Below are 57,671 nucleotides of genomic sequence, written 5' to 3'. Positions count from 1 at the left end.
TTCCTCACTTTCAGATTTAATGCAAGGAAATATTGTATAATTTTGACGTTAACTAATTCATCACGGTACTGACATTGCCTGTATATAGATTTCTCGAAGCCGGTGTGCTAATAAACCCGGCTTTCCCTGCCCCACTTTTTGCCCATCAACCTCAATAACCGGATAAACGACAGAGGTTGCAGATGTTATGAAAGCTTCTTTCGCGGCAATGGCCTCTTCAATAGAAAATGCGGTTTCTTCAATGGACAACTTTTGCTCTTTCGCAAGCGCCAAAATTGCTTGACGGGTAATCCCCGGTAATATCTCATGACTTAATGCACGAGTTTTAAGTGTATTATCTTGAGTGATAATAAAAAAGTTGCTGGAGCTTCCTTCTGTGATGAGTCCATTCTTAACAAATATTGCATCATCAGCACCTTGAGAATAGGCATATTGCTTTGCTAATGACGCGGCAAGCAAAGAAGTCGTTTTGATATCACAACGCTGCCAACGAATATCATCATAAGCCACAACTCTAATCCCTGCTTTCGCTTTAGAATTTTCAATAATTGAGATTTTTTGGGCGAAAAGAACTAATGTCGGTTCGACAGATTTACTTGGAAACAAAAAATCACGTTGCCCTGCATTTCCACGAGTAAGTTGTAAATAAATTAGCCCTTCATTTACATTATTTTTTTCGATGAGCTGTTGATGGATAGTTAATAACTCGTCATCAGTGTAAGGCAGTAATAATTCTAATTCAGCGCTTGACCGTCGCAGACGTGTCATATGGCTTTTAAAATCAATTAGTCGGCTATTAAGAATAGTTGTAACTTCATAAACAGCATCTGCAAATAAAAACCCTCGATCGAAAACGGATACAACCGCTTGTTCTTCTTTGACAAATTCACCATTGATATAAACTATCATAAATTTAGTCTTCCTTTTTAAATTCAAAAATTGCAGCCGAAAAATTAAAGATAACAATAACTCGATACTAAATATATAAATGCTTGATTATGTTTTTACAGAAGTTAACTCTTAACCATTCATTAACTGATTATTGACACATAATTAATTTCAATTAGCTCAATAATAATGAATTATTTTTAAATATAGCCTAATATTAATAGCAGAGTTGTTGCTATTTTTATGAAATCGATGTTGAATTAAATCGTATAAGGTCTATACCTAGCATAATTCCAATTGCATACAACCAATAACCTTAGTTATCGGCAATTTAAAGTATGATAGGTATATTTTAGTATTCATTTACATCAACTTAGTCAATTACGTTTTATTTTGCTTAAGGGAGAATCTGTCATGCTTAATCTCAATCCTAATCAGCTTGCTAATCTTGCTGACTCTCAATTGAAAGGCCATCGAACAATTATTTATCTTGTCGCTTTATTACTACTCATTGGAGGGATCGTTTGTATTAGCAATCCCATTATTTCCGGCATTGCATTCAGCTCGTTGATTGGCGTCATGTTGGTGATCAGTGGTGTTGCAATAATCCTTAATTTGGTCTTTAACCGATTATACTCCGGTATGTCAGTATTTTTTAGCGTAATCACAGGTATCGCCTACCTTATTTTAGGCTACGCATTCATTACTGATCCTCTACAAAGCTTACTTTTCCTCGCGATTTTTGTCGCTATTTTATTCATTATTGGTGGGGTTATTCGACTTTTTATTGGCTTTAAAGCTATCAGCTCTGCGGCAGGTTCGATGAATATTTTAATCGGGGTTTTAGATTTAATCATCGCCTATATGCTACTGAGTGGTAATGCACAAACCTCCATCACCCTATTGACCCTGTTTATTGGTATCGAATTGCTGTTTAGCTCTTTCAATTTATTCATACTTGCAAGTGCTTTGAAAAATACAAATAAATAGTCATGTTTTTTGATGGCGAGTGAGCTTATGTGTAAACAATTCTCGCCATCAAATAAATTTTAATCATTAAAATAATATTTAGTTACACTCTTGACTTTACTCCGCCAAAAGCTAAAATGCCGGCAAGTGATCTGGATCACATTTTTAATTTTGGAGTTTTCATGAATAGCATCAAAGAATTCATTAGTAGTGTTCAAGAAGTGATTGAATTACTTGCTAAACGTTTTATGTAATATCGCCGTTTTTTATTACCTCATCTTTAACGTTTTATGCTTTTTTTTGCAGCACAGCCTTAAATTTAAATATAGTAAGGCTGTTCTTTTACTTGTCATACTTATCAATTGCCCCAGCCCCACTTTGTGCTTGAAAATTCACTGATTCTCCTTTCATACCGCTGGTTAATCAATAAACCTATTTCAACATCTCAAAGTTATTTCCATTTTGTAATACGAAAAAACTGCATTACGCCGTTTGAACTATCGCTCGTAAATTTATAATCTACTGATTTATTAGCTTATATTTGACTAATGCATGATGCACATTCTCAATTTTATATTTTCACCTTGTATTTTTATCCATCACAGTTTTTTACACTCTTAATAATGAGTCAACGTTAAATATATGTTACTGTTTATTCGTAATAGATTCATTTTTAGCGAAAATCGTTCAAATTAAGAAGGAGAACACATGCAGCAGCAACTGCTTGACTGGGTACGCCAGTTTAACCAAGATTACGCCGAGATTACTTCACTTTTAATTGTGCTAGGCTTAATTCTTGTTGTCGCCTTAATTTTGCATTTTATTTTACACAAAATTATTTTGCCGCGTGTGACAAAAAGTGGTCAAAAAAAAAGTAGTGGCTGGCAACGTCAATTAACTCAATTCAATCTTTTTAATCGTATTGCATTTATTATTCAAGGTGTTGTGGTTAATATCCAATCCACACTTTGGCTACATGCAGATTCAACCGCGCAACAAGTCTTAAATGTCGCCTCACAAGCTTGGTGTTTACTTTTCGGTTTATTAACGTTTTACTCTGTTCTGGATATTTTGCTCAGCTTCTTACAGCGTGCAGCAAAAACAGCACACCTACCATTACGCGGAATTTTCCAAAGTATTAAACTCATCGCAACAGTGCTCATTGCAATTATGATCATTGCGTTGCTAATCGGAAAATCGCCCCTAATTCTATTGAGTGGTTTAGGTGCAATGACCGCCGTAATGATGTTGGTCTTTAAAGACCCAATCATGGGGCTTGTTGCTGGAATTCAACTTTCTGCAAATAATATGGTCAATATTGGTGATTGGCTGGAAATGCCGAAATATGGAGCTGATGGCGCGGTAGTTGATATCGGATTAACAACTGTAAAAGTACAGAATTGGGATAATACAGTGACTACTATCCCTACTTATGCCTTAATTTCTGACTCATTTAAAAACTGGAAAGGCATGACCGACTCTGGTGGTCGCCGTATTAAACGTAGTATCCGTTTAGATACCTCAAGTATTCATTTTCTTGAGCACAATGAAATTACTTGGTTAGAAAAAGCCAATTTACTTGAGCCATATATTGATAACAAAATTTCTGAAATTAAAGTATTTAATGCCACTATTCCTGAAGGTAAAGCAACACCTCTGAATCAGCGTAGGCTAACTAACATCGGAACTTTTCGTGCCTATGTGGAAGCTTATATGAAGTCTAATCCTAACATCCATAAAGGGATGACCATCATGGTTAGGCAGCTTGAATCTGATTCTAATGGGCTACCTATCGAAATCTATGCATTTACCAATACAACGGCATGGGTTGATTATGAACGTATACAGTCAGATATTTTTGACCATATATTCTCAATCCTGCCACAGTTCAATTTACGTGTTCATCAATCACCAACGGGTACCGATATGCGTGCAATTGGTCACTCAACAGAAAAATCAAATACTCACTAGTAACTAATAAGTATTGTTTATGAACTTACTACCTACGTGGTAATTCTATAGAGGGGGAAACCCCTCTTTTTCCTGCCGTCACCCCCTAGCATTATATAAATAATAACATATCGATAGATAACCAAAATGTGACTATTCCGTCCAAAACCTCAGAAAACTCCTTATAAATTAATATACTACCGAACAGTAATCTTCTGTTTTTCGGGAGTATTGTTGATTTAGGTCATGTTGCCTTCGTGCTACTTTTTTTAACATACGAAGTAAGAAAGTGATCTCGAACTTTACATATAGGCAATGTCAATGCATAAAACTAATAAGAATACTCATTTTGGAGAACTGAGCAGGAGGGAATTTATTCAAACCTCCGCAACGGTTGCAACCGCTGCAGCTGTTGCTGGCTCAATCACCCTGCCTTTTGCTGCTCAAGCAAAAACACCGGAAATCATGCCTGATGAAATCAGTGAAAAAATCAGTTATAGCGCATGTTTAGTCAATTGTGGGAGCCGTTGTCCGCTAAAAGTTCATGTCAAAGATGGTGTCATCAGCCGAATTTCGAATGAAACCATGTATGACGACTCAACATTGGGTGAACATCAAATTCGCCCTTGTTTACGTGGCCGCTCTGTTCGCTGGAAAACCTATAATCCAGATCGCCTTAAATACCCAATGGTTCGTGTTGGTAAACGAGGTGAAGGAAAGTTCAAAAAAATCAGTTGGGATGAAGCAACCACGATTATTGCCGAAAAACTCAAATATACTATTGATACTTACGGCAGTGATGCGATTTACTATCAATATGGAACAGGTTCCACAGGTGCAAACTTACATGGACGTGCAGCTTGTAAACGCTTGCTGAGCTTAACTGGTGGATTCCTTGGTGACTATGGAACATATTCCTACGCTCAATTGATGGAAATTACACCTTACGTTTATGGTAGCGTTGAAGAATCTCTGCTATCTGAAATTCAAAACTCTGACTTAGTTGTTATGTTTGGTCATAACCTTGCAGAAACCCGAATGTCAGGTGGCGGTCAATTTTATGAAACACTGAACGCGTTAGAAAAAAGCAAAGCTAAAGTTATTATCATTGACCCACGCCGAACTGATAGTGTGACCACATTAGGCGCAGAATGGATCCCTATTTATCCGGGAACTGATGCGGCTCTCGTTGCTGCTCTTGGTTATGTCATGATCCAAGAAGGCCTAACTGACGAAGAGTTTTTGAAAAATTATTGTGTGGGTTGGGATGAAAGTACACTCCCTGCTACTGCTCCACGTAATGCATCTTATAAAGATTATATTTTGGGTAATGGTCCTGATGGAATTGCTAAAACACCAGAATGGGCAAGTAAACTGACGGGAATTTCAGTTTCACGAATTATTCAACTTGCTCGTGAAATTGGTAATTCAAATCATGCTTGGATTTCTCAAGGTTGGGGTCTACAGCGCACAGAAAATGGTGAACAAGCGTGTCGTTCTATCATGATGCTACCAATTATGTCGGGTAATATCGGTCGCTCTGGTACTAACACCGGACTCTGGGGAAATAGTGTTGCTTATCCTGTTGCAGGTTTTGGTTTACCAAATCCTGTTAAAGCTACTTTGCCTTCATTTATGTGGACAGAAGCCATTGTTCGCGGCAAAGAACTCACAGCAGAAAATGGTGGGATCAAAGGCGCTGACAAACTCAATAATGACATTAAATTTATGTGGTGCTACTCAAGTAATGTGATTGGTAACCAACATGCAGACTTGAATAAAACCCATGAAATTTTGTCGGATGAATCTAAATGTGAATTTATCTTAGTATGGGATAACCACAACACGCCATCCGCTCAATATGCAGATTTGCTATTACCGGACGTGACACCTGTCGAAACTAACGATCTAATCAATAACTCCTATGCGAGTGGCGCTTATCATTATCTGGTTCGTCTACAAAATGCCATAGAACCATTATGGGAAAATCGCCCTAATTATGATGTTTTAGCTGAAGTTGCTGAAAAAATGGGAGTGAAAGATCAGTTCACTGAAGGTCGCACCTACGAGCAATGGATTGAATATTGCTACAATAAAACCCGTGAAAAAATGCCTCATTTGCCAGAATTTAGTGAAACCGATGGCGCGGGCATTGTTGATCGTAAATTTGCCGATACTTCAAAATATATCGCACTAAAAGATTTTCGTGATGACCCTGACGCTAATCCACTAAAAACACCATCAGGCAAAATTGAAATTTACTCTGAGCAGCTAGCTGAGCGCGTTAAAAACTGGGAGCTACCAGAAGGCCAACGTATTCCTGCTGTTCCTGAGTATTGTGTTAACCATGAAGGTGTTGAGCAACAAAATAGCCAGAAAAAACATCCTCTATTAATGACTGGTTTCCACGATAAAGGTCACGTGCATTCCACTTATTTTAACGTTGCAATGTTACGTGAAGCTATTCCACATCAATTCTGGCTCAACCCGGTTGATGCCGAGCAGCGTGGATTAAGCAATGGCGATATTGCTGAAATTTTTAATGACCGTGGCCGTATTCAGATTAAAGTTAAAGTAACTGAGCGCGTCTTACCGGGGGTTATTGCAGTTCCGCAAGGTGCATGGCGTACGCTAGACCAAGCAGGGCTGGATACAGGCGGCTGTATCAACACCCTTACCTCACAAGTTCCTTCGCCATTGGCAAAAGGAACGCCACAACATACTAATCTTGTTGACGTGAAACGCGCTTAAGGAGTTAATTTATGAAACAGTATGGATTTTATTTTGACTCCACAAAATGTACTGGCTGTAAAACATGTCAAGTCAGTTGTAAGGATGAAAAAGATCTCGATTTAGGCCCTAAATTCCGTCGGGTGTACGAATTTGGTGGTGGTAGTTGGCAAAAACAAGATGGTATTTGGCAGCAAAATGTCTATAGCTACTATTTATCTATTTCTTGTAATCACTGCTCAAACCCAACTTGTGTTGAAGGCTGCCCAACAGGCGCTATGCATAAACGTGCAGAAGATGGATTAGTGGTTGTGGACCAGTCCGTATGTGTTGGTTGCCGTTATTGTGAATTACGTTGCCCGTATGGCGCACCACAATATGATGAAAAGAAAAAACTGATGAGTAAATGCGACGGCTGCTATGAACGCGTTGCTAAAGGTATGAAGCCTGTTTGTGTTGAGTCATGTCCACAACGTGCTCTAGACTTTGATGACATCAATGTACTGCGTGAACTTCATGGCACTGAGTGTGGTATCGCACCAATGCCAGACCCAAGCATAACTAACCCTAATATTGTCATTAAGCCGCATAAAGATGCTAAGCCTTCAGGCGATAAAAGTGGCGAATTAAAAAATCCGGCGGAGGTGTAAAATGCATGAACTACCATTAGTCTTTTTCACCGTGTTCGGGCAGTCTGCTGTGGGACTATTTTTACTCGCTTATTTAAGTAAAAAAATGGGTTCAATTGATGAAAAACAACTGAAAAATGCCAATATACTTGCTTTTATCGTTGCCATCATTGGCTTAGGTATCGGCGGCTTACACGTAGGGCAACCTCTGCGATTTTTCAATATGCTCTTAGGCGTTGGCCGTTCACCAATGAGTAATGAAGCGTTCTTAAGTGGTGTTTTTGTCGGTTGTGCTGCGGCAACACTATTTTTTACGCTATTTTATAAGCAATCAGTACTGCGTGAGTTAGCCAATATTGCTACCGTCATTTCTGGTGTCGCCTTTGTATGGTCAATTCCACAAGTTTATAATATCTCATCAATTGCAAACTGGAATACTGGCTACACGACATTACAAATGTGGATGACGATGCTTGTTGGTGGAGGGGCACTCGCGATTGCAATTGGTGCTCGCGGCCTTGGTCTTGCGTCATTCTTACTTGGTGCGCTAGTTATTTTTGCTAGCCGAGCAGGTTATCAGGCATTTCTCACTGAAACAGGCCCGATGATAAGTACAGAACAAACTGGTTTTTGGGGATTCCAAGTGGTTGTTCTCGTGATTGCTTTAGCGGGTTTTATTGGGATGGCATTAAAGCAACGTGCACCGAAAGCAACTCTGGCAACCTGTGTTGCAGCAGTGCTCCTAGCGGAACTTGCTGGTCGTATTGCATTCTACAATCTTTGGCAGATAACCATGTAATCTTGCGTCGATAACGATGCCATGATGATCTTGTGGAGCCTGCATTTGCAGGCTCTTCATCTTTAATGATTCACCCATTTTGTATGTACCCAAAACCAAAACGATTGTTACCTTAACAAAAAAGAGATAAATAATGGTTATTGATACTACATTAGCGCGCATTTTAGGCGCATGTTTTTACTATTCCCCGCAATCAGAAACTATTTCTCAGCTCATCCCTGTTTTAGCGGAGATCCCATCACTTTATGATTGGGATAATGCAGATGAGCTAGTGCCGCTTTGCCTGTCATTATCACAACAGCCAACAGATACCCTTAACTACGATTTTTCAGTTCTTTTTGAAGGACAAGGCATAATGCCTGCACCACCGTGGGGCTCAGTTTATTTAGAGCATGATAATACTGTCATGGGAGCATCAACCGCAGACTATCGTCAGTTTTTAATGGCTCATGGGCTTACCACCGATACAGGGATACGTGAACCTGAGGATCAATTTGGTTTGATGATGATGGCAATCTCGGCACTTTGTGAACAAGAACAAACCGAAGCCGCGATAAGTTTACTCGAACAACATTTACTACCGTGGGCTTATCGGTATCTCACTTTAGTGCAAGAAACCCCAACAGAGCATGCGTTTTACTCACAGTTAGCATTGATTAGTGAGCAATATTTGCGCGCCATAGAACAGCATTATAATTTATCACCAACACAAGCGGAGCTATTCCGTTAATGTGATAGAAATTTGTGAATGAATTTGCAGCAAACTCTATTCGCTGCAAATTCAAGCCGTTTGTTATAATATATCCGACTTAAAAGGAAGAATTTGGTTGTTGTAAAAAGGTTATCTCATCTTGGGTTGATTGGCGCCTCAAGATCTCATTACGATGAGGATAGCGACCAAAACGATCAATAATCGCCTTATGTTGCATTTCGTAGTTTAAGGTACTATCGTCACCCAACCCCCGAAATAACTCAACCGCTTGCTGATGAATAAAACTAGATTCCGAATGCATGAATGGCATCAATATAAATTTACGTTGAGACAATGTAAGTAAATTATAGTCGGTTTGTTTTATCGCCTCCTGTGCTAACACCAATGCCATATTATCTTGGGCAAACGCCTTTGGTGTATCGCGCCAGATATTACGCGAAAACTGATCCAATATAATGATTTCAGCCAACCTACCACGAATAGAAACCCGCCAATACGCAAGTTCACCTTTCGCTGCCCGTTCCATTATTCCAGCAAAGCGCTGAGTGACTATTGAATCAAATTTTGCACTTTTCTCGAACCATTGCTTTGGTGCTGATTCCTCAAACCAAAATGTCAAAACATTTTCCATGGCATTCATAAGCGCTCGATACCTAAGTTTGTTAGTGATAAGTTATTTTTTATCGTAAATAAAATTGGTTATCATTGTCATGCGCTACCTCTTAAAATCACAATTACTAGTTAAATATTTTGTGTTTTTGCGAAGTGGTTCCAAAATATTCGAGTTATTGTTAGTTATAGCTAGATCATTAAAAGAACCTCACTTTAAGAGCCTGTGCATTGGAAAAATTGATGGCTATTAATTTAGTATTTAGTGTCAACTTACAATGAATTTTCATACCATTACATACATTTGATCATTCCAATGATAAAATTTACTTTAAACCTATTAATGCATATTTGTATTTTACTTTAGGTTCATTAGCAATCGTTATATCAATGATTTATCAATAGTAAATTTAGCCAGCGTATTGTGGCTTGGCGTTAACTTATTCTTGTTGGGAGGACGATTCGAATGGCTGGACATATGGTACTCATTGGATGGGCATTATGGGTTAGTCCTTGTGGCTCGGATGCGTGCGACGCACTTCCTGTTACTGACACCATTTTTACACAAGAGCAATGTGTCAGCCGAAAATCCTACCTTGAATCTAAACGCCCGAATCTCTATTTTATGTGTGGTGAAGTTTATCGAGATAGTGACGAAATCGAAAAAAATGCTAAACATAGCGTGCCAGCTCCAAATCCTCCATTGCGATCATTACCTGAGAGAGGTTCTCGTTAAGCTGTGATTAATCCTAGGTTGAAACGTTATTGATTACATCGTAATGGCGATAATAGAAGAGTATTTGGTGATTAAATGCGTTGCGTGACATGTCACGTTTTTAGTAAAAAATTTTATCATTCGTTATAAACGATAGGGTTACTTTTTATTTATTTCAATAAGTTAAATCTATCTCATTGAGTACACTCAACATACATATTCACTCAATAATTATTACATCATTTAAATTGCAATAATGTAATAAGAAATCAGGTTAGCCACTCAGCTTACTAACCTGATGATCTAGAGCTGATTATTTAGCGCTGATTCTTTGGTGATTCATCGTTTTTAATCGAACGATATTACCCCCTGAACCTGCGTTTAATTCGAGGAATGGTTAATTAATAAATTTCAGCAATTTTACAGTCAGCGTCAATATAATCACCTTTACTCGCCATATGTTTTAATTTCCCAGAACGATGTGCGATAACTTGAACTTCCATCTTCATCGCTTCCATTATCCCAATAACCTCACCTTGTGATACCGCATTATCTTCTGCGACTAACCAATTAAATAACACACCGGAAATAGGAGCATTGACGATCTGTTCTTGCTGCTCATCAACTTGCATTGAATTAGATGAGCGATTTTCCGCAGATTGTAACGATAAACCTGCTAGTAACTGTGTCGGTAGGCCAAGCTGACAGCGTTTCCCATCAATTTCAATAAAAGTTCGTGTAATGTCTGAATCATGTTGAGGAATTTTGCGTTTTGCAGGTGCAATCTGTACATCAAACTCCGTTTCAATCCAACGTGTATGCACTTTGAATTGTTCGCAAAAATCAGCGCTTTCCATTACTGCGCGGTGAAAAGGTAATACGGAAGCAACGCCTTCAATGGAAAATTCAGCCAACGCACGACGAGCGCGCTGAATAGCCTGTTCGCGGGTATTTCCCACCACAATCAGTTTTGCCATTAGCGAATCAAACGTGCTAGGAATAGTTGAACCTGCAACAACCCCCGTATCTAAGCGGACTCCGGGACCTGAAGGCGCATTAAAAAGATGGATCGTACCCGGTGTTGGTAAAAAGCCATTACCTGCATCTTCAGCATTAATACGAAATTCAAACGCATGCCCACGAGGCTTTGGTGTTTCGCTAATACTTAGCGGCAATCCTTGTGCAATACGCAATTGCTCAACAACCAAATCTATACCAGCCGTTTCTTCCGTCACTGGATGTTCTACTTGTAGGCGTGTATTCACTTCGAGAAAAGATAATGTACCGTCTTGGCTAAGCAAAAATTCCACAGTACCCGCACCGACATAATTTGCTTTGGCACAAATATCGACAGATGCCTGAATAATTTGTTGTTGCAATGATTCAGATAAAAACGGTGCCGGTGATTCTTCGACCAATTTCTGATTACGTCGCTGTAACGAGCAATCACGAGTTCCCACCACCACCACATTACCGAACTGATCCGCAATGACTTGAGCTTCTATATGGCGTGGATTATGTAAAAATTTCTCTAAAAAGCACTCACCTCGACCAAAAGCAACCACCGCTTCACGAACCGCAGAATGATACAGCTCTTCTACTTCTTCTATTTGCCATGCAACCTTTAAGCCTCGACCACCACCACCAAATGCTGCTTTGATAGCAATCGGTAAACCATTAGTATGTGCGAATTTAATCACTTCTTTAGCTTCTTTGACGGGTTCTTTAGTGCCCACGACTAAAGGAGCACCTACTTGCATCGCAATTTGACGTGCTTTGACTTTATCACCTAATACTTCAATTGTTTCAGGATTCGGTCCAATCCAAATTAAGCCCGCATCTTGAACGGCACGAGCAAATTCGGCACGCTCAGATAAAAAACCGTATCCCGGATGTACCATGGTTACGCCCGATTTTTTTGCTACTGCAATCAGCTTTTCCATATTCAGATAACTTTCAGCTGGTGTATTACCGGACAAACCGTAGGCTTCATCTGCCATTTGCACATGCAGAGCACTAATGTCAGCATCTGCGTAGACCGCAACAGAGTTAAAACCAATATCTCGACAAGCTCGAATAATACGTACCGCAATTTCGCCGCGGTTTGCGATCAACACTTTATGGGTTGTATTATTATTAATTGTTAGCATAAGCGTCACGACTCCCTTCAAATTCTTTAAATTCACCAATAGGATTAAATTGGATTTTTGCATTAACGGGGATTTGCCCCGCTAAATCTAAATGGTATTCACACACTGCACCAATGACGGGATAACCACCTGTTAGAGGATGGTCGTTTAAAAATAATACTGGCTGACCATTAGCAGGGATTTGGATCGCACCAACACAAGTTCCCTCACTCGGTAATTCCTGATGCTTTTCTCTTTCTAACGGTGTTTCTCCCTGTAATCGCAAACCAATTCGATTAGAAGCGGCTGTGACTTGCCATAACTGTGATGTCAACGATTGCAAAGCCTTCACCGTAAACCAATCAGTTCGAGGTCCAAGCACGACATCTAGGATGACAACTTCACCGGCACTTGGATAATCCATCATGACGGGTTCGTTAAGTGAAATCGCTGTTTGGTATTTAAGTGATTTCATTGCGAATGTTTGACCAGTGGTTATGGGGAGCGGTCCAACTTGTGCCAAAGTATCAAATGAACAGCTGCCTAATACTTGAGCCATCTCTATTCCACCTCGAATGGCTAAATAGCTACGCACACCTTGAGTTGCTCTGCCGAAGCGAATAATATCGCCCTTCGCGAGCTGTATAGGCTGATATTGCTGAACTAAATATTTCACGCCTTCAATAGTGGTAATTTCGATTTCGCAGGTAGCCCCTGTCGCGGCCACCAGCATTGAACAATTGGCTTGTGCTTTAAAACCACCTTGTGTGATCTCTAAGGCAACCTCATTAATCGCATTACCTACAAGGCGGTTTGCACTACGCAAGGCACCTTTATCCATTGCTCCAGACTCAGAAATTCCCAATGCGGCTTGCCCTATGCGCCCAGAATCTTGTAATAATGTCTGTAAACCTGTTGCTAGCACAGTAATATCTTCACGGTGTCCAACTACTTCCAGAGATGCTTTAGTTCGAGGCAAACTGTGTGTAACTGGGGCTTTGCTTGCATCGACAAAGCTCACACGATAACCCGGTTTTAGCAAAGCTGGCTCTTCACGGTAGATATCCCAAACTGCCGTATCAGTCACACCAATAAGCTGCCAACCACCTGGGCTAGCTTGCGGATAAATACTACTAAACTCCCCAGCTAATGCCACTGAGCCAGCAGGGATACGAATACGCGGTGATTGCCTACGCGGAACATTAAGCTCAGCATTCTTAGAGACCATATAAGCAAAACCGGGGGCAAAGCCACAAAAAGCGACTTGATATTCATTACTCGTATGCCTTCTAATCACTTCATCTACTGAAATACCAAGATATTCCGCAACTTCCACTAAATCTTCACCGTTATAATGTACAGGGATCGTGACGAGTTGACCGGATTTAACATCAGTAATTGATATATCAAGCGCAGCTATTTGCCTAACCAAGGAATTCACATCAGTGATGGCTGGATTAAAGCGTACTAGCACCGTTCTTGCGGCAGGCGTTATTTCTTCAATAGCAAACTTTCGTGACTTATCGCGCAGCAAATCAGTTAAAGCCATTGTCTCTTCAAGACTTTGTAGCTCGACCATAAAAGCACTTAAATTGACGGGTAAAAATCGCATTAGTCCCTCCTATACATGGTAAGCAGCATCAGGTACATCCGTAATAAACATATGCCCCGGTGCATGACTGAGTGCGAATGGAACACCTGATTTCATTACTGCTGCCTGTGGTGTTACACCGCAAGCCCAGAACACGGGGATTTCACCTTCGTCAATACGCACAGCCGAGCCAAAATCGGGTTGCATGATATCAGTGATGCCCAGCTGTTCGGGTGCACCAATATGCACTGGCGTACCATGAACTGAAGGAAAACGCCCAGTAATACTGACTGCATCCGCAACACGATTGGCAGGAACCGGTCTCATCGAAACCACTAATTCACCTTGTAAGCGCCCTGCGGGACGACAGAGCTGATTAGTTTTATACATCGGTACATTCGTGTTATCGCTGATATGGCGTACGTCAATACCCGCTTCCATCATTGAGGTTTCAAAGGTAAAGCTGCAACCAATCAAAAATGTGACTAAGTCAGGATGCTCACGGTAAATCGCTGTTGCATCAGTGATTTCCTCCACCATCTTGCCTTCGCGCCATACCCGATAACGCGGAATATCTGTTCGCAAATCAGCATCTTCCGCTAAAATAGTTTTCCAACTACCCGCTTCACACACATCTAATACGGGACAACTTTTTGGATTACGCTGTGCATAAAGTAAAAAATCAAATGCCCAATCACGCGGTAATGCAATCATATTGGCCTGTGTCATTCCAGGGGCTAAACCCGCTGTTGGTTTATCAAATCCCTGACGAATTTCTTCCCTTGCTGCTTTTGCAGCTGCAATCGCTTTTTTTGAAGCTTTAAATAATGCTGTCATCATTTATCTCCTGCGAATGCACTAATTTCAACACCATTTTGCTGTAGTAATTCACGGACTTGTTGAGCCATTGCTAGTGCTCCGGGGCTATCGCCATGAACACAAATTGAGCCAGCGTCAATCGGGGTAAATTTTCCTTCTATCGATATCACGCCACCTTCATTAACTAATTGCAGCATCCGTTGCGCAACTTCAACTGGATCATGCAATACAGAACCAGCTTGTTTACGTGAAACTAAGGTTCCATCCGCGTGGTAAGCTCTATCGGCAAAGGCTTCGGCGACTACTGTTAAACCATTTTCCTGTGCCCATTCAATCAATTGTGACCCCGCCAGTGCAACCAAAATTAATGTTGAATCAATAGCTTTGATTGCTTCAATCACTGCCATCGCTTGACGTTTATCGTGTGCTATTGTGTTATACAATGCACCATGAGGTTTAACATAAGTGACTTGACTACCAATAGCTGCCGCCAAACCGTTCAGTGCGCCAATTTGGTAGATCACATCAGCGGTTAATTCATCAGATGCAACATCCATATTTCGACGACCAAATCCGACTAAATCAGGGTAACCAACATGTGCACCAATCACTACATTGTTAGATTTCGCAGCCTTAAGCGTTTTTAAAATACCTTCAGGTGATCCTGCATGAAAACCACAAGCAACGTTGGCACTACTGACTACGTTGAGCATGGCTGCATCATTACCCATTTGCCATTGCCCAAAACTTTCTCCAAGGTCACTGTTTAAATCGATGATTTTTTTCATTGTTCTCTATGACCTCTATTTCAAATAATTAAAGATAGCTTCGACTGACATCACCGCCATATACCAAGTAAGTACACAGGTAATAAGGCCAGACCACAACAACCAGCGGGGATAGCGATACCCAGGCATCAAATCCGCACGTTTCCATCCGATATAGACAAAGATAGTTAAACCGATAGGGAGTATCAGCCCATTAAATCCACCTGCGAAGACAAGTAATGCAGCTGGAGCAGTTCCCATCAGCAAATAGATGGCTAACGAAATCGCAATGAAAATTATGGTAGCGATATCGCGTTGTCTTGGAGTAATAGATTTCTTAAATGCAGTGAGAAAACTCATTGAAGTATAAGCCGCACCAATTACACTTGTTAAACCTGCTGCCCATAAAATTAAACCAAAAATACGTAATCCGACGTTACCTGCTGCTGCTTGGAAAGCTTGAGATGCTGGGTTCGCAGCTTGACCTGAGATATCAATAGTGACACCGCTCGCAACGACGCCCAAAATCGCTAAAAACAGAATATAACGCATCAAACCAACGGTAATGATCCCTTTAGTTGCCGCGCTGGAAATCACATGAATGTTTTCAACACCAACAGTACCTTTATCTAATAACCGATGAGCGCCTGCATAACAGATATAACCGCCAACCGTTCCTCCAACAATGGTGGTGATCATCGCAAAATCAACGGTATCTGGCAGAACACTTTGGCGTAGTGCCTCACCGACAGGTGGATCAGACACAATAGCCACAAATAGCGTCAATCCAATCATCACTAAACCTAAGCCAATCATCAATCGATCAATAAACGAGCTAGCTTTGCGTGATGAGAAAATATAAATCGCTAATATCGCACTTATCAACCCACCCCATTTGGGATCTAATCCGACCATTGCATTTAATCCTAATCCTGCTCCTGCAATGTTTCCGATATTAAAAATGAATCCGCCAAAAATAATTAAGACTGCCAGAAGATATCCGCTCCCTGGTATCGCTATATTGGCAATATCGGAAGAGTGCATCTTAGTCAATGTGACAACACGCCAAATATTTTGCTGCACAACAAAATCGATTACGATCGAAGCAAGTATCCCGAAGGCAAATGCTGCACCAAGTGTGACTGTAAATGTTGCAGTTTGGGTTATAAAGCCCGGTCCGATTGCTGATGTTGCCATTAAAAAGATTGCACTAATAAGTGAAGCACGTCTTTTTTTAACAAATTCTGCTGTGTTAATGTTTTCTTGAGCTGCCATATGCATAATCCTTTTTAGATTATTTTGTAATTATTGATGTTGTGATGATTACAAAGGCAATTATCGTGCCATTGTTCTACTAATATTTTTTATTGTTAACTCATTAACCTTAGATTGTTGAACAATTAATATGAAATGATGAATTAACAAGCAATAAAAATCGTTTTTCATGATCAAAAAGTCAAAGGCTGATCACTTATTTAACAAATGATGTAATTTATTAACATTAGTTGAGGATGGGCTTTATGTTATTTTCACCATTTTGGTGCACAAATGGATATTTTGATGCTGGCGATGCACCAAAAGGAATCTTGCTGCGGTTTAGCTAATATGTGAAGATAACCATTAATAACGCGAAAAATTCGCTAGCTATTTAATTTAGAAAATTTATTTATGACAAAACAGCCAGTTACACAAACCTTAGCTGTAACGATTGCAGAGACGATCCGCTACAAGATCACGATTGGCGAACTTAGCCCGGGGCAACGCTTATCCGAAGCAGCCTTAAGTGACGAACTTGAAATTTCACGGAACACATTGCGTGAAGTGTTTAGAGTGCTCACTCAAGAAGGGTTACTCACCTATGCACCGAATAAGGGCGTGTTTGTGTCTATACCGGATATGGCAGCCATTATCGATATTTTCCAAGTACGTCGATTACTTGAATGTGATTCGTTGAGAAATGCTTATGCAATGCATCCTGCTGTACAAAAGATGAAGCAGGCAGTTTGTGATGCTCGTGAACAAGAGAAAATTGAAAACTGGGTAGGTGTTGGTACGGCGAATATGAAGTTTCATACGGCAATTGTCGAATTGTCAGATAGTGAACGCCTCATTAAGCTATATCGAAATGTTGCCGCCGAATTACGATTAGCATTTGGGCACCTCAATGACCCTAAAATTCTCTATGCTCCCTATATCGACAAAAACCAATCTATTTTAAGTTTATTGGATGCAGGGCTAAATCAAGAGGCCGCGGAAGAATTAAGCCGCTATTTAGATTTATCTGAACGAACTTTACTTGCAGCTTATAAACGTAGTCAAACAGGTTATTCTGCCTGATATCATCGTTTCATCTAAATAATTCATATGCAGTTAGCTGATAAATTCACCAGTTCAGGTTAAATTGTGTGATTGAACCAAATCAATAGTAAAGTATCTCACCAACTATAATGATATATTCTAAAACGTTCTCACACTGCTCACAATATTAACTCTGATACACAATTCTGTTCGCAATATAAAGAATAGCGTTAGTAAATAAAACTATAAAGCCTTTCATATTTAGTGAAAACATATTCACTCCCTTTATTCACTCCTTACTCTTAGTGAAATATATCGCTAAAAATCCACCTTATAATGAGCTATTACCTTTTTAGGGTAAAATAAATAGCTTTTTATCGAGTAAATTTACCTTACTTTATTTGATTGCTTTTTAAGCAAGAATTAACATTCAGCAAACACAATAGCAACAATTAATTAATATTAACCATTTCGACTATCAACTAAGAAATTAAATATCTAAAACCTTAAAAGCACATTATCGTACCATTTTGTTACAAAAACATACAAAAACTCTACAAATTTACCTTGCACAGATCATTAACTTGCCAAAATGGTTCAATTTCCTCGATCTAATGGTTGTAGTTTTAGCGATTATTCGTTATAAAATTTGTCATAGAAAAAATACAAACATAAAAATTATTAATATAATTGAGATTCCATTATGACTTCAAACAACATTTCAACGAAGAAAACATTTAAATTTGGCCTAGGGTGGCAAATATTGGTAGCGCTTATTTTAGGGGTTATTGTAGGTGCGTTATTGCACGAAAGTGTAGAATATAAAGATTGGTTAATATCAAATATATTATCTCCCGCAGGTAAAATATTTATACAATTAATTAAAATGATTGTTGTGCCGATTGTTATTTCAACATTAATTGTTGGGATTGCTGGCGTCGGAAATACTAAACAGCTCGGCTCATTAGGCTTTAAAACTATTCTCTATTTCGAGATAATTACCACGATTGCGATTGTTGTCGGTATTAGTTTCGCCAATATTTTCCAACCTGGTGTCGGTATCGATATGTCGCAACTGACTCAGGTTGATATTTCACAATATGAAAGAACGACACAAGAAGTTGAAAGTCACCCTTCTGGCATTATCAACACAATCCTAACAATGGTACCCAGCAATATCTTTGCTTCTATGGCAAGCGGTGACATGTTACCTGTGATCTTTTTCGCCGTGTTATTTGGTTTAGGACTATCTTCATTACCAAAAGAGAAAAAACAACCATTGCTAGACGTTATGCAAACTTTCTCTGAAACTATGTTCCGTGTCACTAATATGATCATGATGTATGCACCTGTAGGGGTATTTGCACTGATCTCTGTGACTGTCGCTAACTTTGGCTTTGCATCGCTTGTACCATTGTTAAAATTGGTTATTTTAGTTCACTGCGCCATTCTGTTCTTTGCTGTCGTGGTGTTAGGACTTGTTGCTCGCTACTGCAAAATCAACATTTTTATGTTGATGAGAATATTAAAAGACGAACTGTTACTCGCCTACTCAACAGCAAGTTCTGAAACAGTATTACCTAGAATCATGGATAAAATGGAAAAATACGGTGCGCCTAAATCCGTAACCAGTTTTGTTATCCCTATTGGTTACTCGTTTAACCTTGATGGTTCTACACTCTATCAAAGTATTGCCGCAATATTTATAGCCCAACTATATGGTATTGAACTTTCTATTGGCCAAGAACTAATTCTGGTATTTACCTTGATGATCACCTCGAAAGGTATTGCTGGTGTTCCCGGTGTCTCCTTTGTTGTTCTGCTGGCTACCTTAGGGAGCGTGGGTATTCCTCTTGAAGGGTTAGCCTTCATCGCTGGTGTTGACCGCATACTGGATATGGCACGTACTGCATTAAACGTTGTTGGTAATGCGCTTGCTGCACTTGTAGTGGCTAAATGGGAACATAATTATGATGAGAAAAAAGCTCTCGAATATGAGAAAACTTTTTAATTATTCATAAGCTATTCATCTTATTAAACACCGGGCTCGTCTCGGTGTTTTGCTATGAGGTCATACAAGGCACACAATAGCCGAGAAATATGAGCCGAATCTCTTATCTTCGTTATGCCGCCAAAACAATTGCTGGTATAGCTGATATGGTAATTCGAGGGAAGTCACACGAGGAAATACCCCACATTATATCTATGCGGGGCAACAAATATTATCTATACATTTTGTCTTTCAATGGTTTCTTCACCCCAAAACAACCTATCTGCTTTAGTTTTCGCAAACGCTAATGGAAGCACTTCATCAGAACCTTCTTCCCAAATTTTTTCCGCTAAAATTTCATCATTATTAGCTAATTCAAAAATAGCTTCAGCGATTTCAATAGATGTTTCTCTGGTTTTAGCCCATGCTTCAATGTTTAGAGAATCACTCATTCCTAACTCCTTGAGTTAATTTTGACGTAAAAATAATCTGAACAATTTCACTATACAATAGATAAACCATATGAGCTACAGGGAAAAAACTGATTATTTGGCAGCGATTCTCTCTTGAGAATGTTTATATTTCATCATTAATTGAATACTATTTATTGTGCGCTATCTGTACCGACATACAGCATAGTTAGTATGACTCAAGATATATGGTAGAGGATTGTAAATAAACTGATAACATAAGGCTCATATTCACACAAATTGACACTGCTTGGCAGCATATCTCATTATCATTTGATATTGTGTTATTGGATACGTAAGAACAGCTGTTGAATGATGAAATCATAATACTCCAACCGCTACCATCCAATAAATGATATTGAATGCTTTAGCAGTCACTCGAATAACTGTCACCAATGATGGATTAAGTTACAAGTTATTTTTCAATGCTGAATAATATTTGTCAGATATCTTAACTAACTTATTCCCAGGCTTTACCTCAGAGTCAACAACCTTAAGTATGCCCTTATCAATAAGCCTTTTCGACGCATCTTTATAGAGCCGTATCTTTCTTTTTTTGTACCTTGAATGCAAAAAATAAATCAATAATGCCTTCTCTTGGGAATCAAGATTTTTTATATCTTTTTTTACTGTGAAATTTTCAAATATCATTTTTTTAATAAACGAATACATTAATTCTCCCTTTGGGTCTCAAGTAGCTATATAGTATTAATTTAGCATAATTCAGCAAGCTTATGTGATTGATTATCAATTTATTTTAATTAATTCATTTGATTAACAATAGAAATGATAAATTTTCAAATGAAAAAATAGCCTAACAAAATGAAGTTTCATCTAAGAATATAATCGCGCAAATGTCTTGCCCAAAGGAGGCTGAGAAGGATTTTGAATCTTTGACCACAGGTAATTATATATGAATATTAATAACTGATGTATGTTAGGGTTAAGAGCAATTAACAATGAATGAGATTTCAGAAATTTCTTATTAATGAGTTTCATAAAAATATACTCACCATAATTAGATAGCAAAAATGATAGTATTGAGCTAATAGTTAATGCTAAATTAAAACACAGATTACAATGATTGAGGATTTCCATGAGAATAATCATCCACTTATGTCTTTTTATAGTACTCACAGGATGTACATCTACCAAAATTAAACAGAACGAACAGACCAATGAATGTAAGGAATATAACTTAATGTTAACGGCCCCGATGCCACAACATGCATTGCTTAACCTACAAAAAAAGTGCCTTGATTCAAATAAATAGTCGCGCTTATCAAGTTGCCATGAGTAAAAAATAATTTTAGTCGACTGATTTCCACTCAATCAATTTAATTACCATCATAATTTTTAATTTTGTACATTTGTAATATCCCCTTCGCTAATTTTGATCATTATATTTATCAACCATATAATGATAAACCGAAAAACATCTAAAAATTCAATTCATTGAAAGTGAATGAAAACCCAAATCAAGCTTTCTATTCCATTATCTAAACCCCAAAATCATAAACTACTAAAAAATTACTTAAAAACACTTAAGCTTAATTAAATAAACCAACAGAACCTAGTAACTTACGTTTTACACCACTTTATTACACTCTGTAATATTAGTTTGATAAATTTAAAAACCACAGATAATAGCTGTTTGTTTTTAAAAAACACGCCTACCAAACTCAAATAAGTAGTATTGTTTTATTTATTGCCTAACAGTAATTTCAGTTAATTTATTTATGGAGCCATGCAGATAGATTGTATAGAATATAAATAATTACTAATATTGATGTTTACATTAATGGGATATAAATCAAAAGGATAAGTGATGGGATTTCAAATAACAGTAGTGAACTCATTATTAAGCTTATTAAATAGCCATAATAACAATGACATAATAAAAATAACTTTAATTTCTTCTATTGGTGACATTAAATCTGCTGCCGAGCATCCTGAAGTAATTAAAAAACTATTATCTCTATGTAAAGATGAAAATAAAGATATAGCAATTGCAGCGATAAGATCATTAAGTAAGTTATTAGGCGATATAACTTAAATGTGTATTAAAATAAGTGAAAAAATCTTATTCCATTATCAAAATTAAAATATTACCTTTATCATGATGTCCTGATAGAAGATGTTTTTTATTGAAAATTCTATTTTAATTAGCGGATACAGTTTATAAAATGATAGATACGATACTATCGACTCAAGGTTGGCTTGAAAAAACAATATTTATTTAAACCGCGTTTTAGACAACCTATTAACGGATCACAATCTTTCTGCACTAGTTGATGAGGCAAATTAATTAGCTGATAAAATAATTCTAGCTCGAAAATCAAACCCTCATGATTAATCCTTATCAAGCACATTATAATCTGATTTTTCACCTCTCATAATCCCTCTTCGTTGTTCATGAATCTCTCCCCTGTCTCTTTTATTTTGTCCCTCCGAACGAGTTTTTCTGAGAGTGATCCGCAAGTTTAAACAAAGCCTGATTCTAAGAATACGGATAATAGTAAATAAAATAACTTCATTTGAATGCTTAGATCCATTCGGAAGACGTAAAAGGAGGGAAGGCTATCGGTGTCGCTCTAAACAAAACAGTATGCAAAGTATTGCGAATACAGATAGGAAAGCATCAGCAATATATTTTGTTCACACTGAAGCTTGGCATTGATCGGACGGTAGCCCTACTGGAAAAGTAAGGAAAATGAGCGTTGATGATAATACTGCTTGGAAAACTGGTCTTCTCAAGATTGGAATAACAAACTTTCGCTTTCATGACTTAAGGCATACTTGGGCAAGTTGGTTAGTTCAGGCTGGAGTGCCATTGTCTGCACTACAAAAAATGGACGGATGGGAAAACATAGAAATGGTCAGGCGATATGTTCACTTGGCTCCTTCCCACTTAAAAGAGCACGCACTTAAAATAGACGCCCTCTTTGCTGATGATGTCCCAAATATGTCCCATCAACTACTAGAGGCTGTTAAATGACATGAATTACAAGCAAGAAAAAACCCGCTATCTGGTTGAGAGATAACGGGTTCTTATTTGGTGCCGGCTACCGGAGTCGAACTGGTGACCTACTGATTACAAGTCAGTTGCTCTACCAACTGAGCTAAGCCGGCTAATATGGCGGAAGGATAGAGATTCGAACTCTAGGATGGTTACCCATCGGCGGTTTTCAAGACCGCTGCCTTCGACCGCTCGGCCATCCTTCCATGGGGCGCGATTATGGAGGAATCATGACTACTTGTCTACCCTTGAAAGCAAAAAAAATGATTTTTTTATGCTGTTTGGCTAATCTTCACTCAATTACTCTCTATTTCATAAGAAAAGTGTTAATATCTGTGCAAAATCGGTGTCTTCTCGTTTTATAGACGTATGATTTTTAATCAATTAATCTATTTTTTACCGACAGGACAGTCCACCACAATATGTACAGACAATCGCTATTAAAAACGACGCTGCTTTTACGCTTATTTTATGTCCTAATCCTACTACTTGTGGTGATGTTTTCGCTTTCGCTATATAACTCTTATCATGCATGGAAACTTAGCCGTGAAGCTGCTCTTAGTACAATGGCAAAACAATTCGCATATCAAATAGAGGATTACCGCTATCAAGCGAATTTAATGTATAAAATGACCAATCAGAAGCCAAACAAAGTTTCCTCTACTGTAACCTCCCCTCTGACCAAAATCCGTAACGATGTTTATTGGCTTAGTAGCTCGAATCAAACTATTGATGCCATTTTATTTGGTAGCGATAAACCTCAAAATACCATTCTGGCAAGTAAGCTTGCAGACTATATGGAAATAGTTTGGGGTGCTCGCAATGAATTTAATTCGATGTATTATCTCAATGGTTCTGATAACACACTTATCTTAGTCACCACTCACTCTATTATGAGACCTGATCTACGTTATAAAGAAAGTTATCTAATACTCACCGCTGAAGAAAAACGGGCTGACATGTTAACGCAGTCAACACTGTTAGATAGACGCGAATGGATATCAAATCTGCAAAAGTTGACGCCAAACAATATCTATTATTATACCTACCGGCTTATGTTTAATTCTCCTGGTCAATTAACCAGCGTGATCTCTTTTGATATTTCTATCAATTCAGCTATGCCATTTAATTTGAAAGGCGATAATATTTCGATATCTCCCCGCAATAGTGCCAATAGTAAAGAAGCAAATTTTGAAATGCGTGGTGCCAATTTAGTTTTTAGTCAGACGATCGAGGGCAGTAATTATCAAGTCTATTATCGTGTCTCTTTAAAAGATCTTGTTATTGGGATCATTGGATATAACCTAGCACTACTAGTCTGCATGCTTGTGGTGATACTACTATTGTTTTTTACCAGTATATTTATTCGTAAACGTATCATTTCACCTAACACAGCGATGCAGCATGAGCTGAAATTTAAAGAAACACTTAACCATGACATTATTAACAATATTAGTTATGGCGTCTTGGTTTACGACTTCACAAACAACAAAAAACTATTGGGTAATGCTCCAGCAAACGCATTATTACCTTCTATGGATCTCAGTCATATCAAAGAAATGGCGACAAAAAATCATGACATGATTCAAGTCTCAATTGAAAATAACGTCTATGAGATAATCCTTATCAATATCGATATGTTAGAGGATACTTACCTATTTATTGTTATTGATAAAGATAAAGAAGCATTGACTCAACGGCGCCAAGAACTCGTTAATCGTGAATATAATAAAAATATTCAACTCAGAAAAGTTGTGTTTGAAAATATGCAAAGTGAAATTCAACCATCATTACTAGAGATGAGCAAAGCGATTGACAAGCTATCTAACGCGCCGGAAGAAGAAAAGCAAACCTATATCGACCAAATAATAATACAAACTGGACATATTAATCGTTGGTTTAATAATATTAATCTATTAAATACGCTGGAATCGCCAACAGCTCGACTCAACGCCGATAGAATTTCGGTGAGTTTACTATTAAATCAATTTTTAAAACAAAACCTTTATCGACTCAGGAACAAAGGACTTTCACTTTACTTTCATAATAATATCAATGTAGATTCCTTATTCTCTTTAGATTCAACTCACCTTAAACATTTATTACAACTTATATTTGAATACTCTATTGATACTACTTCATTCGGTAAAATATCAGTTCACCTTAACTATCAGGCTGATATAAAAGCCATCATTATTGATATCAAAGATAGCGGAATAGGTCTAACCAGCCAAGAGCTGAATAACCTACAACATCCATTCTCAGGTCAAGTCTTAAATGCTTCACAGTTTACTCGCTCAGGTATCGCTTTTTATTTATGCCGAGTAATTAGTAAAAAAATGAACGGAACTTTTACTATCAATAGCAGCCCCACAATAGGCTCTCATTATCAAATAACACTACCAGCAAAATCTACAAACATTACGGGTAGTTATCCTAAATTACTTGAAGACATCTATATTCGCTTAGCAATTCATAATATTGATGCATCCAAAATTGTTAGAAATATATTATCTAATTACGGCGCTGAATTTCTGAATTTGCATGAAAGCTCACCACATTCTGATTGGGACTTATTGATTACTGATAATAATGATAATCAATTTAAAAATATCATAAAAATTTCTGGGACAGTGGCTGGAATTAACTCGATCACATCGCGGCACCTTGAGGTTAACTATAACTTTGCAGATGAGCTGATTAATGCTATATCTTTACTTATTGAAAATTCTGAAGCTGAAGATACAAATTTAGGCTCCATAGACTCAGTTTCATCCGATAATCAAGATTTTGCCTCAATAAGTGATGAGTCGATGGTAAGAATGCTTCATACTTATCAAAATATTCTATCAAATAGTGATTATAAAGATTTGTTCATAACAACAGTACCGATAGATATTAATAAACTGTATAATAGCGAAAGTGTTGAGGATTTGACCGAATTGAAAAACACAGCACATCGTTTAAAAGGAGTTTTTGCTATGCTAGATTTTGGTTTCCTTCATAAGCTTTGTGAAGACTTGGAACTTTACATAGCAGAAGAAAACAGCATAAAAATAAGTAATTGCATTAGAGAGCTGGATATCTCAGTAAGAAAACTAATGCCAGAAGGTAACCAATAATATGAATAACCTAAATGTCATTGTTGCCGATGATCATCCTATTGTTCTTTTCGGTATTAGAAAGTCACTCGAACAGATTGAATGGGTCAATATCGTTGGCGAATTTGAAGACTCCACATCCTTAATTAATAATTTAGCACGCCTGAATGCCGATGTTTTAGTTACTGATTTATCTATGCCTGGTGATAAATACGGTGATGGCATTACATTGATTAAATATATCAAACGTCATTATCCTGACCTTTCTGTCATTGTCCTAACAATGAATAATAACCCCGCAATTTTAAGTGCCATTCTTGAGTTAGATATTGAAGGAATTGTACTGAAGCAAGGGGCTCCAGCTGACTTACCAAAAGCGTTAGCTGCATTACAAAAAGGCAAAAAATTCACACCTGAAAGTGTCAGTAAACTACTTGAAAAAGTGAATGCTAGTGGCTATGGCGACAAACGTTTATCACCAAAAGAAAGCGAAGTATTACGCCTTTTTGCAGAAGGTTTTTTAGTTACTGAAATCGCGAGAAAACTGAACCGTAGTATTAAAACTATCAGTAGTCAGAAAAAATCGGCAATGTTAAAACTCGGAGTCGACAATGATATCGCGTTACTTAACTACTTATCTTCTGTCAGCATAGATAACTCATCGCCTGATTAATCGATGGATGGTATTTATGTTATGAAGAGAAACCCTGTAAAACGGGTTTTTCTTTTTATTTTCAGTAAACAATCTTAGCTGAAATTTTTCAATAATGCTTCTTTTAACGTACTAATCTTTGTCGGTTTAGATAAACAGTCATTCATCCCCGCATTGATACAACGTTGTTTTTCCTCTGCCATCGCATTTGCAGTCAATGCAATAATAGGTAAAGTATAACCCGCTTTACGTAATGCACTTGCCAATTCATAACCATCCATATTTGGCATATTCACATCCGTTAAAACAATATCAATGACATGATTTTCCATATATTTCAAAGCATCAAGGCCATCAACCGCACTACTAGTACTAAAACCGATACTTGAAATTTGGTCGCTAAGCAACATTCTATTGATCGGATGGTCATCCACAATCAACACCTGATAAGAACTTAATGAACAATCTATTTCTTGAGAACTAACTTTATTATTATTTTCTTTTTGTGGTTGCAACTGCCCTACCATTGTTCTTGAAATGATTTTATCAATGACGATAGGCAACTTTTCATTTTGATAAGTATTGTATAGCCATTTATTTAATGAAATTTCTCGTAAATCGCCAACATATAAACTACTAAGCCGAATTTCATTTTGTGCATTCACATCATTAATCATGGAACTATCAGTAATAAACAAATCATAACTTATCGTTTTATCTATGTTTTTTTCAGAAAAGACCAAAAAGCCGTTATGCTTGAGTAATCTAACTAAAAAGTTGTCTAAGAAATTGTTTTGACAAGCAATCGCAATTCGATAATGAGATCGATATTCAGGAATAACGTGCTCTATATATTTTTGACCATAAAGAGGAATACGGATAATAAAAGAACTCCCTAACCCTGTTTGAGAGTTAACTTCGATATCACCGTCCATCAAATTAATTAATTTTTCGCAGATTGCTAAGCCTAAACCAGTACCTTTATGACCCACATTGTTTTGGTCATAAACTTGGAAGAATGGATCAAATAACTGTATAACAACTGCTTGTGACATTCCTATGCCAGAATCTTTAATTTCAATCTTTAAATAATTTTCATCACGCCAAACATAAAAGAAAACAAAACCTGAATCTGTAAATTTAATACTATTATTGACAATATTGGAGATAACTTGCTGCAATCTAACAGCATCATTAAACAGTAAATCTGGAATATTAGGTTCAATATATGAATAAAGTGCGATCTGTTTTTTAGCAATTAAAGGAAGATAGTTAGCCAACACAAACGCAAAAACATCGCGACAATTGAATAGTTTATTTTCAATTGTAAGCTGCTTAGATTCAATTTTTGAAAAATCCAATATATCACTGATGATCTGCAATAACAGTGACGAAGAATTATCCATTGTAGAGACTAAACGGTTAGCTTTATCAGACAATTCAATTCGCTGTAATAACTCGATATTACCTATAATTCCATATAATGGGGTACGTAATTCATGGCTTACTGTTGCTAAGAACATCGATTTCGCATGGTTAGCTTGCTCAGCCGCATCAGCAACATCTTGTAAGGATTTTTCCATTTGTACGCGGATACTAATATCAATTAACACGCAAATCGCTACGTCTTCATTTTGATAACGCGAATTTACGAAGCTTATTTGTAAATGTGTATTACTGCTTGTCACGACATCAATATAATTGCTCGATTTTTGTCGAATAATTGTGAGGATACGTTGTTTATCATCTTCACTTAATAAACGAAAATAATCATGTGCAAGTTCATTACTTAGAATATTTCCGCCATCACTTAGCCTTAAGATAATGATACCGACGGGTGCAGAAGCAACAATTTTATGGTTAAATTGCTCATGTTCTTCAAGACGAATAGCGGTATTTGCCGCTGGCACCAGCATTTTCCTTTCTAACAACCAAATCAAGAAGAAAATTAAGCAGCCCGTAAAAATATTAATGGCAACACTGTAAAATATTGAAACCTTGAGTCCTGAAAGTATTTCACTCGTTGGTATAGCATAAATTAACGTCATTAATGACGGAGTTAACCGTTTTTTAAAAATAAGCTTTGAATAATCCGAATTAAAACCAAAAAAACTAGACTCAGAGATAGACAATAAGCTTGAATTTTTTTGATTTGAATCTGACGGATAAAATAGAACAGGCTGATTATAAGAATTAACGACAACAACCTCGATTGCCTTATTATAGCGTTGATTGAATTGGGTTAAATTCACCGTTCGCTCTAAACCAATAAATCCCTCTAACTGCTCTTCCTTATAAATTGGTTGGATAAGATAAAGCTGTCCTGAATCTGTTTGAGCGCCATGAACAATAGTATACAAGCTTCGTTCTTGTCCTTGTAATTTTAAACTTTGATAAGACCTAACGTTTTCATCTCCTATTTTTTTGAGCATTTCAATATCGGATACCGTCGTACGAATAGGAAAATCGACCATACAATGGCTTCTTGCTCCTATCAAATACACATGATTTAACCCTTGAGGTGCGGCGATACTATCCTTCCAAAAGTAAACCAATTGTTCAAATGCAGCGAAATAACTCTCAGCCTGTTTTTTAAAATATTCACAATCCGCTTCTGGTGATAATGAATAATAGGAGTATTGTGCGCTAATAGGCAAAGAGACATAATTCGGTTTATTTTCAAGCTGTGCTCGATGCTGTTCAGTCATTAATTGGATAGAGCGTAATGTTGTATCTGTTTGGAGAATGAACGATTGCATATGCTCGAAGCTAGAATAGAACTGCTGTCGAATATCCGACTTTGTTTCATTGAATTGGGTGTACAGGAAAAATAAAGTAATAAAAACACCCATTCCCCATAACATTAATCCGAGTATACGGAATAAATCACGGGATAATCGTAGTGATGTTCTAAATGACGGTAAATATCTCAAGCTCTATCCTACACAGGCTACGTAACTATCATCGAGTATACCCGATACTACATATAAAAAACGATAACGCTAAGAACTCTTGATAGCTAGATAGCAAAACGGGCGGTAACCCGCCCGTCACATTAATAGCCTGAGTGTTTACTCAGGCATGTTGGTATCAGTATCAACATTTGATGCATCAATCACACCATCTTCATCAGAGTTTTCATCATCCTCTGTTTCGGCTACACGTTGTAAACCAACCACTTTTTCATCTTCAGCTGTTCTAATCAGAGTGACGCCCTGAGTATTACGGCCGACGACGCTGACTTCAGAAACACGAGTACGAACCAATGTACCTGCATCTGTAATCATCATAATTTGGTCAGTTTCATCTACTTGAATTGCACCAACCACATTACCATTACGTTCGCTGACTTTTATGGAGATAACCCCTTGAGTCGCGCGCGATTTTGTTGGGTACTCTTGCTCCGCAGTACGCTTACCATAACCATTTTCGGTAACAGTTAAGATATGACCTTCACCACGTGGAATAATGAGTGAAACTACTTTATCTTCATCCACTAAACGAATACCACGAACTCCAGTTGCAGTACGTCCCATTGCACGAACCGCATCTTCAGCAAAACGAACAACCTTACCTTGCGCGGAGAACAACATAACTTCGTTCGAACCATTGGTTAAATCAACACCAATCAGTTCATCACCTTCATTAAGGTTAACAGCAATAATACCAGCACTTCTTGGACGGCTGAAATCTTGTAGAGGCGTTTTCTTCACAGTACCGCTCGCGGTTGCCATAAAGACAAAATAGCCTTCTTCATAATCTCGTACTGGTAAAATAGCTGTAATACGCTCGTTTGGCTCAAGTGGCAACAGGTTGACAATTGGACGTCCGCGTGCACCACGGCTGGCTTCTGGTAACTGGTAAACTTTCATCCAATACAAGCGGCCACGGCTAGAGAAGCACAAAATAGTGTCATGCGTATTTGCCACGAGCAAGCGTTCAATAAAGTCTTCTTCTTTAATTCGTGCCGCCGACTTACCTTTACCACCACGGCGTTGAGCTTCGTAATCAGTCAATGGCTGATACTTCACATAACCTTGGTGAGATAGAGTAACAACCACATCTTCTTGGCTAATCAAATCTTCGATATTGATATCAGCTGTATTCTCAGTGATTTCGGTACGACGAGCATCGTTATAAATATCGCGGATCGCTTCAAGCTCTTCACGAATGACTTCCATTAAGCGCTCAGGACTGCGCAGAATATACAATAACTCTTCGATTTGTTTCAGAAGGTCACGGTACTCTTCCAGCAGTTTTTCGTGCTCAAGACCCGTCAATTTTTGTAGGCGTAAATCCAGAATAGCCTGAGCTTGTTGCTCGGTCAGGAAATATTTTCCATCATGAACACCAAATTGATCTTCGAGCCACTCTGGGCGTGCAGCGTTATCACCTGCGCGCTCAAGCATTGCAGCGACATTGCCAAGATTCCAAGATTGTGCGATCAAACCCGCTTTTGCTTCCGCAGGCGTTGATGCTTTACGAATAAGTTCGATAATTGGATCGATATTGGCTAATGCAACAGCTAATGCTTCTAAGATATGAGCACGGTCACGAGCTTTACGTAGTTCGAAAATCGTACGACGAGTTACCACTTCACGGCGGTGGCGTACAAATGCAGCAATAATGTCTTTTAAGTTTAGTATTTTTGGTTGGCCTTGATGCAGGGCCACCATATTAATACCAAAAGAAACTTGAAGTTGCGTCAGGGAATAAAGATTGTTTAGAACGACTTCCCCAACTGCATCACGTTTGATTTCAATAACAATACGCATGCCATCTTTATCTGATTCATCTCGTAATGCACTGATCCCTTCAACACGTTTCTCTTTGACAAGCTCAGCAATTTTCTCAATCAAACGTGCTTTGTTAACTTGATAAGGAATTTCGTGAACGATAATCGTTTCACGGCCCTTTTCGTCAACTTCAACTTCAGCACGTGCACGAATATACACTTTACCGCGGCCTGTGCGATATGCATCGATAATGCCACGACGGCCATTAATAATGGCAGCAGTCGGGAAATCAGGCCCTGGGATGTGCTCCATCAAACCTTCGATGCTAATATCTTCATCTTCTATATAAGCTAGGCAACCGCTAATCACTTCCCCTAAGTTGTGAGGAGGAATGTTAGTTGCCATCCCGACAGCAATACCTGAAGAACCGTTAACCAAAAGGTTCGGAACTCTTGTCGGCATAACTTCTGGAATTTGCTCTGTACCATCATAGTTTGGGACGAAATTTACGGTCTCTTTTTCAAGATCCGCTAGCAACTCATGGGCAATTTTCGCCATACGGATTTCCGTATAACGCATTGCAGCTGCGGAATCTCCGTCAACTGAACCAAAGTTCCCCTGACCATCTACCAGCATATAACGCATAGAGAAAGGCTGAGCAAGACGAACTATTGTCTCATAAACAGCGCTATCACCATGTGGATGGTATTTACCAATAACGTCCCCGACTATACGGGCAGATTTTTTATAGGGTTTATTCCAATCATTTCCCAATACATTCATCGCAAATAGAACTCTGCGGTGCACTGGCTTCAGTCCATCTCGAACATCTGGAAGTGCGCGTCCAACAATAACGGACATCGCATAATCCAAATACGAACTTTTAAGTTCTTCTTCAATATTGACTGGTGTGATTTCTCTGGCAATGTCGCTCATGGAACCACTATCCCTCATAACTTCGGATTCAAAGGCTTAGAACTATACCACAATTCACCAATTTAATAAAAAAAATGAGAAGTGGGTATTTGTCTTTCAAGCGATGTATAATACCGGAAAAATGTCTTTATGTGTCCGTATGCCTTAGTTTTATTACGTAAGAGCAACAAAAAACGTTTTTTGGCCACTATATACAAAATAATTTGAACAGCATGTAGGCAATCAATAAACATATCGTTAAACAATATAGGTTCACTATGTGACTTATCGATTTGAATACAGTCAACATCAATGCCACTTGAATGTTCGAAATACAACTCATGCCATGTAATCAAATGTATGACGATTATAAACGACTAAGCCACGGACACTTCTTCAAGGAACAGGAGCTCCACTCATGAATGATACTTCAACCCAAGCATATCAAAACGTCGATAAGCAGGAAATTGAGAAATTTGAAGCTATTGCTTCTCGCTGGTGGGATTTGGAAGGTGAGTTTGCACCGCTTCACCGCATAAACCCTCTTCGTCTTAACTATATCATGCAACGTGCAGATGGTTTATTCGGTAAAAAAATATTGGATGTTGGCTGTGGTGGTGGAATTTTATCCGAAAGTATGGCTCGCGAAGGAGCAAATGTAACAGGACTTGATATGGGTGCAGACCCGTTAATGGTTGCTCGTTTACATTCATTAGAATCAGGAATTCCCGTTGAATATGTTCAAGAAACCGTTGAACAGCATGCTGATAAATATCCACAGACTTATGATATTGTTACCTGCATGGAAATGTTAGAGCATGTACCGGACCCACAATCAGTCGTTCGTGCTTGTGCTAAATTAGTTAAGCCGGGTGGACATGTCATTTTCTCAACTATCAATCGTAATAAAAAAGCATGGTTAATGGCTGTCGTTGGTGCTGAATATATTATGAAAATGGTTCCTAAAGGTACCCATGATGTAAACAAATTTATTCGCCCATCAGAATTAATTAGCTGGGTTGATGGAACTAAATTAAAAGACAAACATATCATTGGCTTACATTACAATCCCCTTAAAGATAAATTCTATTTAGGCCCAAATGTAGATGTTAATTATATGCTCCATACAATCAGCGAATAAATAGCAAGCGTTACGTTTAAGAAATCAGCAATCGATCTACTTTTACAAAATTAATTTTAATCGCCATGTCGCCAGCTACGATTTATAGAATGCCTTTTATGATGCAGCTTACCGACATGGTTGTTTTTTTTATCCCTACAGTTATCCACAGAAGACTCAGATTTGTACACTTGCTAAAAGTGCACATTAACATTATCTTGTTATAGCAAAATCAATAAACCACTACATATAGTATGTAATTCAAAACTAACACTACAATTCTCATGGAGTTAATCTATGAGTTTTTTGCGTTAGTAATATACAATTATGTAATTCAACCAAGGTATACTTGCTCATGAACCAGAGTCTGTTAGTCACAAAACGTGATGGACATAAAGAACGTATTGATCTCGATAAAATCCACAAGGTAATAACCTGGGCCGCAGAAGGTCTGAGTAACGTATCTGTTTCACAGGTGGAGTTACGTTCACAGATTCAGTTTTATGATGGGATCCGAACTTCTGATATTCATGAAACGATGGTCAAAGCAGCCGCTGATCTAATCACTGGTGAAACTCCTGATTATCAGTATCTCGCGGCACGCCTCGCGATATTTAATCTGCGCAAAAAAGCCTATGGCCAATTTGAGCCGCCAACGCTGCTAAAACATGTCACACGCCTTGTTGAAATGGGCAAATATGATAAGCATTTGCTGGAAGACTACTCCCAAGAAGAGTTCGAGCAAATGGATGGCTTTATTGACCATTGGCGTGATATGAATTTCTCCTATGCTGCCGTCAAGCAACTTGAAGGTAAGTATTTGGTACAAAACCGTGTCACCGGTGAAATTTATGAAAGTGCACAGTTTCTATATATTTTAGTTGCGGCATGCTTATTCTCTGATTATCCAAAAGAGACACGCCTTGACTATATTCGTCGTTTCTATGATGCGACTTCAACCTTTAAAATTTCGCTACCAACCCCAATTATGGCGGGTGTACGTACGCCTACCCGCCAATTCAGTTCTTGTGTGCTGATTGAGTGTGGCGATAGTTTGGACTCCATTAATGCAACCTCAAGCGCTATTGTTAAATATGTCTCTCAACGTGCCGGTATTGGTATAAATGCTGGTCAAATTCGTGCATTAGGTAGTCCAATACGTGGTGGTGAAGCATTCCATACGGGTTGTATTCCTTTCTATAAGCATTTCCAAACTGCCGTGAAGTCTTGCTCACAAGGCGGTGTCCGTGGTGGTGCAGCAACTCTGTTCTACCCGTTGTGGCACTTGGAAGTTGAAAGTTTATTAGTCCTGAAAAACAACCGTGGTGTCGAAGGTAACCGTGTTCGTCATATGGATTATGGCGTACAACTCAATAAATTAATGTATGAACGCCTGATCAAAAACCAAGATATCACGCTGTTCAGCCCATCCGATGTTCCGGGTCTATATGAAGCTTTCTTCGCAGATCAAAACGAATTCGAACGTCTGTATGTGATGTATGAACAAGATGAAAAAGTTCGTAAATCGAGCATTAAAGCGGTTGAGCTATTTTCATTAATGATGCAAGAGCGTGCTTCAACTGGCCGTATCTATATCCAGAACGTTGATCACTGTAATACTCACAGCCCATTCGATCCTCAAGTTGCGCCGGTGCGCCAATCGAATCTGTGTTTAGAAATTGCCTTACCAACTAAACCATTGAACAATATCAATGATGAAGAAGGCGAAATCGCACTTTGTACACTGTCTGCTTTTAACTTAGGGGCAATTGACAACCTTGATGAATTAGAAGAGTTAGCCGCGCTTGCCGTTCGTGCACTTGATGCACTGCTTGACTATCAAGATTATCCGATTGCAGCAGCACGAAAAGGTGCGATGGGACGTCGTACTCTTGGTGTTGGTGTGATTAACTTCGCTTATTATCTAGCGAAGCATGGCGTACGCTATTCCGATGGCAGCGCTAACAACATAACGCATAAAACTTTTGAAGCGATTCAATATTATCTGTTGAAGGCCTCTAATGAATTAGCAAAAGAACAAGGCGCTTGCCCTTGGTTCAATGAAACAACTTATTCAAAAGGTGTTTTACCGATTGATACCTATAAAAAAGAGTTGGATAAATTAACCAATGAGCCATTGCATTATGATTGGGAAACACTGCGCAAAGATATCCAACAATATGGCTTGCGTAACTCAACGCTATCTGCATTGATGCCTTCTGAGACATCATCACAGATTTCAAATGCAACTAATGGTATTGAACCACCGCGTGGATATGTCAGCATTAAAGCATCGAAAGATGGCATTTTACGTCAAGTTGTTCCAGATTATGAGAATCTGAAAGAAGCATACGAATTGTTATGGCAAATGCCTTCAAACAACGGCTATTTACAATTAGTCGGTATTATGCAGAAGTTTATTGACCAATCTATCTCTGCGAACACCAACTATGATCCGACCCGTTTCACAACTGGCAAAGTGCCAATGAATCAATTACTGAAAGATTTATTGCTCGCCTATAAGTTTGGTGTGAAAACACTTTACTACCATAACACCCGCGATGGCGCGGAAGATGTTCAAGGTGATTTAGAAGAGGTTGTTGAGTCAGCTGATTCCGATTGTGAAGGCGGCGCGTGTAAAATTTAATAGGAATTGCAATGTCACATACTTATACCACCTTCTCACAGAAGAAAAATGACCAATTACTGGAGCCGATGTTTTTCGGTCAACCAGTCAACGTTGCTCGTTTCGACCAGCAAAAGTATCCAATTTTCGAAAAATTAATCGAAAAGCAACTTTCATTTTTCTGGCGTCCAGAGGAAATTGACGTTTCTCGTGACCGCATTGACTACAATGCACTGCCTGATCATGAGAAGCACATTTTTATCAGTAACCTGAAATACCAAACGCTGCTTGACTCTATTCAGGGTCGCAGCCCTAACGTGGCCTTATTGCCACTGATCTCAATCCCAGAATTAGAAACATGGATTGAAACTTGGGCATTCTCAGAGACAATTCATTCACGTTCTTACACACATATTATCCGTAATATCGTGAATGACCCGGCGCTTATTTTTGATGATATTGTCGAAAATGAAGAGATCCTTAAACGTGCACGTGATATATCAGCTTACTATGATAAGCTGATTGAAATGACTAGCTATTACCATATGTTTGGTGAAGGTACTCATACCTGCAATGGTAAACAAGTGACAGTATCACTGCGTGAATTGAAGAAGCAATTATACCTATGCCTGATGAGTGTAAATGCCTTAGAAGCCATTCGTTTCTATGTTAGCTTCGCATGTTCATTTGCTTTTGCCGAACGCGAACTGATGGAAGGTAATGCCAAAATCATCAAAATGATTGCTCGTGATGAAGCTTTGCATTTAACTGGCACTCAGCATATGTTAAATCTGTTACGTTCAGGTCAAGATGACCCAGAAATGGCAGAGATCGCCGCAGAATGTGAAGACGAATGCTATAAACTGTTTGTAGATGCCGCAGAACAAGAAAAAGAGTGGGCAGAATATCTGTTCAGCGAAGGCTCTATGATTGGTTTGAACAAAGATATTCTGTGCCAATATGTGGAATATATCACCAATATCCGCATGCAAGCGGTTGGATTAAAACTGCCATTTAAAGGCCGTTCAAATCCAATTCCTTGGATTAATGCATGGTTAGTCTCTGATAACGTTCAAGTCGCGCCACAAGAAGTTGAAGTCAGTTCTTATCTGGTCGGTCAGATTGACTCAGAGGTCAATACTGATGACTTGAGCGACTTTGAACTCTAATTATGGCAAGCCATAAAGTTACCCTGCGACTTTCGCAGGGTATTCAAGTCCCCTTCCATTCAGAGCTTCATTCTTGTTTACTTGAAGCGCTTGAGGATAGCCGTATCCCGGCAGAATATCAGTGCCGTGAAGGTTACTGTGGTTCATGCCGTGTAACGCTGCTTAAAGGAAAAGTTGGGTATAAACAGCACCCTCTTGCATTTATTCAACAAGGCGAAATATTACCTTGCTGCTGCCATCCACTGTCAGATATTGAAATCGCTTAAAGCTCTACTTTGAATGTAATAATGCGACTGCACAACTCTTTGTACAGTCGTTTTTTTATTCACTACTCATTATATTTAAAGATAACCATACATTGCCGCAAATACCCAACCAAATACACATGATACGCCGACACCAATCAAACCCGGTAAAATAAAACTATGGTTGATCACATATTTACCGATACGTGTAGTACCTGAACGGTCAAATTGAATTGCTGCAAGGTCACTAGGATAAGTCGGTAAAATATAGTAACCGTAACAAGCTGGTGCAGATGCAATAATATAAGCAGGATCAACACCAATGCCCAACGCAATAGGTACTACTGCTGCCAATGCAGCTGCTTGTGAGTTAACAAATTTAGAAACGAGCAATAAAATAACCGCATAAGCCCACGGAAAATCTTTGACTAATGCGCCAAGTGTCCCTTTGATTTCATCCATATGTGCGCCAAACATGGTTTCGGCCATCCACGCGATCCCATATACAGCAACAATTGCTATCATTCCTGAACGGAAAACTTCGTTTTTAGAAATTTGTCCCGGATTGGTTTTACAAATAATGATAATTAGTGCACCTGCTAGCAGCATGAACATTTGTATAACAAGCACCATAGATAATGGTTTACCATTAACTAATGGTCTAAGTTCAGATACAGCACCCAATATAGCAACGACAGCAATAGAAGCCAAAAAGATCCACATTGCTACCCAGTTCATTTTTGGTAATTTTTTATCTAGCAGAGTGACACTTTCACCATAAACATATTCGTGATTTTCTGGAACTGAGATGAACTCTTGAAATACAGGATCTTTATCGAGATCTTTTCCTCTAAACCAGCTGAAGATACCTATTGCCAATATCCCAAGTAAAGTAGATGGAATAGTAATGGCCAATAAGTCTAAAAACTCTAGAGATTGACCATTAATAGTGACACCATTAAGCATGGCGACCAATGACACTACGGCAACAGAAACTGGGCTGGCGATAATCCCCATTTGAGCACCAATACTACTGGCAGCCATTGGCCTCTCAGGGCGAATATTATTCTTGATTGCTGCGTCATAGATGATTGGTAGAATTGTATATACAACGTGTCCAGTCCCACACAGCATAGTCAGAATACAGGTTACAAATGGTGCTACGATAGAAATATACTTTGGATTTTTTCGTAATAGACGCTCTGCGATTTGCAACATTACATCTAAACCACCTGATGCTTGTAATGTCGCTGAAGCGGCAACAACAGCGATAATTACCAGCATAACATCAACAGGCGGTTTTCCTGGAGGTAACCCAAATCCGAAGACAAGAATCACTAGTCCCACACCACCCAATAGCCCTAATGCCATCCCTCCTTTTTTTGCTCCATAGAACAAGCAAACGAGAATAATGGCAAGTTGAATCAGAAAGTCCATAAGTTCACCCCATAATTAATGTTTCCATACATTATCGGGATGATAGATTGACACCTTTTTGATTTATATTAATTGATGAAAGAATTTAATATTATTTTTTAATCTGGATTTTCTGGCTCATCACATAATTTATTTTAAGTTACTGACATACTGCTCAGTTAAAAAACAAAAAACCTAAAAATCAATTAATTACATTATATTATTTAACATTGTACTTCATAGCTATTCACCTTTAACCATCTAATTACTTAACATAAATTGATAAGATTAAAATATCAATCTGTACTTATTTTGATCGCCCTATTAGTTAAAAAAATAACAGCGTAAACCTTTAATTACACCTGTTGTAATTAGGATTTGACACAAAAACGGCAATCGAATAATCTGCACAACCTATTAATCTATGACTTTTAATCAGAGGAACTTGTGAAAAATCGCACACTAGGTAGCGTTTTAATCGTTGCAGGAACAACAATAGGTGCAGGGATGCTGGCAATGCCACTGGCCGCTGCGGGTGTAGGTTTCACAGGTATTGCTTGTTTACTTGTCGGCTTGTGGATATTAATGAGCTATACCTCATTATTACTAGTTGAAGTATATCAACATAATCCACCTAATATGGGTTTGGGAACGGTTGCGAAAAAATATCTTGGCCCAATAGGTCAAGTAGTAACAGGTTTGAGCATGCTCTTGCTCATGTATGCCCTAACTACCGCTTATATTGGTGGTGCTGGTGTATTAATTTCCGCTAGCCTTTCATCTTGGTGGGAGATTCATCTACCAACCGAAGCTGCCATCATCTTATTCACGTTAATTGGTGGTTTTGTTGTCTGTATCGGAACGCATTCCGTTGATTTTATTAACCGCCTATTATTTACTGCTAAAACAATTTTTTTGGTAATAATGCTTGCCTTCATGCTACCTCATGCAGAGGCCGTGAATTTAAGTAGCATGCCTATTGAGAAAGGGTTAGTACTCGCCGCTGTTCCTGTGATATTCACTTCATTCGGGTTCCACGGAAGCGTGCCAAGTTTAGTGAGCTATATGAATGGCGATGTGAAAAAGCTTCGCTTTATCTTCATTTTAGGGAGTTCTATCCCACTTGTAGCCTATATTTTATGGCAAATTGCGACGTTAGGTTCAATCCCATCCAGTACGTTTTTAGGTATTCTGGCGCAAGAATCAGGATTGAATGGCTTACTCACAGCGATCCGTGATGTTGTTGCCACCCCTCGTGTCAATATTACTGTTAGCTTATTTATGGATTTGGCATTAGCGACTTCATTTTTAGGAGTTGCACTTGGGTTATTCGACTATCTTGCTGATTTGTTTAAGCGTAGTAACCATGTAATAGGACGAGTACAAACTGGATTATTAACCTTTGTCCCACCACTACTAGCTGCGTTATTTTTTAGCAGCTTTGTGCAAGCTCTGACCTATGCGGCGGTTGCTCTGTCTGTTTTGGCTTTAATTATCCCAGCCTTGCTAGTCATGCGTGTAAGAGCGATTGAAAAACCAAAAGATAAGCAAAGTCATTACCAAGTAAAAGGCGGTTCAGCGGCTCTTAGTATTGTACTGCTATGTGGTGTAGCAGTGATTGTTATTCAATTTGCCATTGTGACGGGTTTCTTACCAAATGTAGGTGGTTAATTCGATTCATCTTGCCTGATTTTGATATAAAAAGACCCCCAATAATTGGTTATCCAGCTATTGGGGGTCACTGCACGCTGTACGGGTTTATTTATATCGTTCATACGTCTTAAGCTCTTTTAGCCGTATGATATAGATAAAATAATTAGAAGCTTAAACCAGCACCAACATAGAAACCATCTGCAACTTTATTATTTGGGTTGTTATGATTACCTTTGATATCAATAACACGGTAGCCTGCATCAACAGAAAGTGGCTTAAAGACAGTATAACGTGCGCCTACTTTCGCTTCAGTATAAGCGTTACTACCTGAAGTCAATGATTTAGGTGCGCCATAAGCTTCACCATAGATATTCAAAGAAGGCATTATTTGCCAGCCCAGACCAGCTCCCGCCGCTAATGCCATACCATCTTTGTTATCTTCAGGTGATAAATATAATGCTTTACCGCCTACATAAGCAGAAAGTGGACCTAACGGTAAACCAAATGTAGCACCTAAGCTCGTTGCTTGGCCATTATGGTCGCTACGCGCCCATGAGCCATCAAAAGCTAAACCTGAACCTTTTGTACCGATACCCGCATTCAATTCAGTATAATGCTTACCTGCACTTGCATTAACCGAAACGGCTTGTGCTGCACCAACAAACATCAGCGATGACGCTGCCGCAGCTAAAAATAATCCCTTACGCATATTATTACCCCCTAGAATAGAAATTTTAATATTAATACTACATTATCCGATGACAATTCTCAGTCGTTATTACTGTTTTTTACTTTCAATTAGCTAAAAACATCTACTTACATTATAAACGTGTATTTTTAATCATTTTTTATTAGTTATCACAGTAATTGGTGCTATGTATTAGTTATGCTTTAACCTATCAACTATAATTAAATAATAATAACAGTTTATGTATGAATGAATTCGATTAGTAATAGTTAAGTACTATTTTTAGTTTTATTGTTTTTAACTTACTGGAGTGTGTGATGACTGAAATGAAAAAGAAAGGCCTAACAACTGCGGCTGGCGCACCTGTTGTTGATAATAATAATGTTATGACTGCGGGCCCGAGAGGTCCAATGCTGTTACAAGATGTATGGTTTCTTGAAAAATTAGCCCACTTTGACCGTGAAGTTATTCCAGAGCGCCGTATGCATGCAAAAGGCTCAGGCGCTTTTGGTACGTTCACTGTTACCCACGATATTACGCGCTATACCCGAGCTAAAATGTTTGCATCTGTTGGCCAAAAAACAGATCTATTTGCCCGTTTTTCAACTGTTGCTGGTGAGCGCGGTGCAGCAGATGCGGAGCGTGATATTCGTGGCTTTGCTCTAAAATTTTATACCGAAGAGGGTAACTGGGATTTAGTAGGTAACAACACACCTGTGTTTTATTTGCGTGATCCATTGAAATTCCCAGACTTAAATCACGTAGTTAAGCGCTGCCCTTATAGTAATATGCGTTCAATGGCTTACAAGTGGGATTTCTTCTCGCATCTACCTGAGTCCCTCCATCAGCTAACTATTGATGTTAGTGACCGTGGATTACCACGTAGCTACCGTTTCATTCACGGGTTTGGTAGCCATACCTATAGCTTCATTAATAAAGATAATGAGCGTTTCTGGGTGAAATTCCATTTCCGTTGCCAACAAGGCATTGAGAACCTTATGGATGAAGAGGCAGAGGCAATTGTAGGTAAAGATCGTGAAAGTTCACAACGTGATTTATTTGATGCAATCAATAAAGGCGATTATCCGCGTTGGAATTTGCAAATTCAAATCATGCCAGAAAAAGAAGCATCTACTGTTCCTTACAATCCATTTGACCTTACTAAAGTTTGGCCTCATAAAGATTACCCACTAATTGATGTCGGTTATTTTGAGTTAAATCGTAACCCCGCCAATTATTTCTCTGATGTAGAGCAAGTTGCATTTAGCCCAGCAAACATTATCCCTGGTATTGGCTTCTCCCCAGATAAAATGCTACAAGGCCGCCTATTTTCTTATGGTGATGCTCATCGTTATCGTTTAGGTGTTAACCACCACCAAATACCAGTAAATGCACCACGTTGCCCATTCCACAACTACCATCGTGATGGTGCTATGCGTGTTGATGGTAATAGCGGCAATGGCGTCACTTATGAACCAAATAGCGCTGGTTTATTCCAAGAACAACCAAACTTCAGTGAGCCACCATTAACGATTGAAGGTGCAGCAGATCATTGGAATCATCGTGAAGATGAAGATTATTTCAGCCAGCCACGTGCCCTATATGAATTATTAGATTCAGCGGAACATGAGCGTATGTATAAACGCCTCGCTGGCGAGCTGATCGAAGCTTCAGAAGAGACTCAACTGCGTCAAATTGAATTGTTTAGAAAAGTACATCCAGAGTATGGTGCGGGTGTTGAAAAAGCACTCAACGCTCTTAAGTAATTAACTATAAGTGTAATCAGGCTCTAGCAATAGAGCCTGATTTTATGATGTGATTACGTGGCAATAAAATGGTTTACCTGCTCTGCGGTATTCAATTAAGCCTGTGCCAGTAAATCAATATCATTGTTATTTTTTACTAATTGGTTCCATTCTTTTTTTGTGATTTCCCATATATCACAATCCAACTCGCCTTCTATCAGATGTTTTTTGACCATATTAACTGGCCGCATTCTCATATTAATTAACATTTTTTTAGAGGCTTCATTCACCGTGGCTTTAAACACCCGTAATACTTTTTTATTTAGTGTGTTGAACCCAAAATCAGTCACAATAGCATTTGCCTCTGTCATATGTTCTTGGCCTTGTAATTCGGAAATTAGCCAAAACAACGATTATCATCATGCTTATTATTTAGGAAAATAAGACCTATTATCACTAATAGTTCTTTTTTTCGTCTACCTAATAGTCCAAAACTAAGCCATATCTTTATTTGCTGCGGGTAGCGCAATATTATTCACATAATGACAGGCTAGGTCATAGGGCAAGTCCATGGAAAGGTCGCGGCAAGGTCGCGTACAATTTTCCAACGAGGGAAGATTTTTTGTATTTGTAAAGCATCGGCTGAACATAGCGGTTTTAATAAAAGACGTGTTGTTTCAAGTTGTTTAGCCTTCATGATTTTCCTTTATTAATCAGATTTTGTTTGCTGTAGTACCCAATTCTTCACGTGCTGACGTGATACCTTGATGCTACTGCTTTTTAACTCATCCATTAATAAATAAAAATAAACAGGGTACTGGTAAGGCGTCAGTTTATTTTTCAACCAGCACGCAATATTATCTAACTCAAAACTATCAGTAATTTCAATTACAGCAACAGCCCTTTGACCGAATTCAACGTCATCAATTGGGATAATAAAACTTTGGCTAACAGATGGATGGGTATTAATTACAGCCTCAATATCTTCAGGCTGTACGCACTCTCCGCCGCTGATAAATAAATTATCTAACCGTCCAATAATCTGATATTCACCATCTATATAAATACCCTTATCATTAGTTTTGAACCAACCTTCTATTGTATTTAAAGGTTTAACTTCACCATCAAACCAATAGCCTATCGCTTGACTCTGTGATTGAATTTGAATTTCATCATCGACTATGCGCACACTCTTACCCATAAGTGGCTGCCCAACACCTTTTTTACCATCCGCGCGTTTCGCACAAACGGTGGAAGCCATCTCGGTCATGCCATAGCCGCTCCAGCAATCAATGCCTTTACTGGCAGCTAAATCTGTTAATGATGTTGGGATCATTGCACCACCAAGCAACACCTGTTTCAATGTCAATTCAAGAGGAACCGTTTGATTTAGTAGCCGCCATAATTGAGTCGGAACTAAAGAGGCGTGAGTAATTCCTTGTAGAGCCTGTGCCAAATCAGTCGATTTTATCGCCATTCCACCACCTCGCATTAGCCAGCGCCATAGAATGCCCTGCCCTGATACATGAAATAGCGGTAGAGAGAGTAACCAGCAATCATTTTTTTTATAATCCATAGCTTGCAATACTCCATTTGCACTATCAAGGTGAGCAAGCATTGAATGTATTGCAGCTTTAGGCAGCCCTGTCGAACCTGATGTGAGGATCAGTGTTGCAGGCTGATGTATCAAATCACAAAAATCGGGAAGATTATTAACTTGAACATCTTTAACAATAAATGATTCAGTGATATCTAACACTGGAAAATTGAGTGGTGACTCTGGGCTAGCATCAAAATCGATAGCAAAATCGATATTCAGGTGAGGGAGTAATTCAGCAAGCAATAACGTTGGTAATCGAGGATTCAACGGTAAAACTCTTGCACCACAGCGTAATATTGCTAGCTGACATAATACAAAATCAGTACTATTTTTTCCCCGCAAGACTACGATCTGATTTTTTCCTAGTCCTTGGTTGTGCAAGTGGCTAGCCAGTTCAGTGATCCGCTGGCTAAGCTGCTTCCACGTCAATGATTCAGTATCAGTAATGAGTGCAACAGAATGAGGTTGATGACTGGCCCAATGTTGCCAAGGCCAGTTTTGAAAAGAAATCAACTCTGCCATTCGATAGTCAATTCATCAAGTTGTATAACAGGAAGTTGGCTTTCAGGCCAAGTTCGCACGAGCTGTGACTGGATTAAATCTAAAGTATCCAAACCTGGAATAGTACTTGGCGTTAACCAATGTGCAATTCTCGCAAGTTGGGATAATCCAAAGCTAGTCTCAATGGATGAACTGATAACTGCTTGTAAACCATTGCGATTAGCTTCCTCAACCAGAGAACGGCAATATACGAGGCTACCTGTTAACGTTGGTTTGATTACAATCGCGGTAACGCCTTGCTGTGGCTCGACTTTAAAACCTGGCTCACGAACGCTTTCATCCCAAGCGATAGCAATACCGGTATCAGCAGCATATTGCAGGGATTCTTCACGGGTTTTGCACGGTTCTTCCAGAAAATCGATACGGTTACGGTAATCAGGATTAACATATTTCGCAAAGCCATCTGCTTTCGCTCGTGTCCAGCTACGATTAGCATCAAGGCGTAATTTCAGGTCAGGTACAGCTTCAAGTAATAAATTGACAACCATCCCATCGCGTACTGCCTCATATAGCCCGACTTTTACTTTCGCAATTTTGTCACCGTCCATTGCATCAAGACGCAAAATCAAGTCATCAGGATCACCGCTACATAATGGAGCCTTGCGATAGTCAGCTTGTTTAGGGAGTTCACCTGTTAGCTCTGCTAGTGCACAACTACAACCAAAAGCAACTGAAGGTAATAAACTGTCCGTTAATGGCTGACCGCTCACCCACTCTGCTAACCTTTTTTTGGCTTCCTCAGCGGCTTCAATCACCGTTTCTTGGCTAAATTCGGGAAGAGGTGAGATCTCCCCCCACCCTTCGTTATCCCCATCTTGTAGCTGTACCAGCAACCCATCACGAGTTTTCAGGCGCTGGTAACGCAGGATAACGCCTGCCTCCATCGGCAGGCTAAACGCGTAAAGTGTTGCTTTACGCATTATGGGTTACGCTTATATTTAGAGAAATCAGGCGCACGTTTTTCGTTAAATGCGTTACGCCCTTCTTGGCCTTCCTCAGTCATGTAGAACAACATGGTTGCGTTACCTGCAAGTTCTTGCAATCCTGCTTGACCATCACAGTCCGCGTTCAGTGCTGCTTTCAAACAACGCAATGCCATAGGGCTGTTTTCAAGCATTTCGCGACACCAACGAATTGTTTCTTTTTCTAAATCAGCATAAGGAACAACTGTATTCACTAACCCCATATCTAATGCTTCTTTCGCATCGTATTGACGGCATAAGAACCAAATTTCACGCGCTTTCTTCTGACCAACGATACGAGCCATATAAGATGCACCCCAGCCGCCATCAAATGAACCGACTTTAGGGCCCGTTTGACCAAATACCGCGTTTTCAGCGGCAATGGTCAAGTCACACATCATATGTAGAACATGACCACCACCAATAGCAAAACCAGCAACCATCGCAACAACAGGTTTTGGGCAAGTACGAATTTGACGTTGGAAATCAAGGACATTAAGGTGATGAGTACCACCTTCATCGCGATAACCGCCGTAGTCACCACGAATTTTTTGGTCACCACCTGCGCAAAAAGCTTTTTCACCTTGACCAGTTAAAATAATAGTACCGATTGTATCGTCATAGCGAGCATCTGACATCGCTTGGATCATTTCTTTCACCGTCTGTGGGCGAAATGCATTGCGCACTTGTGGGCGGTTAATCGTTATTTTTGCGATCCCTTCCGGTGATTTGTGATACAGAATATCGTCAAACCCTTCAGAGCAATCTTGCCATTCAATTGAGGCATAGAGTTTTTCTTCGCTAGGATAAATCATTCTCAAGTTCCTTTAACCACAGAGTGATAAAAAATGGTGAAGCGCAGTTGCATAGCCATGCGGATTTTCTCGATGAGCATTATGCCCTGCATTGTTAATTAGCGTAATCGGCAAAGTATATTGTTGCGAAACGCTTCGAAATTTTTGATCTTGCTCGCCACAAAAGTAGCGAAATGGCATCGTTAGCTGATAAAGTCGCTCCACCAGAAACGGTTGCTTGGATAACGAGGTATTTTCTAACATGTCAGCGACCGATTGCGGATTATTTTCTCGCCGTAATGCAATAAGTTGTTGGCGCTGATCTTTTGTTAAATCTGCAAAAACCGGTTGTTGGTACCAATCATTGAGCACTATTTCAATAGGTTCTAGTCGAAAACGCTGTGCCCAATAATGGTCATTAATATAACGCGCACTACGCTCTGAAGGGTTATTTAACCCGACATTACCGCCCTCAATCACAAGCCCCAATAAGCCATCAGGCTGATAGTAACAGGCTGTATGCATAGCAAGTCGTGCACCTAATGAGTAACCAATTAGATAATACTGATTAATATTATGGTGATGTAATAACTGAGCAAGCTGCTCATCAAAATTACTAAAACTCTGGCAACTCACCGAATTAGATTGCCCATGCCCCGGCAAATCAACACGTAATGAAGGAAAGCTTGGGCATAGTTCAACAATTGGTGACCATTCATCAGCACTACCTAGCAAGCCATGTAGCCAGACCAGCCATGGGCCTGTTTGACTCTCATTATCGCGATAGGCTGTTAGCATTAAAGATTACCGACTTCAGCAATGAGTTGTTTTAATGTTTTTGCACCTTCATCACTATCGACTATCAATTCGATGAGCAGAGTTCCATATTGATTATGCCAAAATTGCTCAATAGTCGTTTTCAATGATATCCAGTCTTGAGGTGCCGCATATTGCAAACCAAACATAAGTGCAGCATGTTCGAAATTAACATTTTGTGGCATACAGTAGTAATTTTTTCTCGCCTCTTCGGGCGTCGGTAACATTGAAAAGATTTGGCCACCATTATTATTCACGATAATCAAAATTGTTGGTGCTGAAGGTTCTCGCAATAAAATGAGGCTATTGAGGTCATAGAGTGCAGAAAGGTCACCCACAATGCCTAGTGTTGGTTTTATTGTTGCCCGTTGTACGCCGGCCATTGTTGAGATCAAACCATCAATTCCACTAGCACCGCGATTACTATAAACGGGGTAACCTACTGGAAGTTGAGCAAAAGCATCTATCAATCGAACTATTAAACTATTACCTACAAACAACTGACCTTTAGGAGGAAGTAATTGTGGCAATTGATGGGCAATCGCGGCTTCAGAAAATTGATTTTTCAATTTTGAACTAACATGTTTTTGCACGCGCTCAGATAGTGGAAGTAGTCCTTCACACCAAGTCCTACGAGGTTGTGCCGGATGGGCTTCTAACCACCCGCTAATTGAGCATGTTAATTTGCGCCCATAATGGTTTGCTGGGTCTAAACGTTCAGGAATAGTGTCAACTATCCAATATTCTTGTGGATTGCACTGTGTTTGCCATTGAAGTAATCGTTTTCCCGTTAAGCTGGAACCAAACTGCACGACTAACTCAGCTTCATTGAGCCACGCTTCAGCTTGCGAATGAGAGAGCCACAAATCAGCACATGGGTAAGGTTGTCCTGTTTGCGATAAGACATCGCTAATCAAGGGCCAGCCAAGCGCTTGTGCCCAATTAGCAACGCGCTCACCTTCTTGTTCATTCATCCTCCCCGCAACCACGACACCTTTTTTCTGTCGCCAAAAATACCAGTCAGAAATATGAGCGACAGTATTAGTCAATGGCTCACTCAACCAAGGTTGATTTGAGCGCCACCAGTCCCCTAGTTGCTGCTGCCATTCATACTCCCCTTCAGTTTCTCCATACAATGGCTCCGCAAATGGGCAATTAATATGAAAAGCACCGTGGTGAAGTTGATTCATACCATTATCAATCGCACTCACTAGCCATTTCGCAGAAATATCAGAGGTTGGTCTAGGTAACATTAAACTTTGTGATGGATGAGAAGCAAAAATATGGGCTTGGCGTATGGCTTGGTTAGCACCACAATCAATCAATTCTGGCGGCCTATCGGCTGTCAAAAAGATAACTTTTTCACCCGTTAAACCTGCTTCGATTAAAGCTGGATATAAATTAGCCACAGCAGTACCTGAAGTCACGATCACTCCCACAGGCTGCATGCTTGCTTTAGCTAGTCCTAATGCAAGATGACCAAGTCCGCGTTCATCAAAATGGGTATGGCAATGCAGCTTGCTATTACTCACCGCAGCAAGAGTTAGTGGCGTCGAGCGAGACCCAGGGGCAATACAAATATGCTTCATACCATGGCGAGTAAGTGCTTCTATAATAATTTCAGCCCAGCGCATATTAAAAACAGAATTCGACATAATGAGCCCAAGTTAGTTGTTTATTATCAGTTAGATATGTTTTCAAAAATGACCAATGATGAGTATCAACGATGATTACTGCTACCCATCAACATGTGCCATAAAATTGCGCTATAGTCGGCTAAAATATATTTTATTTTAAAAGGATTATTGCCTTAACGATGAAACCCTTTACCTAGGGGCTGTTGATCTTTACTGCTGATTTTTACCGCACCAATCGGTTTAAATAACAGCAATATAATCATATCACCTATTTAGGTGCCTAAAAAAACATCACCCAAAACCCTAAACCGTAAATGAAAAGCGCCCTTCGAGTTCAATTAAACGTGATTTTTCGCTGTGTTGAGCGGCTCTTACCTAGTTCACTAGGCGGCGAGCCGCTCGCCTTGCTTCTTTTTGTCTTAACTAAAGACGTGTAATTCGAATAAAAATTGACCTTCAAAGATAAACAGCTCCTAGACTAAATTATTTCATCCTTCACTCTATGTGATCTTGTAAGGTCTATAATCTCTAGTGTAATGAGATTGATATTATTTTCTTGATCTAGAGACAAATTTTAATGAACTAATTGAAAATAAAGAAAATAACCATTGGCAATATAGGGTTACTATCAGGGTTCAAGCAGTGATTTAAGTCCCGCTGCTTTATTTTCAATCTCTTCCCACTCTTGTTCAGGATCGGAATCACTCACAATACCTGCACCAGAAAATAGCGAAAGTTGCTGGTTCTCAATTTGCGCACAACGCAAGGAAACTGCAAATTCGCTTTTATTTAAGCTAACAAAACCACCAGTACCAGCATACCAGCGGCGAGAAAAAGGCTCATGCTCTGTTAAGAATTTTCGTGCGATGGAACGTGGTAGCCCACATACTGCGGCAGTAGGCTGTAAACGTTGTAAACAATCACTGTCGGATGGAGAAATAAGTGTAGCGACAATTGAGCGATAAAGATGTTGAATCTTACGCAAACGAATAACTTTAGCAGCAGAAACATCAATACCTGTTACAGCCCCTTGTAATTGTTGGCAAATATCATCCACTACGACTAAATTTTCATGTTGGTTTTTACGGTCTTCCATCAACCATTTCGCATTTTCAGCTGCAATCACATCATCGGGATGATTTGCTACCGTTCCCGCCAGCGCTTCTGAATTTAACTGAGCACCTTGGCGAAGATATAAACGCTCTGGTGTTGACGATAAGAAACCAGACTCTTTATTAAAAGCCATCATAAAATGGTAGCACTGGTGATTAACTTGCTGGCTTGCCGATAAAAATTCAGCCACAGACACAGGTTGTGACAGCGTGAGTTTAGTTTCTCGTGCCATTACCACTTTTTCCAGTTTTCCAGCTTTCATTTGTGCTATCGCTTCGATTAGAAGTGCACACCACTGTGGTTTCTCTGGAAAATGCTTATGACATATAATATGTGCATTCAAATAAAGTGGATTCGGCGGTGCAGGATTAAGCTGCTGTAGAAAATCTATAGCAGTGAGACGGTCTTGTTCACCTGCGATATTAAGGAAAACCGAGATCGAAGATCGCGAGCGGAAAACTTCTAACCGTGGCAGAAAATAAAAAGTTGCTTTTTGTTTTTCTGCCAGTGGAATATTTTCTCCCACAGCATTCCAGCCATTTAGCCCCCAAAGGCGCATATCCGGGTATTCAGCATGCTCAGATAAAAAATGCTCAGCGTCGAATATTGAGCTAAATTCAGCCGCCTTACCAATTGCACTGCATTCTTCTATTCCTGTTCGTTGGTACCAATAAAATTGCGGATAACAAGATTGTTCCGCCAGCCAAGTCAATCCAGGAAATGAAGATTGCGCATCTAAATGCCAATGTAGGCGAGTAAATTCTTGCTTGCCCAATACCAATGTCGACAATTGACGAAGAACTTCAGTTATTAAATTATTTATTTTTTTATCTATCACTTTAGATCCCTACAGCCCTACTGCCACACCCAGCAATTACTGCCAGTAATTATATAGTGCAATACAATTTATTAACATATTGATTATTTATGACAATAGGAGGAAATCATAATAAAATCAAATTAGTTTTAACTTTCTAGCCCTACTATACCCAAAATAATTCGAGTGATAGCGATGCAACTAGCGAAAATAGCCAAGGAGCATAGATAAACTATGTAACTCGATGAAATAAAGTTCAATTTAGTAGCAACTCCCTTCTAAATATGACTAGTTTGTATGCATAAAATTGATATTTCGAATTATATCTATTAGGTAATTAAAAAAATAGATATCTATTTGATTTATATCAATCCTTAGTTAAGTTCCACATTGAAACACAACACAAATGACACATTTTGATAATGTTAACTTAAATTGACGTATCATCGCTATCAGCCTTTCATAGTTATTTCTTCATATGATTGAACAAAATTGTGTTAATTTTATTTTTAATCTCGAATGACGTTAGAATTTTAAAGGCCAATTTTCATTCTAATTAAAGGCTTCACGTAAAGTTAAGAAATACCAGACGAGTAATTTATCACCTAGTGAACAAAATAAGAATCTCTCAACATTGAGGAAATTTACTTTAAATCTAACACTAAAAGGCTTTTCATTAACAATTTGAGTTTATAGTGATGTCTATCAATTACTTTAAAATGAGATATGATATCACTGTGGTCACTTTAGCCGATTAATATAATCAAAATGATCCAAAATGTTCATTTTTTGTTGAGTTCCGAATACTAGCTATTCCTATATTCCCAACTAATTTAACGTTAAAATAATTTTTACATTTTAAATAATGAAAACTATACTTACGTAAAAATAAGGAAATAACCATAACAAACATTAACAATAGCGAACATTGCAATTTGATTAAACCTATTACCTTACCTTTAATAACATAACAGATAAAAATCATTTAAACCCCCGCAGTAAATAAAAAACAAGTAAAAAATTAAAACAAAATCAATATGTATTATATATGATTTGTAATATGAAAATTACACTCATGAATATCTTACACTCTATGTTTTATTTTCAATCAAAAAAATTCAACTTCATCAAAATAATTAACATATTCTTTTTATACAGATTAATATTAATTATTAATAAAACAAGTAAAGAGTTCCAATAGTGTACAAAAGCCTTTCACCTCTATTAATTAGCAACTATGATGTATTTTATTGGAAAACCGTAAGGTATATTAGTGTGTCATGTAGCACGTCAATTTATAGTGTGTATTTCCATATTTTATTATCGATTATATCCATAAGGTTAAAGTAGGTTAACTATCAGCATAACAAACATGAGTAACTACAATATTATTATGGCGAGTTACATATCGTATTGAATAATAATATTATTAATTTTAGATAAATTAAAACAGCTCTTACTTAATATTTGTTGTGATATGTATTTTAACTTAAATAATAAATTGGATATGAATCATTATGAGTGAAATAACATATGAAAAAATAATTAGCCAAGAAAATATAGGTGGTATAACCTTAGGCCTATTAACCAATCAAAACTCTACCTCTGCACGACCGGCAGGGATCTTTACTCAGTACGACCTTGTGAATATCCATAAGTATATTCATTTTGCATTGTCTCTACCTGATTCCGCCCATGATGTATTGTCTTGGCTTAGAATTGATGAATCAACAACTTTACCAATAGAACGAAGAACGCTAACAGAGACCATTCAACTTATACGAGAACATGCTGGCACTTGGGATAATGTTGAACAACAAGTAAAACAACAATCGATTAATTTATCTTTAACGAGCCGTAATATTACACAAACAGGTAACCAAATACTCGATTACATTAATGATATGCCTATCATAAAACAAATTAATACACATCTTGAAGATTTATCAAACGAAGAATTACTTAATATTAGTTATCAAAATGATGACCAGCAAATCGCAACAGAATTATTAAGCATCCTAACACTGATAAAAGAAGAAATTCAACTTCAAGCTAATAAAACAACAACTATTAAAGATATAATTTCTGACTTTCGTATTAATATAATCGGAGGATATTTATCCAATCATCATCAAGTTGATTCATTATTATTTAAAGTTAAGGCTATTTATCTTGAATTAGACTCACACAATGATATTAACACTGATAGTGAACTCTATTTACGTGAAAAAATTGATTTAATAAAACAAGAAATTTACCAATTAGAACAAGAATACAATCATTTTGTTAAGCTTTGTTTTACAGGTTTAGCTGGAGGATTAATCGGTTTAATTATTACGGGAAGTATTTTTGGAGATAAAGCTGAAAACATTCGTTATCGTAAAAATGAGTTACTGAAAGAAATCATAGACATTAATACTAAGATTAATAAAAACCATTTTATCAAAAAAAACGTCCTTGATATCCAAATTCACTTACAAGCAATTGAAGGTTATTTAAAAGATGCTCGATTCGCTGTTGATCACCTTGATTATATGTGGCTAGTTATATTGACTGAAATTAATCATTCTATCGACCATTTTTCTCGTATTGATAATGCTGCCAATCTTTTAAAATTTATAATACGATTTAAAAAAATCATTACCGAATGGGATTTAATTCAAGATTATTCAAAACAACTTATTGAATTATTTGATACACAATTACCGCCAAATACTAATTATTAATAAAAGGTGAGCATATGCATACAATTTCAGAACTCCCAGCTTTACCTACTATTAAGTTTTACCAAATAAGAATGTTATCTAATGATATTAGCGCATTCAATCGCGATATTATTCATTACGACCCCTTAATTTTCGAACGTGTTAAACGCATTGTTATTCAGACTGAGAACCTTAATGAGTTAGTGCGTAGTTCACTACCTGCACTGAAATTAAAGACAAACGATATCATTAATAGCACCCTCAATGGGAAAGAACCACCAACTGATGCTCTTACCTCTGAATCAGATCAAGAGCATTATAAATTTACCTTACTTGATTTTATTGAGAATTTTTCAGATGTTAAAGAGGAGATTGACAAATTACAAATGTCATTACGTAGTTCGACTGATTTATTATTAGCGTTCAAACTAGAGACACAAAATCAACTTAGAAATGACCATTTTATCGCAAAAAGAACACACCTTTTAGCCTCGCTTGATTGCAACAAATTGAAAATAGAAGAGTTAACTCATGATGTTACTTTAATTTCTCAAGCAGAAGAAATTATTTTAAAGCATAAATTATCGGATATGTTTGATAAATTTTTCCCTGAAAAAGATTTAATTGATACAGTGAATATTACAACTTCGAAAAAGGACTTGCTTAAAGCGGCTATCGCTTGTGCTACGCGATTATTAAGGATTATTGATAATGGATTAGAGTTTATGTCACTCATCAATATTCGCTTGTATTTGAGTGACAGAATTAACTCTTTACACGAAAATACGCTACATTTAGAAACACGTATTACGCGGTTAACTTTTTTGATCAGTTTAGCCAAAGATATCAGTAATATTGAAGATAAAAAACAGCATGTAGCGCATGACTTTCAAAGTTTTCAGCTTTATTTACAACAATGGAGTGACTTTTTAGAAAGCTGCTTAGTCGAGCATACTTTTAATATATATAAAGCGATCAAATCATGTGGTTATTTGATGGAGTTTATCGTCGATACCGAATATCAATATCAACGTCAACTTGCAGATTAAAAAAAGCGGCGCTAAATTAGCGCCGCCTGATTAGTTTTATTTTTATCGCAAGTACGGATTAAAGGCTAATCACTGCCAATGCCGTTGATGCAATATTGATTAGTGGCTGTGGCCATACACCCATCAGGATAACCACAATGGCACAAATAACTGCGATCACAGTACCAAATGTTGCTTTTTCAGGGCCAGTATAACGACCTGAATGCTCCGCATCACGGCTATATAAGCTCGCCATAAAGCGTAAGTAATAGAATAAGCCAATCGCACTACCCAGTACTACTGCACCCGTTAACCACCACAATTCAGCATTCACGGCAGAAATGATCACATAGAATTTTCCAATGAAACCTAATGTAATCGGAATACCTGCCAAAGAAAGCATCATCACGGTTAATACAGTTGCTAATACTGGTTTGTGCCAGAATAGACCACGGAACGCACTTAAGTCGTCTTGGTCATCACCACGGTATGGGCTTGAAACAATACTGATCACGCCGAATGCACCAAGGCTAGCAAACAAGTAACCGGCTAAATAGATTGCTACAGTGACTTGTGAAGCGATTGGATCAACTCGCAGTGCAACCAGTGCGACTAGCAAGTATCCCATGTGCGAAATCGAAGAATAACCCAGCAAGCGTTTTGCACTTTTCTGAGTGATAGCCAATAGGTTACCAAACAAAATCGAAGCAATAGCAATCACACTAATCACAATTGCTAATGAATTGCTTTGCGCTGCTGGTGCTTCCATAAATATGCGCATTAATACCGCAAAGATACCAATTTTACTGCCTGTTGCTAGAAACCCTGACACCGGAGCCGGTGCACCTTGGTATACATCAGGCGTCCATAATTGGAATGGGAACAGCGATAATTTGAAGCCGAACCCAACAATCAACATTCCAAGACCAATCATTACTAATGGTGCATGGATTTGACTGTCGGTGAGGCTTTGACCTACTGCTGCAAAGCTCAAGCTACCTGATTCTGCGTACAGTAAAGCAATACCAAACAGTAAGAAAGAAGACGCTGCAGCGGATAACAGCATATATTTGATACCCGCTTCCAGTGAACGTTTACGCTCAAAGGTGTAAGCCACTAATCCAAACAAAGGTAGAGAGATAAGCTCAATACCAATGAACATAGAAGCCATATGGTTTGCCATTGAAAGCAAAACACCACCCGTTACTGCAATAGCTAGCAGCAGATGAAACTCTTCTTTGTTATCACCAAAGCCTTCCAACCAATGAAAAGCAAAGATGCTGGTCGCCATACCCGCTATTAGGACTAATGCACTATAAAATATCGCATAGCCATCAACACGGATTAATGAGGTGACTTCTACTGGCAAAATATCTGCAATAAAAAACAGCGATATTAGCGCAAGCGCGAAGCCGAATACTGTCAATGTGGCACTAGTTAAGTGATCGCGTCGCCACGCAATGGACAGCATCACAACCACCGCCGTCAATCCGACGATCAACAGCGGGAGCATTGCGATCAATTGTAGAGGTGTTATTGTCATGGCGAATTACGGCCTTAATGTTGTAAGTGAAGCAGTGTACAAGTTATGTAATGTTTCCATCGCACCCGCTGAAGTATCCAGAATCGGTTGCGGAAAGAAGCCAATAATAACCAGTAAAACAGCCAGAGCCAGCAGCACACCAAACTCACGTGCAGTTAACCCTTTCATTTCGCTATCAGATTTCGGCGTACCATAATAGGTTTGTTGCATCATCCACAATGAGTAGACAGATGCGAACACTACGCCGAAAACCATAATGCTAGTCACGAGAGTAAATTGGCTGAAGCTACCGAACAGGATCATGAATTCACCGATAAAGTTACCTGTACCCGGCATACCTAAAGTGGCAGCAGCGAAGAACAGCGACAGACCCGGTAACCATTTAATACGTTTCCATAATCCACCCATCATGCGCATATCACGAGTTCCAGTGCGTTCATACAGCTGACCGCTGATGATGATTAGTGCCGCACCAGAAAGACCGTTAGTGATCATTTGGATCACCGCACCTTGATACGCAAGAACTGAACTTGCATAGATAGCAACTGTCACAAAACCCATGTGTGACAAGCTACTGTATGCAGCTAAGCGTTTGATATCTGTCTGTTTGAAGGCTAACCACGCACCATAGAAAATGCTAATCACACCAAGTGTCATTGCAATAGGTGTAAATGTGATAGAGGCTTCAGGAAACAGTGGCAGAGTGAAACGTAGCAAACCATAAGCTGCAGTTTTCAGCATGATACCGGAGATATCGACAGAGCCTGCAGTTGGCGATTGCTCTTGTGTATCTGCCATCCAACCATGGAAGGGAACCAACGGCATTTTAACTGCAAAGGCAATAAAGAAACCTAACATGAGCATAAAGCCAACGGTGTCAGACATCTGAGTACCCAGCAACTCATTATAGTTAAATGTCCACACACTGGTTTCGCCGAAGTGCAC

The 57,671-nt window shown here is 38.6% G+C and carries 44 protein-coding genes, 2 tRNA genes and 1 pseudogene (2 of these 47 running past the window's edge); 22 read left to right on the top strand and 25 right to left on the bottom strand.

Annotated features, from left to right (window positions below; translation table 11 throughout):
- A protein-coding gene (locus OOA_RS03645; protein WP_008910771.1) for a cysteine hydrolase family protein crosses the window boundary here: on the top strand, window positions 1-40 show its end. The gene continues 542 nt to the left of window position 1, outside the view; the window shows 40 of its 582 coding nt (coding positions 543-582); the start codon falls outside the window, past its left edge; the stop codon is at window positions 38-40.
- A gap of 20 nt (window positions 41-60) precedes the next feature.
- On the opposite strand, the gene OOA_RS03640 is transcribed toward OOA_RS03645, so the two are convergent.
- Window positions 61-909 (bottom strand): D-amino-acid transaminase, encoded by an 849-nt coding sequence (locus OOA_RS03640; protein ID WP_008910770.1) that lies wholly within the window; start codon window positions 907-909, stop codon window positions 61-63.
- 393 nt (window positions 910-1,302) lie between these two features.
- Here OOA_RS03640 and OOA_RS03635 point away from each other — a divergent pair, with 393 nt between their 5' ends.
- The 6 genes from OOA_RS03635 to OOA_RS03610 all read left to right on the top strand — a co-directional run bounded on the left by OOA_RS03635 (window position 1,303) and on the right by OOA_RS03610 (window position 8,695).
- The gene (locus tag OOA_RS03635; protein ID WP_008910769.1) at window positions 1,303-1,878 is read left to right on the top strand and encodes a DUF308 domain-containing protein; all 576 of its coding nucleotides are present in this window, start codon (window positions 1,303-1,305) and stop codon (window positions 1,876-1,878) included.
- A gap of 687 nt (window positions 1,879-2,565) precedes the next feature.
- A complete protein-coding gene (locus tag OOA_RS03630; RefSeq protein ID WP_008910768.1) occupies window positions 2,566-3,828 on the top strand; it encodes a mechanosensitive ion channel family protein in 1,263 nt (420 codons plus the stop codon).
- Between the two features lie 300 nt (window positions 3,829-4,128).
- Window positions 4,129-6,558 carry a DMSO/selenate family reductase complex A subunit gene (locus OOA_RS03625; RefSeq protein ID WP_008910767.1) on the top strand — a complete coding sequence of 810 codons (2,430 nt, stop codon included), beginning with the start codon at window positions 4,129-4,131 and terminating at the stop codon, window positions 6,556-6,558.
- Between the two features lie 11 nt (window positions 6,559-6,569).
- Window positions 6,570-7,187: a DMSO/selenate family reductase complex B subunit gene (locus OOA_RS03620; protein WP_008910766.1), complete on the top strand. Its 618-nt coding sequence runs from the start codon at window positions 6,570-6,572 to the stop codon at window positions 7,185-7,187.
- A 1-nt stretch (window position 7,188) separates the two neighbouring features.
- Window positions 7,189-7,965, top strand: a complete 777-nt coding sequence (locus tag OOA_RS03615; RefSeq protein WP_008910765.1) for a dimethyl sulfoxide reductase anchor subunit family protein — start codon at window positions 7,189-7,191, stop codon at window positions 7,963-7,965.
- A gap of 133 nt (window positions 7,966-8,098) precedes the next feature.
- Window positions 8,099-8,695, top strand: a complete 597-nt coding sequence (locus tag OOA_RS03610) for a TorD/DmsD family molecular chaperone (protein ID WP_008910764.1) — start codon at window positions 8,099-8,101, stop codon at window positions 8,693-8,695.
- Window positions 8,696-8,774: 79 nt separating this feature from the next.
- On the opposite strand, the gene OOA_RS03605 is transcribed toward OOA_RS03610, so the two are convergent.
- Window positions 8,775-9,317, bottom strand: a complete 543-nt coding sequence (locus tag OOA_RS03605) for a DUF924 family protein (protein WP_008910763.1) — start codon at window positions 9,315-9,317, stop codon at window positions 8,775-8,777.
- A gap of 435 nt (window positions 9,318-9,752) precedes the next feature.
- Between OOA_RS03605 and OOA_RS03600 the strand changes: the two genes are divergently transcribed.
- Window positions 9,753-10,022, top strand: coding sequence for a hypothetical protein (locus OOA_RS03600; RefSeq protein WP_008910762.1), 270 nt, complete (start codon window positions 9,753-9,755; stop codon window positions 10,020-10,022).
- Window positions 10,023-10,402: 380 nt separating this feature from the next.
- On the opposite strand, the gene OOA_RS03595 is transcribed toward OOA_RS03600, so the two are convergent.
- From OOA_RS03595 to OOA_RS03575, 5 genes are read right to left on the bottom strand one after another with little or no spacing between them, the layout of a single operon-like run.
- A complete protein-coding gene (locus OOA_RS03595) occupies window positions 10,403-12,151 on the bottom strand; it encodes an ATP-binding protein (RefSeq protein ID WP_008910761.1) in 1,749 nt (582 codons plus the stop codon).
- Window positions 12,138-13,742 carry a 5-oxoprolinase subunit B/C family protein gene (locus OOA_RS03590; RefSeq protein WP_008910760.1) on the bottom strand — a complete coding sequence of 535 codons (1,605 nt, stop codon included), beginning with the start codon at window positions 13,740-13,742 and terminating at the stop codon, window positions 12,138-12,140. The genes OOA_RS03595 and OOA_RS03590 overlap by 14 nt, the downstream gene beginning before the upstream one ends.
- Before the next feature lie 9 nt (window positions 13,743-13,751).
- Window positions 13,752-14,558, bottom strand: a complete 807-nt coding sequence (locus OOA_RS03585) for a putative hydro-lyase (RefSeq protein WP_008910759.1) — start codon at window positions 14,556-14,558, stop codon at window positions 13,752-13,754.
- Window positions 14,558-15,328 carry a LamB/YcsF family protein gene (locus OOA_RS03580; protein WP_008910758.1) on the bottom strand — a complete coding sequence of 257 codons (771 nt, stop codon included), beginning with the start codon at window positions 15,326-15,328 and terminating at the stop codon, window positions 14,558-14,560. Before OOA_RS03580 ends, OOA_RS03585 begins: the two co-directional genes overlap by 1 nt.
- 15 nt (window positions 15,329-15,343) lie before the next feature.
- Entirely contained in the window at window positions 15,344-16,582 is a 1,239-nt protein-coding gene (locus OOA_RS03575) for an NRAMP family divalent metal transporter (RefSeq protein WP_008910757.1), read from the bottom strand.
- Window positions 16,583-16,975: 393 nt separating this feature from the next.
- Here OOA_RS03575 and OOA_RS03570 point away from each other — a divergent pair, with 393 nt between their 5' ends.
- Both OOA_RS03570 and gltP read left to right on the top strand, forming a co-directional pair.
- A complete protein-coding gene (locus OOA_RS03570; RefSeq protein ID WP_008910756.1) occupies window positions 16,976-17,644 on the top strand; it encodes a GntR family transcriptional regulator in 669 nt (222 codons plus the stop codon).
- Window positions 17,645-18,308: 664 nt separating this feature from the next.
- Complete coding sequence (gene gltP, locus OOA_RS03565; protein WP_008910755.1) at window positions 18,309-19,616, top strand: glutamate/aspartate:proton symporter GltP; 1,308 nt, start codon at window positions 18,309-18,311, stop codon at window positions 19,614-19,616.
- 215 nt (window positions 19,617-19,831) lie between these two features.
- On the opposite strand, the gene OOA_RS03560 is transcribed toward gltP, so the two are convergent.
- Together OOA_RS03560 and OOA_RS21210 are read right to left on the bottom strand one after the other, a co-directional pair.
- Window positions 19,832-20,047 (bottom strand): YccJ family protein, encoded by a 216-nt coding sequence (locus tag OOA_RS03560; RefSeq protein ID WP_008910754.1) that lies wholly within the window; start codon window positions 20,045-20,047, stop codon window positions 19,832-19,834.
- 426 nt (window positions 20,048-20,473) lie between these two features.
- Window positions 20,474-20,737, bottom strand: a complete 264-nt coding sequence (locus OOA_RS21210) for a hypothetical protein (protein WP_008910753.1) — start codon at window positions 20,735-20,737, stop codon at window positions 20,474-20,476.
- Window positions 20,738-21,893: 1,156 nt separating this feature from the next.
- Here OOA_RS21210 and OOA_RS03550 point away from each other — a divergent pair.
- Window positions 21,894-22,121, top strand: coding sequence for a HEAT repeat domain-containing protein (locus OOA_RS03550; RefSeq protein ID WP_008910752.1), 228 nt, complete (start codon window positions 21,894-21,896; stop codon window positions 22,119-22,121).
- Window positions 22,122-22,614: 493 nt separating this feature from the next.
- Window positions 22,615-23,063: pseudogene (locus tag OOA_RS03545) on the top strand (site-specific integrase); the annotation flags it as partial.
- Window positions 23,064-23,121: 58 nt separating this feature from the next.
- Here the strand turns inward: OOA_RS03545 and OOA_RS03540 are convergent.
- Window positions 23,122-23,197 (bottom strand) — tRNA-Thr (locus tag OOA_RS03540).
- A 5-nt stretch (window positions 23,198-23,202) separates the two neighbouring features.
- Window positions 23,203-23,290, bottom strand: a tRNA-Ser gene (locus tag OOA_RS03535).
- 216 nt (window positions 23,291-23,506) lie between these two features.
- Here OOA_RS03535 and rcsD point away from each other — a divergent pair.
- Window positions 23,507-26,206, top strand: a complete 2,700-nt coding sequence (gene rcsD, locus OOA_RS03530) for a phosphotransferase RcsD (RefSeq protein ID WP_008910750.1) — start codon at window positions 23,507-23,509, stop codon at window positions 26,204-26,206.
- Between the two features lies 1 nt (window position 26,207).
- Window positions 26,208-26,858, top strand: coding sequence for a response regulator transcription factor RcsB (gene rcsB / locus OOA_RS03525; protein WP_008910749.1), 651 nt, complete (start codon window positions 26,208-26,210; stop codon window positions 26,856-26,858).
- 74 nt (window positions 26,859-26,932) lie between these two features.
- Here rcsB and rcsC read toward each other — a convergent pair whose 3' ends face one another.
- Together rcsC and gyrA are read right to left on the bottom strand one after the other, a co-directional pair.
- Window positions 26,933-29,713: a two-component system sensor histidine kinase RcsC gene (rcsC, locus tag OOA_RS03520; RefSeq protein WP_236611193.1), complete on the bottom strand. Its 2,781-nt coding sequence runs from the start codon at window positions 29,711-29,713 to the stop codon at window positions 26,933-26,935.
- Window positions 29,714-29,908: 195 nt separating this feature from the next.
- Window positions 29,909-32,509 carry a DNA topoisomerase (ATP-hydrolyzing) subunit A gene (gyrA, locus tag OOA_RS03515; protein WP_008910747.1) on the bottom strand — a complete coding sequence of 867 codons (2,601 nt, stop codon included), beginning with the start codon at window positions 32,507-32,509 and terminating at the stop codon, window positions 29,909-29,911.
- Window positions 32,510-32,906: 397 nt separating this feature from the next.
- On the opposite strand from gyrA, the gene ubiG reads away from it, so the two are divergent.
- From ubiG to yfaE, 4 genes are all read left to right on the top strand, one after another.
- A complete protein-coding gene (gene ubiG, locus OOA_RS03510) occupies window positions 32,907-33,629 on the top strand; it encodes a bifunctional 2-polyprenyl-6-hydroxyphenol methylase/3-demethylubiquinol 3-O-methyltransferase UbiG (RefSeq protein WP_008910746.1) in 723 nt (240 codons plus the stop codon).
- 334 nt (window positions 33,630-33,963) lie between these two features.
- On the top strand, window positions 33,964-36,255 hold the full coding sequence (gene nrdA / locus OOA_RS03505) for a class 1a ribonucleoside-diphosphate reductase subunit alpha (protein ID WP_008910745.1): 2,292 nt from the start codon (window positions 33,964-33,966) through the stop codon (window positions 36,253-36,255).
- 11 nt (window positions 36,256-36,266) lie between these two features.
- Entirely contained in the window at window positions 36,267-37,403 is a 1,137-nt protein-coding gene (gene nrdB, locus OOA_RS03500) for a class Ia ribonucleoside-diphosphate reductase subunit beta (RefSeq protein ID WP_008910744.1), read from the top strand.
- 2 nt (window positions 37,404-37,405) lie between these two features.
- Window positions 37,406-37,669 (top strand): class I ribonucleotide reductase maintenance protein YfaE, encoded by a 264-nt coding sequence (gene yfaE, locus OOA_RS03495; protein WP_008910743.1) that lies wholly within the window; start codon window positions 37,406-37,408, stop codon window positions 37,667-37,669.
- A gap of 75 nt (window positions 37,670-37,744) precedes the next feature.
- On the opposite strand, the gene OOA_RS03490 is transcribed toward yfaE, so the two are convergent.
- Window positions 37,745-39,085: an anaerobic C4-dicarboxylate transporter gene (locus OOA_RS03490; protein WP_008910742.1), complete on the bottom strand. Its 1,341-nt coding sequence runs from the start codon at window positions 39,083-39,085 to the stop codon at window positions 37,745-37,747.
- 486 nt (window positions 39,086-39,571) lie between these two features.
- On the opposite strand from OOA_RS03490, the gene tyrP reads away from it, so the two are divergent.
- Window positions 39,572-40,735: a tyrosine transporter TyrP gene (gene tyrP / locus OOA_RS03485; protein WP_419177158.1), complete on the top strand. Its 1,164-nt coding sequence runs from the start codon at window positions 39,572-39,574 to the stop codon at window positions 40,733-40,735.
- A gap of 145 nt (window positions 40,736-40,880) precedes the next feature.
- Here tyrP and OOA_RS03480 read toward each other — a convergent pair whose 3' ends face one another.
- A complete protein-coding gene (locus OOA_RS03480; RefSeq protein ID WP_008910740.1) occupies window positions 40,881-41,426 on the bottom strand; it encodes a YfaZ family outer membrane protein in 546 nt (181 codons plus the stop codon).
- 305 nt (window positions 41,427-41,731) lie between these two features.
- Between OOA_RS03480 and OOA_RS03475 the strand changes: the two genes are divergently transcribed.
- Window positions 41,732-43,171 carry a catalase gene (locus OOA_RS03475; RefSeq protein ID WP_008910739.1) on the top strand — a complete coding sequence of 480 codons (1,440 nt, stop codon included), beginning with the start codon at window positions 41,732-41,734 and terminating at the stop codon, window positions 43,169-43,171.
- Between the two features lie 95 nt (window positions 43,172-43,266).
- Here the strand turns inward: OOA_RS03475 and OOA_RS21205 are convergent, their stop codons facing one another.
- The 8 genes from OOA_RS21205 to OOA_RS03440 all read right to left on the bottom strand — a co-directional run bounded on the left by OOA_RS21205 (window position 43,267) and on the right by OOA_RS03440 (window position 51,471).
- Complete coding sequence (locus tag OOA_RS21205) at window positions 43,267-43,521, bottom strand: GNAT family protein (protein ID WP_336431257.1); 255 nt, start codon at window positions 43,519-43,521, stop codon at window positions 43,267-43,269.
- 179 nt (window positions 43,522-43,700) lie between these two features.
- Window positions 43,701-43,847, bottom strand: coding sequence for a hypothetical protein (locus OOA_RS21200; RefSeq protein ID WP_336431256.1), 147 nt, complete (start codon window positions 43,845-43,847; stop codon window positions 43,701-43,703).
- A gap of 12 nt (window positions 43,848-43,859) precedes the next feature.
- Window positions 43,860-45,272: an o-succinylbenzoate--CoA ligase gene (gene menE, locus OOA_RS03465; protein WP_008910738.1), complete on the bottom strand. Its 1,413-nt coding sequence runs from the start codon at window positions 45,270-45,272 to the stop codon at window positions 43,860-43,862.
- Window positions 45,260-46,231 carry an o-succinylbenzoate synthase gene (menC, locus tag OOA_RS03460; RefSeq protein WP_008910737.1) on the bottom strand — a complete coding sequence of 324 codons (972 nt, stop codon included), beginning with the start codon at window positions 46,229-46,231 and terminating at the stop codon, window positions 45,260-45,262. Before menC ends, menE begins: the two co-directional genes overlap by 13 nt.
- Window positions 46,231-47,088, bottom strand: a complete 858-nt coding sequence (menB, locus tag OOA_RS03455; protein WP_008910736.1) for a 1,4-dihydroxy-2-naphthoyl-CoA synthase — start codon at window positions 47,086-47,088, stop codon at window positions 46,231-46,233. Before menB ends, menC begins: the two co-directional genes overlap by 1 nt.
- A gap of 12 nt (window positions 47,089-47,100) precedes the next feature.
- Window positions 47,101-47,865 carry a 2-succinyl-6-hydroxy-2,4-cyclohexadiene-1-carboxylate synthase gene (gene menH / locus OOA_RS03450; protein ID WP_008910735.1) on the bottom strand — a complete coding sequence of 255 codons (765 nt, stop codon included), beginning with the start codon at window positions 47,863-47,865 and terminating at the stop codon, window positions 47,101-47,103.
- Window positions 47,865-49,538: a 2-succinyl-5-enolpyruvyl-6-hydroxy-3-cyclohexene-1-carboxylic-acid synthase gene (menD, locus tag OOA_RS03445; RefSeq protein WP_008910734.1), complete on the bottom strand. Its 1,674-nt coding sequence runs from the start codon at window positions 49,536-49,538 to the stop codon at window positions 47,865-47,867. Before menD ends, menH begins: the two co-directional genes overlap by 1 nt.
- Before the next feature lie 610 nt (window positions 49,539-50,148).
- Window positions 50,149-51,471 (bottom strand): isochorismate synthase, encoded by a 1,323-nt coding sequence (locus tag OOA_RS03440; RefSeq protein WP_008910733.1) that lies wholly within the window; start codon window positions 51,469-51,471, stop codon window positions 50,149-50,151.
- Window positions 51,472-52,967: 1,496 nt separating this feature from the next.
- Between OOA_RS03440 and OOA_RS03435 the strand changes: the two genes are divergently transcribed.
- Both OOA_RS03435 and OOA_RS03430 read left to right on the top strand, forming a co-directional pair.
- On the top strand, window positions 52,968-54,176 hold the full coding sequence (locus tag OOA_RS03435; protein ID WP_008910732.1) for an alpha-xenorhabdolysin family binary toxin subunit A: 1,209 nt from the start codon (window positions 52,968-52,970) through the stop codon (window positions 54,174-54,176).
- Between the two features lie 14 nt (window positions 54,177-54,190).
- Complete coding sequence (locus OOA_RS03430) at window positions 54,191-55,204, top strand: alpha-xenorhabdolysin family binary toxin subunit B (protein ID WP_008910731.1); 1,014 nt, start codon at window positions 54,191-54,193, stop codon at window positions 55,202-55,204.
- A 58-nt stretch (window positions 55,205-55,262) separates the two neighbouring features.
- Here OOA_RS03430 and nuoN read toward each other — a convergent pair whose 3' ends face one another.
- Window positions 55,263-56,726: an NADH-quinone oxidoreductase subunit NuoN gene (gene nuoN, locus OOA_RS03425; protein ID WP_008910730.1), complete on the bottom strand. Its 1,464-nt coding sequence runs from the start codon at window positions 56,724-56,726 to the stop codon at window positions 55,263-55,265.
- Between the two features lie 6 nt (window positions 56,727-56,732).
- Window positions 56,733-57,671: the 3' portion of an NADH-quinone oxidoreductase subunit M gene (gene nuoM / locus OOA_RS03420; RefSeq protein ID WP_008910729.1), read on the bottom strand. It continues 582 nt past the right edge of the window; 939 of the gene's 1,521 nt are visible here — the last part of the coding sequence; the start codon falls outside the window, past its right edge; it ends in the stop codon at window positions 56,733-56,735.

The sequence above is a fragment of the Providencia burhodogranariea DSM 19968 genome, assembly GCF_000314855.2.
GTDB lineage: Bacteria > Pseudomonadota > Gammaproteobacteria > Enterobacterales > Enterobacteriaceae > Providencia > Providencia burhodogranariea.
This window is presented reverse-complemented; position numbering and strand designations above follow the sequence as displayed.

What these genes read in the sequence shown, in the direction of transcription:
- OOA_RS03575 (WP_008910757.1), bottom strand. Translation starts at nt 16,582, where the DNA reads ATGGCAGCTCAAGAAAACATTAACACAGCAGAATTTGTTAAAAAAAGA.
- OOA_RS03615 (WP_008910765.1), top strand. Translation starts at nt 7,189, where the DNA reads ATGCATGAACTACCATTAGTCTTTTTCACCGTGTTCGGGCAGTCTGCT.
- OOA_RS03610 (WP_008910764.1), top strand. Translation starts at nt 8,099, where the DNA reads ATGGTTATTGATACTACATTAGCGCGCATTTTAGGCGCATGTTTTTAC.
- OOA_RS03435 (WP_008910732.1), top strand. Translation starts at nt 52,968, where the DNA reads ATGAGTGAAATAACATATGAAAAAATAATTAGCCAAGAAAATATAGGT.
- gltP (WP_008910755.1), top strand. Translation starts at nt 18,309, where the DNA reads ATGACTTCAAACAACATTTCAACGAAGAAAACATTTAAATTTGGCCTA.
- tyrP (WP_419177158.1), top strand. Translation starts at nt 39,572, where the DNA reads ATGCTGGCAATGCCACTGGCCGCTGCGGGTGTAGGTTTCACAGGTATT.
- OOA_RS21210 (WP_008910753.1), bottom strand. Translation starts at nt 20,737, where the DNA reads ATGTATTCGTTTATTAAAAAAATGATATTTGAAAATTTCACAGTAAAA.
- OOA_RS21205 (WP_336431257.1), bottom strand. Translation starts at nt 43,521, where the DNA reads ATGACAGAGGCAAATGCTATTGTGACTGATTTTGGGTTCAACACACTA.
- OOA_RS03620 (WP_008910766.1), top strand. Translation starts at nt 6,570, where the DNA reads ATGAAACAGTATGGATTTTATTTTGACTCCACAAAATGTACTGGCTGT.
- OOA_RS03475 (WP_008910739.1), top strand. Translation starts at nt 41,732, where the DNA reads ATGAAAAAGAAAGGCCTAACAACTGCGGCTGGCGCACCTGTTGTTGAT.
- nrdB (WP_008910744.1), top strand. Translation starts at nt 36,267, where the DNA reads ATGTCACATACTTATACCACCTTCTCACAGAAGAAAAATGACCAATTA.
- OOA_RS03580 (WP_008910758.1), bottom strand. Translation starts at nt 15,328, where the DNA reads ATGAAAAAAATCATCGATTTAAACAGTGACCTTGGAGAAAGTTTTGGG.
- OOA_RS03640 (WP_008910770.1), bottom strand. Translation starts at nt 909, where the DNA reads ATGATAGTTTATATCAATGGTGAATTTGTCAAAGAAGAACAAGCGGTT.
- OOA_RS03605 (WP_008910763.1), bottom strand. Translation starts at nt 9,317, where the DNA reads ATGAATGCCATGGAAAATGTTTTGACATTTTGGTTTGAGGAATCAGCA.
- OOA_RS21200 (WP_336431256.1), bottom strand. Translation starts at nt 43,847, where the DNA reads ATGAAGGCTAAACAACTTGAAACAACACGTCTTTTATTAAAACCGCTA.
- OOA_RS03585 (WP_008910759.1), bottom strand. Translation starts at nt 14,558, where the DNA reads ATGACAGCATTATTTAAAGCTTCAAAAAAAGCGATTGCAGCTGCAAAA.
- OOA_RS03600 (WP_008910762.1), top strand. Translation starts at nt 9,753, where the DNA reads ATGGCTGGACATATGGTACTCATTGGATGGGCATTATGGGTTAGTCCT.
- nrdA (WP_008910745.1), top strand. Translation starts at nt 33,964, where the DNA reads ATGAACCAGAGTCTGTTAGTCACAAAACGTGATGGACATAAAGAACGT.
- menE (WP_008910738.1), bottom strand. Translation starts at nt 45,272, where the DNA reads ATGGCAGAGTTGATTTCTTTTCAAAACTGGCCTTGGCAACATTGGGCC.
- yfaE (WP_008910743.1), top strand. Translation starts at nt 37,406, where the DNA reads ATGGCAAGCCATAAAGTTACCCTGCGACTTTCGCAGGGTATTCAAGTC.
- ubiG (WP_008910746.1), top strand. Translation starts at nt 32,907, where the DNA reads ATGAATGATACTTCAACCCAAGCATATCAAAACGTCGATAAGCAGGAA.
- menB (WP_008910736.1), bottom strand. Translation starts at nt 47,088, where the DNA reads ATGATTTATCCTAGCGAAGAAAAACTCTATGCCTCAATTGAATGGCAA.
- gyrA (WP_008910747.1), bottom strand. Translation starts at nt 32,509, where the DNA reads ATGAGCGACATTGCCAGAGAAATCACACCAGTCAATATTGAAGAAGAA.
- OOA_RS03590 (WP_008910760.1), bottom strand. Translation starts at nt 13,742, where the DNA reads ATGCGATTTTTACCCGTCAATTTAAGTGCTTTTATGGTCGAGCTACAA.
- OOA_RS03625 (WP_008910767.1), top strand. Translation starts at nt 4,129, where the DNA reads ATGCATAAAACTAATAAGAATACTCATTTTGGAGAACTGAGCAGGAGG.
- OOA_RS03595 (WP_008910761.1), bottom strand. Translation starts at nt 12,151, where the DNA reads ATGCTAACAATTAATAATAATACAACCCATAAAGTGTTGATCGCAAAC.
- OOA_RS03635 (WP_008910769.1), top strand. Translation starts at nt 1,303, where the DNA reads ATGCTTAATCTCAATCCTAATCAGCTTGCTAATCTTGCTGACTCTCAA.
- OOA_RS03430 (WP_008910731.1), top strand. Translation starts at nt 54,191, where the DNA reads ATGCATACAATTTCAGAACTCCCAGCTTTACCTACTATTAAGTTTTAC.
- OOA_RS03550 (WP_008910752.1), top strand. Translation starts at nt 21,894, where the DNA reads ATGGGATTTCAAATAACAGTAGTGAACTCATTATTAAGCTTATTAAAT.
- nuoN (WP_008910730.1), bottom strand. Translation starts at nt 56,726, where the DNA reads ATGACAATAACACCTCTACAATTGATCGCAATGCTCCCGCTGTTGATC.
- rcsD (WP_008910750.1), top strand. Translation starts at nt 23,507, where the DNA reads ATGTACAGACAATCGCTATTAAAAACGACGCTGCTTTTACGCTTATTT.
- OOA_RS03570 (WP_008910756.1), top strand. Translation starts at nt 16,976, where the DNA reads ATGACAAAACAGCCAGTTACACAAACCTTAGCTGTAACGATTGCAGAG.
- OOA_RS03560 (WP_008910754.1), bottom strand. Translation starts at nt 20,047, where the DNA reads ATGAGTGATTCTCTAAACATTGAAGCATGGGCTAAAACCAGAGAAACA.
- OOA_RS03630 (WP_008910768.1), top strand. Translation starts at nt 2,566, where the DNA reads ATGCAGCAGCAACTGCTTGACTGGGTACGCCAGTTTAACCAAGATTAC.
- OOA_RS03490 (WP_008910742.1), bottom strand. Translation starts at nt 39,085, where the DNA reads ATGGACTTTCTGATTCAACTTGCCATTATTCTCGTTTGCTTGTTCTAT.
- OOA_RS03480 (WP_008910740.1), bottom strand. Translation starts at nt 41,426, where the DNA reads ATGCGTAAGGGATTATTTTTAGCTGCGGCAGCGTCATCGCTGATGTTT.
- menH (WP_008910735.1), bottom strand. Translation starts at nt 47,865, where the DNA reads ATGCTAACAGCCTATCGCGATAATGAGAGTCAAACAGGCCCATGGCTG.
- rcsB (WP_008910749.1), top strand. Translation starts at nt 26,208, where the DNA reads ATGAATAACCTAAATGTCATTGTTGCCGATGATCATCCTATTGTTCTT.
- menD (WP_008910734.1), bottom strand. Translation starts at nt 49,538, where the DNA reads ATGTCGAATTCTGTTTTTAATATGCGCTGGGCTGAAATTATTATAGAA.
- menC (WP_008910737.1), bottom strand. Translation starts at nt 46,231, where the DNA reads ATGCGTAAAGCAACACTTTACGCGTTTAGCCTGCCGATGGAGGCAGGC.